The following is a 52,437-nucleotide window of genomic DNA, read 5'->3' as shown; positions in this document are numbered from 1 at the left end:
GCATCAGCCCCCAGTCGCTGGCGCCGTTGCGGTTGACGGCGTGAAGCGAGTTTACGCCCGACTTCGTCCAGCCCGCCAGATCGCCGAACGCCTGCACGGTCAGCCCGGTGCCGGCCTGCGCGCTGGTCGCGCCGCCGTTGGCGTAGCTGTTGAAATTGTCGGTGAAGATGACCGCGGCCTGCGCCGGCGCGGCCAGCGGCAGCACGGCGAGCATCGCCGCGGCGGCGATCGAAAGCGATTTCATGAACGGACCCCTCCGGGCGCCGATTGGCGCCGTTTCGGAGCTATAAGCAAGGGCCGCGCCGAAGGGCCGGAAATGGCGGATTTCCGCCGTTTCTGGCGCGGGTTAAGCGGGCGCGGGAACGGCGTTTGTAAAAGCTGCCGACTCTAAAATCCGCTCAGGAACGCCTCGACATTCCGTCCCAGCGCGTCGACGGCATAGCCACCCTCCATCACCACCAGCGTCGGCCGGCCGAGCTTGGCGATGCGGTCGGCGATGATCGGGTAGTCGGCTTCGGCGATCTTGAAGTGGGAGATCGGGTCCTCCTCGAAGGTGTCGGCGCCGAAGGACACGATTATCAGCCCCGGCGCGAACTTGGCGACGGCCCCGATCACCCGGTCCAGCGCCTCGAGATAGGCGGGCAGGCGGGTGCCGCGCGGCAGCGGCAGGTTGAGCGTGGTGTCGCGCCCGGCGCCCTCGCCGGTCTCGTCGGCATGGCCCCAGTAGAAGGGGTAATCGGTCGCCGGGTCGGCGTGGATCGAGGCGAAGAATACGTCGCCGGCGTCCCAGAAGATGTCCTGCGTGCCGTTGCCGTGGTGATAGTCGACGTCGATGATCGCGACGCGCGGGTGGCCGGCGTCGGTCGCGGCGCGGGCGGCGATGGCGGCGTTGTTGAGGTAGCAATAGCCGCCAAGATAATCGGCCCCGGCATGGTGGCCCGGCGGGCGGCACAGCGCGAAGCTGGTGCGCGCTTCGCCGATCAGCAGCGGCTGCAACGCGGTCAGCGCGGTCTGCGCCCCCCAATAGGCGGCGTCCCAGGTGTCGGCGGTGATCGGCGTGCCGGCATCATAGCTGTAGCGGCCGAGCTGCGCGTCGATGCGGTCGAGCTTCAGCGGGCGGCGCTGCACGACAGGCCAGGTATAGCCGACGGCATCGCCCGTTCGCCCCGCGTCGCGCCAGCGGTCGTGGGCGTTTTCGAGGAAGTCGAGATAGTCGGCGGTGTGCACGCGGGCGAGCGGGGCGCGGCCGACGTCCTTGGGCGCCGCGCAATCGCCCAATTGCCCGAGCACGATCTCCGCCCGCGACGGCTTCTCGGCATGGTCGGCCCAGCCGCCGTTGTGCATCTCCTGCAAGGGGGCGTGGGCGAGCTGGCGGGGGTCGAAATATTTGAGCATGGCGCATGCAACACGGGTGGGGTGACGATGGCAAGACATCGTCGCGCAACTGGCCGGCTGACAAAACGCGAGCCCCTCTCCCTGGAGGGGAGAGGGCGACTCGCGGCAGCGAGCGGGGTGAGGGTGGTCTCAGGACGGAGCCCGCCTTCCGACCACCCTCTCCCCAACCCCTCTCCCCTCCAGGGAGAGGGGCTTGAAGCTCACATCCCCGTGCTGGCGGTCGGGCGGACGATGATCTCGTTCACATCCACATCCGCCGGCTGCTCGACCGCGAAGCGGATGGCGCGGGCGATGGCGTCGGGCTTCAGCGCGATGGCGCGGAAGTCCTTCATCATCGCCGCCGCGCCCGGATCGGTGATCGTCGAGGCCAGTTCGCTTTCGACGACGCCCGGCGAGATCACCGTGGCGCGGATGTCGCTGTGCTCCTGCCGCAGCCCGTCGGTGATCGCCCACACCGCATATTTTGTCGCGCAATAGACCGCGCAGGTCTGCCACACCGCATGGGCGCCGATCGGGCGTTTGATTATGACGCCTCGAAGTTCCTCGTGGTGTCGCTCGACCTGCCGCTGATCGGCTCGGTGATCGAGGCGAGCCCCGAGCGGCCGTATCTCTGCGTCGCGGTCGAGATCGACGTGGCGGCGCTCGGCGAGCTGATGCTCGACCGGCCCGAGGCGCCCGCGCCGCGCCCCGGCACGCCGCCGGCGATCGGCGTTTCGACGATCGAACCCGGCCTGCTCGACGCGGTGGCGCGGCTGCTGCGCCTGCTCGATTCACCGGCCGACGCGCGCGTGCTGGCGCCGCTCGCCGAGCGCGAGATCCTCTACCGGCTGCTCACCGGCGAACAGGCCGAGATGATGCGCCACATCGCCGGCGCCGACACCCGCCTGTCGCGGATCAGCCGCGCCATCGCCTGGCTGAAGGACCATTACGCCGGCCCGTGCAGCGTCGAGGCGCTGGCGGCGGAAGCGGGGATGAGCGCCTCGACATTCCACGAGCATTTCAAGGCAACGACGGCGATGAGCCCGCTGCAATATCGCACCCAGCTACGGCTGCAGGAGGCGCGGCGGCTGATGGTGGCGGACAGCCTCGATGCCGCCAGCGCGGGCTTTCGCGTCGGGTATGACAGCCCCTCGCAGTTCAGCCGGGACTACCGCCGCACGTTCGGCGCGCCGCCGGCGCGGGATGTGGCGCGGCTGCGGGACAGCGGGTTGCTGGCGATGGCGGCGTAATCTCCCCTCTCCCTTGAGGGGAGAGGGCGACTCGCGGCAGCGAGCGGGGTGAGGGTGGTCTCAGGCGTAGCGCGCCCTCCGACCACCCTCTCCCCAACCCCTCTCCCCTCCAGGGAGAGGGGCTCCAGCGCTACTTCGCCGCCACCCGCGGCTTCGGGTACCAGAGCGCGTTGACGATCAGCCAGCGGTCGCCGAAGCGGCCGAGGTGGAAATAGTCGATGAACCACGGCGTCTCGACCCGCGCCACCGCCGCCGTGCCCGCCACGTCGAGCACCTCCACCGACCGGTCCCACTTCTCGCGCGGCGTCTTCAGCACGCCCTGCTTGGTCAGCTCGATCAGCTCCTCGGCGGACATGCGGCGCAGCGGAAACACCTCGCGTGCGGTCGGCGCGCCGGTGCCGACCACCGCGCGCTTCGCCAGATCGGGATGCAGCGCCCGCTCGACCCGCGCCGCATCGCCCTCGAGCTGCCCGTCGACATAGTCACTCGCCACCGCCGCGATGGCGGCGACCGTTGCTGCATCGGCGGCGGGGGCCTCTGCGCGAGGGTGGGCGCCGCGAGGAGCAGGGCGGCGAGGGGGAGCAGGCGCATCGGGGTCCTTTCGCGTGATCGGTCAGCGAAATTGGCACGGCGCCCGCGAGCGAACCACCCCTCTCCCTTCGGGCTCGCCCAGCTCGCTCAACGCCCACCATCGTCATACCGGCGAAAGCCGGTATCCAGTCAGGCGGCCGGTCTGGATACCGGCTTCCGCCGGTATGACGGAATGGGGTTGGGAGGAGTGCGGCTTACCTCCTAGCCCCTGGATTTCACCCGTCGATGCTGATCTTCCACTCCACCGTCGCGCGGATCGGCGTCGCCTCGCCGGTCGCTTCGTTGACATTCTCCAGCACGCGCCGCCCGCTCGCGGTCTTGCCGGCCGGCACTTCCAGCCAGCGCAGCTTCGCCTCCAGCCGCTGGCGCAGCGCCGCAGTGCCGCCGGTGCCGGCGAAGTCGATCGGCCATTTGTCCTTGGGGTTGTCCGACGCGGTGGCATCCATCCGCACGTCGATCGGCACATGAACGCTGATCTTGCCGGTCTTGGTATCGAGCGCGGCGTTCATCCGGCAATGCGCCATCGATTCCCCGCGCACCGTCCTGGTGCCGCCGACGGTATAGTCGCGCCGCCGCAGCCCGGAATTGCCCTCGCTCGCCTCGATCATCACGTCCTGGTGCTTGTCGGCGACGGTCAGCGACGCGGTCGCTGTCGCGCAATCGGGGCTGAAGATCACGAAGCGGGTGAAGTCGGGCGCGTTGCCCTTGGGCATGACCTTCGGCACCTCGAGCTTGCCCGCCGCCTTCAGCGACTGCGCCTTCGGCATCAGCGCCGCCATCAGGCAGGCCTCGTCCTCGCCGCAGCGCGCCTCGGCGGCCTCGACCGAGGCGGTGAGGTCGGCGACATCGGCCGAGGTCATCCTGCTTTCGGGGATCGGCCCTTCGATGACCGGCGGCAGCTTGCTGTCGATCTCCTTCCAGCCGCTCGCGCCGTTGTAATAGCCGACCAGCGGCGCGCGGTAGGTGAAGCTGCGGTTGTACTGATGCTTCTGCGACTGCGGCGCCCGCTCCCAGCCGCCCGCACCGCTGTAGCTCACGGTGACCTCGACCGACCCGGTGCGCTTGCCGCCGGGCTTCGGCTGCGCGGCAAGCGGCGTGGCGGCGCCGCACAGAAGGGCGGCGAGGAGGAGCGGGCGGAGCATGTTGGATTTCCCTGAGGCTGGCGTGTGAGTGGCCCGCCTAGGGGGTGGGGGAGGACGCGGCACGGGCGCTGCGACGAATGATACGCTTCGGTCTATCAACCGCTTCGTCGGCCGATGAACGCGTCAGAGCGCCCGACGAATGATCGATCGGTCGCGACGTGGACCCCTCGCCCGCTTGCGGGAGAGGGAGGGGCCCAGCGAAGCTGGGAGAGTGAGGTTGTCTGCCGGGCCGGGCACCGCCCCGCAGGCCACGCACCGCCCGAACCCACACCCTCACCCTCCCACTCGCTACGCGAGCGGGCCGCGCCCTCTCCCGCAAGCGGGCGAGGGGGAGGCGGGAGAGGGGAAGGGGCGCCTTCGTTAGACCTTATAACCGTCATCCCGGCGAAGGCCGGGATCCATACCCATCGTCGAATGGATCCCGGCCTTCGCCGGGATGACGGACGTCAGGAGGATGGGGTGCGGTCAGAGCGGGCGAAGGGCGTTCAGCCCTCCACCGGCTCCTTGTGCAGCCATTCCGCGTGCTTCGGCGCGCGCTTGGTCTGGCTCCACTCGTCGAGCATCAGCGGCGCGACCCGCTTCAGCTCTGCGTGCTGCTCATCCGTGCCGATGTTGCACGCGAGCTCCAGCCGGTGGCCGTTGGGGTCGAAGAAATAGATGCTCTTGAAGATGCCATGATAGGTCGGCCCCAGCACCTCGATGCCCTCGCCCTCGATATGCGCCTTCGCCGCCAGCAGCGCGTCGAGGTCGGGCACGTTGAACGCGATGTGCTGAACCCACGCCGGGGTGTTCGGGTCGCGGCCCATCTCGGGCTGGTTGGGCAGCTCGAAGAAGGCGATGACGTTACCGCCGCCCGCGTCGAGGAAGATGTGCATGTAGGGGTCGTATGCGCCCGTCGACGGCACATGATCCTCGGCGAACGCGGTGGTGAACTCCATGCCGAGCACGCGGTGGTACCAGTCCGCCGTCTCCTTGGCGTCGCGGCAGCGGTAGGCGACATGGTGGATGCCGCCGAGCTTTATCGCGGCGCTCATTCCGCCGCCTCCGCCTCGCCGTTCTCCAGCGCGCCGCGGCGCATCTGGTCGCGCTCCATCGATTTGAACAGCGCGGTGAAATTGCCTTCGCCGAAGCCTTCGTCCTTCTTGCGCTGGATGAACTCGAAGAACACCGGGCCGATCTGCGTCTGCGAAAAGATCTGCAGCAGCAGGCGCGGGTCGCCCTTCTCGGTCGAGCCATCGAGCAGGATGCCGCGGTTCTGCAGCTCCTCGACCGGCTCGCCGTGGCCGGGCAGCCGCTCCTCGAGCATCTCGTAATAGGTGGCGGGCGGCGCGCTCATGAACGGCGTGCCGGTCGCCTTCAGCTGGTCCCAGCTCTCAAGCAAATTCTCGCTGGCGAAGGCGATGTGCTGGATGCCCTCGCCGTTATAGGCACGCAGATATTCCTCGATCTGGCCGCCGCCGGCCTTGCCCTCTTCATTGAGGGGGATGCGGATCTTGCCGTCGGGCGCGGTCATCGCGCGGCTGGTGAGGCCGGTATATTCGCCCTTGATGTCGAAATAGCGGATCTCGCGGAAGTTGAAGATGCGCTCGTAGAAGGCGCCCCAATGCGCCATGCGGCCGCCGTAGACGTTGTGCGTCAGGTGATCGATGATCTTGAAACCGGCGCCGACCGGCTGACGGTCGACCCCCTCAAGATAGTCGAAATCGATGTCCCAGATCGACAGGCCGGGGCCATAGCGGTCGACGAGATAGATGATCGCGCCGCCGATGCCGCGGATGGCGGGCAGGCGAAGCTCCATCGGCCCGGTCTTGGTCTCGACCGGCTCCGCGCCGCGCTTCAGCGCCTCGTCATACGCGACCTTGGCGTTCTTGACGCGAAAGCCCATGCCGCAGGCCGAGGGCCCATGCTCGGCGGCGAAATAGGCCGCCGGCGACTTCGGCTCGTAGTTGGCGACGAGGTTGATGTCCCCCTGCCGCCACAGCTCGACGTCCTTCGACCGGTGGCGCGCGATGCGCGTGAAGCCCATCCGCTCGAACACCGGCTCCAGCATGCCCTTCTCGGGCGCGCAGAACTCGACGAAATCGAAACCGTCGAGCCCCAGCGGATTTTCGAACAGATCGGCCATGGGGAACCCTCCAAGGTGTGATTTTAGTATCAGATGATACTATATTGGGGAGGGTGGGGAGTCAAATCGAGTCGTCCCGCTGCCCGCATCGGCATCCCCCAAATGGGTGGCGCACATTCTGCGTTGACGCCATAAGACTAGTCTTTTCTGGTACCTAGGCATTCTGGACTTACGGGAAAACACAGATGAAAATCGTTCATGCAGTCCTGCTGGCGGCCGCGATGCTGTCGCAGCCGGCAGGTGCGCAGGTCGAGCAGACGGTGGAGGGCGCCCACCGTTTCCTGATGCTGACCGTGGAGCAGGGCACGAGCAGCGTGGCGATCGACATCGGCCTTGGCATGAGCGTGACCTATGGCGTCCGCACGGTCGAGCAATGCCGGCAGGAGGAATATACTTACGACATCTGGGGCAGCAAAGGTGTCCGCAACCGTTGCTGGAACGAGGAGCGATACGCCAATGTCACGGCGCGGGCGCACCCGCTCGTTTCGACGGCGGCGAATGGCGCGTGCGCGACGATCCTGAAGTTCACCGACTATGCCAATCCCGACTATGCCGATGGGTGGAAGATCGGGCCGCGGGGTATCGACAGCGTCACGCTCGATTGGCGCAAGGTCGCCAAGGTGACCGCCAACGGGAGCTATGTCGACGTCTCGCCGAGCCAGCCGGGCGTGCAGTTCCGGCTGGCGTCGCCCGATCTCGCGAAGCGCGTTGCCTATGCGATGGAGTTCCTGCGCCAGGAGTGCGACCCCGCCGCCGCCACGGGCTTTTAGGGCGATGCGACGGGCCGCTCTCCTCGCGCTGCTCGCCGTCGCCGGCTCGGTTGCGGGTGCCGGGTTGGCACAAGGCGTCACCGAGGTCACGATCAGCGGCGGGTGCGGCGGCGTCTACGACGCGGGCGGCTACTGCATCGACAACCCGACGCCCGCACAGCGCCGCGACGCTGAAGAGCGTGATCGCAAGCAACGGGAGCGCGACGAGGCCGATCGCCGCGCGCGGGTGGCGCGTCAGGCCGAATTCGACCGAAAGGTTGACGCATTGGTCGACCGGATGGGTCCCCATCGCCGCGCGGAGGCCGAGCGACTGGTGAAGATGCGCGACGCGGCGGATGCGGTGCGCCCGAAGCCGAAGAAGGCCTGCCCGGTTACCCGCCAGGTCCGTTACGTCGATGGTGATTCAAGCGTCAGCCAGGCGGAAGCGCGGCAGCGCGCGGAGGCGAAGTGGGCGGCGTCGTGCAGTCGGCCGGGCTGGTCCTGCGGCCCGATCACCTGTGCGGAGCGGAAGCCGATCAACATCAGCCTCGGCAAGCAGACGCTGTCGTCGGGTACGAAGAGCAGCTTTGTCTGTTCGGCGCCGGCAAGCGAGGAAGTCCGAAGCTGCCCGTCGACGGTCAGCTCGCAATAGGGAGCGTGCAGACCTTGGCCTGGGCCCCATCGCTGATCGCGCTGATCCACGTCGTCGCGCTCGCGGCCGTCATCTTCGTCGTCGGCTACCACTGGCGGGGTCGCGCGCGGCGGCATCGCGTCGAACGGGTGCTGTTCCAGGAGCTTGTGTCGCTTCGTCGGCAGGCCGTCGAGATGGCCGCAGAGATCGAGCGGCGGCACCGGGCGGGCGAAGGATTCGACCTTGCCTTTTTCAACCTGTGGCGGCTGTCGCCGCCGCTGCTCTATCCCGCCATGGGTGCGGCGCTTGCGGTGCTTCCGGGCGGCACGCTCGATCGCATCGGCTATTTCCACGCCCAGCTCGCCGACGCCCGCGCGCGCCTCAGCAATGCGCGCACCGCAGGCGGCTTCGAGCCCACGCCGTACCGCATGCTCAGCTGCCTGGTGCGCGCGATCAGCCATGTCGATCCATGGTACGAAGGCGTGGGCCGGACGCTGGGAAATGTCGAGCCGTGGGAGCCCGATCTCGCTGGCGCGAGCGCGCTGCTCGGCAGCTTCGAGGACGCCGCGCAGGAGCCGCTGGTGCTCGCCTACTACTGGGCCGACTGTGCGGAGGGCCATCCGGCTGCGGACGACGCGCCAGCGGCATGAAAGGCCGCACGACGGTCCTTGAGGCGTGGACGCGGGTGCCGAGTCAACGCGGCGCGGCGTCTGCTCTTGCCATCCTTCCGGCCGATCACAGACGCCCGGCGACTATTGCCCCCTTGCATTCCCGCCCCGCCCCCGACACAGCCGTCCCGGCTTGATAAACCTATATAAGTAGCAGCGCGGCAAAGGGGGCAGTTTGCGATCCGACCGAACCCTGATCGGCAAGGCCTATGTCGCCTCCGAAGCCATCGCCCTCCGCCGCCGCTTCCTGATGACGATCATCAGCTTCGGCCTCGCCTGGGGCGCGGTGATGCAGGTTCCGGCGATGCTTGGGATCGCGCCGCTGGGGGCGGCGCAGACGCGCAACAATCTGCTGTTCCTCATCCTCAGCGCCGGGGTGCTGGCGATGCTCTGGCGCTGGCCGCGCTCGTTCGGGGTCGGCGCGGTGGCCTATTTCACCGCGGCGTTTGTCTATGTCAGCGCGGCGCAGTTCCTCGTCGTCGAGGATCAGCTGCGCATGCTGCTGTACTTCCCGCTGATCGGCGCGGTTTTCCTGATCGTCGGCAATGTCGGCGCCTGGTTCACCATCCTCGCCGCGATCGCGGTGTTCGTGACGGCGCGGTTGATGGGGCTGATCCCGGTGTCGCCGCTGGCGGTCAGCACCTTCGTGTTCACGCTCGGCGTCACCGGCGCCTTCTTCGAGGCGTTCAGCCGGCAGATGACGCGCACGCTCGACACCATCGCCCGGCAGAACGAAGCGCTCGAGGCGGCGGCGAAGAAGGATCACCTTACCCACCTGCTGAATCTCCGCGCCTTCCGGGAATCGATGCAGGCGCATGTCGACGGCCTGCGGCCCGACAGCCGGTTCAGCGTCGCCTTCATCGACGTCGATCATTTCAAGGCGATCAACGACCGTCACGGCCATGCGGTGGGCGACGCGATGCTGGTCGCGCTCGCCGACACCTTGAAGGGCGCGGTACGCAAGCGGGATGAGGTGGCGCGGATCGGCGGCGAGGAATTCGCCGTGCTGCTCCCCGGTGCCGATCTGGCGGAAGCCGCGGTCATCGCCGAGCGGATGCGCGCGGCGGTGGCGGCGACGCGGGTCGAGGCGGGCGGCACCACGCTCGGCGGCACCGTGTCGATCGGCCTTGCCGCCTACGACAGCTCCTTCGACACTATCGACGCGCTGCTCCACGCCGCCGACGCCGCGATGTACGAAGCGAAGAAGGGCGGCCGCAACCGGGTGGCGCTGGCGGGGCCGGCGGCGATCAGCCCCACAGCCTGAGCGGCAGCAGCCCCCACGCCATCAGGCCGATCGCCCATTGCAGCACGCCGGCCATCGCCGCCGTGTCGAGCCACTGTCCGCCGGCGCCGCGCCGCCAGCGCTGTGCCAGCCCGGCGACCATCGCCAGCGGCAGCAGCCCGGTAACCGCGGCGAGCGTCGCGCTGGCGGGCGTGAGGTCGCCCATCGCGATGAACGATTGCGTGAGGAACAGCGGCACGGGCAGGGCGAGCGCCAGCACGGCGAGGAAGGGCAGGAACAGCGGGTCGGATAGCGGCAGCCGGCGCCGCGCGACGCGCACCGCTCCGGCGACGAGGATCCAGGCGATGCCGGCGACACCCGCCGCGAGGCTCAGCCAGCGCAGGCCGATCCGCCAGAGCGCGACCCGGCGGAAGCTCTGCACGTCGCTGGCAATCACCCGCTGTCCGTCGCGGTCGACGAGCAGCACATGCGACGCCGCCACCCGGTCCTCGGCTCGGAATAGGTGGCTGCCGACCGGCACCAGCCTCCGTGCGGCTCCCATGAACGGCTTCAGCTCCAGCCGGTCGCCGCGCCGCGACAGCGTCAGGAAGCCCAGCGTCTCGTCGAGCCAGGCGAAGCTCTCGAATCGCGCCGGCGAGGGAACGTAGATCCCCGCCCACGCCGCGACGCCGGCCGGCATCGGCGCGGCGGCGGCCGGTGCCGTGGCCGGCAGGCCGAGCGCCCGCACCAACGATGCGTCGATCGACCGATAGTCGGCACCTTCGACATCGGCGTTGACCGCGCGGAAGAAGGCCGCCCGCTGGTCAGGATAGACGCAGAGCATCGCCCGGAAGCCGACGGTGTCGCCGCCGTGGCACAGCCCGACCGCGCCGCCGCGCTCCTGCCGGGCGAGGCCGAGCGCATAGCCCATGCGGAGGCCGGCGCGCGCGGCGTCGGTGCCCTGCGGCCGCCCGCGCGCCCGCATCAATGCCGGGTCGATGAACGGCCGGCCCGCGAGGCGGCCGTTGCTCATCAGGAAGCGCGCGAACCGCATCATGTCGGGCGCGGTGGTGGTGAGCTGCGCGGCCGGGCGAGCGTAGATCGCCACCGCCGGGTGCGGCGCCGCCGCCTCGAAATGGCCCATCGCCAGCCGCGGATCGCGGGCCTGCGTGGTGAAGGCGAAGCGGCTGTCCGCCATGCCGAGCGGCGCGAGCAGGCGGCGGTCGAGCCAGCGCTCGTATCGCTCCCCCGTCACCTGCTCGATCACCATCCCGAGCAAGGTGTAGCCGGTGTTGGAATAGGAGAAGGTGGTGCCCGGCCGGCGCCGCACCGTCAGCTTCGCCGGCAGCGCGATGCGCAGCGGCGTGTCGGGCGTGGCCTTCAGGCTGAACACCTGCCACAGCCGCGCGTCGTCGAGCCCCGCGCTATGGTCGAGCAGGTGGCGCAGCCGCACCGGCTCCGTCGCCGCCCAGCGATTGTCGATCGCCACATCGGGCAGCAGGTCCGCCACCGGCGTGTCGAGCCGCAGCCGCCCCTCGCTCATCAGCCGCAGGATGCCCGTCGCCAGCAGCGTCTTGGCGATCGAGCCGACCTGTACCCGGTCGTCGGCGCGCATCGGGGCGCGGGTCGTCGCGTCGCGCAGGCCGGCGGCGTCGGCGGCGATCGATCCGTCGGGCGTAAGCGTCGACCACGCCGCGCCGACCAGCCCCTGCCGCTCGATATTCGCCGCCAGATCGGCGCGAAGCGAAGCGGCGGTCGCCGGGGCGGCGAGCAGCAGCAGCGCAATCGCCGCCGCGAGCCGCCGTATCGGGAAGGGGGATATCATCGACATCTGCCGACACTGGCGCGCCGGCCGTGAAGCCGATGTCAAATGGCTACGTCGAGCTGCGCGCCGGCGTCAGGCGCGGCGGCGCCGCCGCCCAAGGCCCAGCCCGATCGCACTAAGCCCGAACAGGCCGAGCATCGCCGGCTCCGGCACCTCGGCGTTCATCGCGGTGATCTGCAGGCTGCTGGCGCCGTTCTCAAGCTGCTCGCTGGCAATGGAGAAGGGGTTGAGCGTGTAGTCCATGTTCACCGCGTTAATCGAATAGAAGAAGGCACCGTAGTTGAGGTTGTTCGGGAAATCGACGTCGATGAACAGCGCGTTGTTGGCGGTGCCGTCGAACGACAGGGTCGCGCCGCCGCTTATCCAGGCGGAGTTGTCCTCATTCAGGTGCGCGGTATAGATCGGCGCGGCGACCGCGACGCCGCCGATCGACAGCGTAACGTTCGAGATGTTGGTGATGAGGTTGCCGTTGGCGTCGCCGTCGAACGTGCCGCTGATGGTCAGCGGCCCCGCCGTCTCATAGCTCGGCAGCGACGTCGAACTGGCGAACGTCCGCGTGAACATAAACGGCGCCGCCGCGGCCGGAACGGCGCTGGCGGCAAGCAGGACGGCGACGAGCAGCTTCTTCAAGGCACTTCCCCCCGGGAATGCGGTTTCCCAGGGTGCAAGCACAAGCCGTGCCCGATCCGCCAACCGCTTGTTCCGGCACCGGTTTGATGTTGCGGCGGCGGTGGGCGGTAGCGCATTTGTAAAGCGCGCCGACATCGCAAGGGTCGCGCGGCGGGGCATCCTGCGCTAGGGCTGGGGCCGGCAACCACAAGGACCGAAGCGATGGGCGAGAAGTTCGAGCGGCACCGGCAGCCGTGGACCGGCGCGGAGGTCGACAAGCTGCATACGCTGGCCAAGAAGGGCATGGCGCTGAAGGCCATCGCCAAGGCGCTGACCCGCAGCGAGGAATCGGTGAAGGACCGCGCCAAGGCCGATGGCCTGTCGATCGCGCGGCTGCGCTGATCATGGGCATCGATGACACCATCATCGACACGCCCGACGGCCCGATGACCTATGGCGAGTGGAAGAAGAAGAATCCGGTGCAGGTGCCGTCGCGCCGTACCAAGGGCAAGGATCTGCCCAACAAGGTGAAGCTGTTCACCGAAAAGCCGTGACGGCGAACGACCTGACCCTCGAAGACCTCGGCTGGCGGGCCTGCTTCAGCGAGCAGCTTTCGGCCGACGAGAGCGCGCGCTGCCATCCGGTCAGGGTGATGGCGGTGCATCGCGGCAAGATCGCCGTGTCGGGGGCGGGGTCGCAGGGCTTCGTCGCGCCGCATATTCCCGGCGCAGACCCGACCGACGATCATCCGACCGTGGGCGACTGGCTGCTCGTTGATGGCGCGACGGAGGCGCCGGTGCGCGTGCTGCGCCGGATGAACCTGTTCAAGCGGCGCGCGCCGGGCGACCCGAAGCGCGAGCAGATGATCGCCGCCAACGTCGACACGCTGTTCATCGTCGCCTCGTGCAATCAGGATTTCAGCGTGGCGCGGCTGGAGCGCTATCTGGTGCTGACGCGCGAGGTGGGGGTGAGCCCGATCATCGTGCTGACCAAGGCCGACCTCGCCGACGACCCGCAAAGCTTCGCCGCCGCCGCCCGCGCGCTCGAGCCCGGCCTGCGTATCGAGATCGTCAACGCGCGCGACCCGACGGACGTGGCGCGCCTCGGCAGCTGGTGCGGGCCGGGCCAGACGGTGGCGCTGCTCGGCTCCTCGGGCGTGGGCAAGTCGACGCTGGTCAACAGTTTGCGCGGCTCGGACGATCTCGCCACCCAGGCGATCCGCGCGCGCGATGCGACGGGCAAGCACACCACCACCGTGCGCGAAATGCACCGGCTCGCGGGCGGCGGCTGGCTGCTCGACACGCCCGGCATGCGCGAGCTGCAACTGGCCGACGCCGCCGCCGGCATCTCGGAGGTGTTCGACGATTTCGTGCTGGCGGCGGAAAGCTGCCGCTTCTCCGACTGCGCGCACGACCGCGAGCCCGGCTGCGCCGTCCGCGCCGCCCTCGACGACGGCAGCCTGACGGCGGAGCGCTTCGACCGCTGGCGCAAACTGACGGCCGAGGAAGCGGCGAAGAACGCGCGTCCGGGAAGCCGCCGCCGCTAGGTTTTGAATTCAATGCCGGGGTGCCACTGCGGCCGTGTCACCATGGCCCGACCGAACAGCGGCGAGGCGAGCTGGGTCGCCAGCCAGCGCTGAAGGCCCGGCAGCGGTTGCGTGTCGAACCACACGCGGTCCACGGCGGCGAACTGGCGCACGAACGGCATGATCGCGGCGTCGGTCAGCGATCGGCGGTCGCCGCACAGCCAGGGGTTTCCCGCCAGCCGCTGTTCCAGATCACTAAGAAGCGCGGCCGCCGCCGCACGATGCGCCAGCGGATCGGTGCCGTGGCGCTCGGGATATTTGTAGCGGTCGAGGTGATGCTTGAACGGCCCGTCGTTGGCCGCGATCAGCGCCGCATCGTCGCCGTCGAGCCAGCTTTCCGGATCGTTGTGGCGCAGCGCCCAGCGCATGATGTCGAGGCTTTCGTCGATCACCGCGCCGTCGGGCAGCACCAGTACGGGCACCGTCGCCTTTGCTGATGCCGCCAGCAACTCCGCCGGCTTGGCGCTCAGCCTAACTTCGCGGATTTCGCAATCGATCTCGGCAATCAGCAGGGCGAGGCGGGCACGCATCGCATAGGGGCAACGGCGGAAGCTGTAGAGGATCGGTGCCGCCGCCATGCTCGTCAGCGCCGCACCGCCCCGACGTGCGCTTCGCCCCGCTCGGCGGCGAGCTGCGTCTGCCGCTGGCGTTCGGCGTAGCCTTCGCGCTGTTCGTCGGTGCGGGTTGCGTGGCAGGCGGGGCAGGCGACGCCTTCGACATAGTCGGGTGACGCTTGGCGCTCGGGGCTGACCGGCATGCGGCAGCCGCGGCAGAGCGTGTGGCTGCCCGGCTGAAGCTCGTGCGTCACCGTCACCCGCTCGTCGAAGACGAAGCATTCGCCCTGCCAGCGGCTCTGGTCGCGCGGCACCGCCTCCAGATAGGCGAGGATGCCGCCCTTCAGATGATAGACCTCGTCCAGCCCTTCCGCCTTCAGGAAGGCGGTGGCCTTTTCGCAGCGGATGCCGCCGGTGCAGAACATCGCGACCTTCGGCTTGGGCCCGAGTTCACCGCGGTGCGCGCGAAACCAGTCGGGGAATTCTCGGAAGGATCGGGTGTGCGGGTCGGTCGCGCCGGCGAAGCTGCCGATCGCCACCTCATAGTCGTTGCGCGTGTCGATCAGGATCGTGTCGGGCGCGTCGATCAGCGCGTTCCAGTCCTCGGGCGCCACATAATGGCCGACCTCGGCGAGCGGATCGATGTCGGGTTGCCCCATCGTCACGATCTCGCGCTTCAGCCGTACTTTCAGGCGGTGGAAGGGCGGGGTCGCCGCGCGCGATTCCTTCACCTCGATGTCGGCGCAGCCGGGCAGCGCGCGGACCTGCGCCAGCACTTCATCGATCGCCGCGTCGGTGCCGGCGATCGTCCCGTTGATCCCCTCGGGCGCGATCAGCAGGGTGCCCTTCACGCCGCGCCCGCAGCAGATGGCGGCCAGCGCCTGCCGGATCACCTGCGGGTCATTGAACCGCGCGAAGCGGTACAGCGCGACGACGCGGATCGGCAGAGGGGCGGCGGTCGACATTCGCCGCTCCCTTAGCCGAGCGGGCGAAAGCCGTCACGCGGTTGCCGCCGCGGGGCAAGCCACCTAGGCTGGCCGGCGATGACGCAGAGCCTCCGCCTCGACAATTTCGTGCCCTACCGGCTGTCGATCGCCTCCAACCTGATGAGCGACGCCATCGCCGGCGCGTATCGCTCCTTGTTCGGGCTCAACGTCGCCGAATGGCGGCTGACGGCGGTGCTGGCGGAGCGCAGTTCCGCGACGCAGCAGGAGCTGTGCGCGGCGACGCGGATGGACAAGGTCACCGTCAGCCGCGCCGCCATCGCCCTCGCCGACCGCGGGCTGGTCGAGCGGTCGCCCAACGCCCACGACAAGCGCTCGCATCTGCTGTCGCTGACCGAAAGCGGCCGGAGCCTCTATGCGCAGGTGGTGCCGAAGGCGATCGCGATGGAGAAGGCGCTGCTGGCGGATCTGAGCGCGAAGGAGATCGAGACGCTGGTCGATATCCTCCGGCGGCTGGAAGCGCGGGCGGAGGGGTTCAGCGAGGGGTAGGCCGGGGCGGCGCGCCTTTTATTGTCATCCCCGCGAAGGCGGGGACCCACTGTCGAGCAGGAAAATGCCTCTCCGTGCACACCCCGAGCTTGTCGCAAGGCGGCTCTCGCCCAAGGGTGGGTCCCCGCCTGCGCGGGGATGACAGGTTGGAGAGCGCAAACGATCCTTACGCGCCCACATGCGTCATTCCGGCGGTCTCGGCGATCACCCACAGGCCGATGATCAGGAACATCGCGGCGGTGACCATGCGCACCACATTCATCGGCACGCGGCGGATCAGCTCGTTGCCCAGGAACACCGCCGGCACGTTGGCCAGCATCATGCCGAGCGTGGTGCCGATCGTCACCAGCACCACGTCGTTGAACTGCGCACCGAGCGCGATGGTGGCGATCTGCGTCTTGTCGCCGATCTCGACGAGGAAGAAAGCGATGGTCGTCGTGACGAAGGCGCCGAAGTGCGGCGGCTTCGCGTCGAGGTCGTCGATCTTGTCGGGGATCAAGGTCCACGCCGCCATCGCGATGAACGAGGCGGCGACGGTGTAGCGGAACGCCGGGCTGTCGAGGAAGGCGGCGGCCTGCGTGCCGACGAGCGCGGCGAGGAAATGATTGGCGAGCGTCGCCACAAGAATGCCGGCGATGATCGGCCACGGCTTCTTGAAGCGCGTCGCCAGCAGGATGGCGAGAAGCTGCGTCTTGTCGCCGATTTCGGCGAGCGCCACGACCGCGGTGGAGGTGAACAGGGCTTCCATGAACGACAGTCTCCGGGTCGGGCGAACAGACGGCAATGACGCGGCACGTCCCGCCCGACTAGGGTTTGAACTCAATAAGAATGGCGTTCGAGACGGCGTCAGGAAGGCCATGGCAAGTAAGGTCGCGCAGACCAGCTAGCAAATGCTAGCTGGCAAGCGGCCGGCGCGTGGCCATGGTCTTCCTCACGCCGCGCGAAGCGTGGCCATGAGAAGCCCAAGGGTGTCGTCGACGCCGCTTGCCGGGGGCCTTCAGGCCCGCCTGCGCGACCTCTCCTCGCCCTTGGGCTTCTCATGGCCATCTCGAATGCCATTCTTATTGAGTTCAAACCCTGGGGGGAGATGCGGCGTCATTGGTCTCGCCCGGACGGTCGACCCGTCCCCCGTGCACCATGGCCTCTCGACCAAGTATGTTGATGTGCGGGCCCGTCGTGAACGACGGCTGGCTACTCCCCAGATGACCGGTGCGGGTTAGAGCGCGCGCCGCGATTCCGCAAGCCTAGAAGGCGAGGCGGAAATGGGCGACCGCGCCGAGGTCGGGATCGGCGCCGTCGATGTGGCCGCCGCCACCCTGCCGCGCCGCGCCGGTTCATGGGCGGCGAAAGTCGGAAAGGGGTGGCGCGACCCGGCGAACGGGCGGGCTGGACTCACCAAGCGGCTCGGATTTGCCCATGAACGGGCACAGCCCGGACTCGTCGGGTCCGCCCGCAGCGTGTAGTTTCCGCGGCGATGATGGAGGGGCTTCGATCGAGGATCGCCCGGGCGAACGCGCTGCTCGGCCGCGAAGGGCTGTGGCTGATCGCGGCGCTGTGGGTGCTGCAGCTGGCGGTCGTCACCTTGCGTCAGAACCTGTCGGAATCCGAAGCGCCGGGGCTGGAGAATTTCGCGCGGCGGCTGGCGATCGCCGCGGCCGGCGCCGGGTTGTTCTACCTGATCGGACTGCTGCTCGCCGCCGTGCCGCGCGGGCGGGTCGCGGTGCGTGCCGCGCTGGCCCTGCCGCTGGCGACCCTGTTTACCGGCGTCCACGTCGTCATCAACAATTTCGTGTTCTTCTACACCGGCTATTTCGCCGTCGACGGCAGCACCGACAAGGAACGGGTCAAGTCGCTGCTCGACCCGGTCGGCATCTATGTCAGCGGCACCTACTGGCTGTGGGGTTACCTGTCCTGGACGGTGGTGGTGATCGCGCTCGCTTACGCGCGCGAACTGGGCGAGCGCGATCGCCGCGTCGCCGAGGCGGAGGCGCTGGCCCGCCGCGCGCAACTCCGCGCGCTTCGCTATCAGGTCAACCCGCACTTCCTGTTCAACGCGCTCAATGCCACCGCCGCGCTGGTCACCGCGAAGGAGACGGCACGCGCCGAGGAGATGCTGGCGAACCTCGCCGATTTCCTGCGCGCCAGCCTCGATGCCGAACCGCTCGACGACGTGCCGCTCTCCGCCGAACTCGATTACGCGCGCCTCTATCTCGACATCGAGCAGGTGCGTTTTTCCGATCGGATGCGCGTGGTGTTCGACGTGCCGCCCGGCCTGCGCGGTGCGCTCGTCCCCAACCTGATCCTGCAGCCCTTGTTCGAAAACGCCGTGAAGCATGGCGTATCGCCGTCGACCGAGCCGGTGACGATCAAGGTCCGCGCGGCGGAGGTGAACGGCAAGCTGGCGATCACCGTCACCGACGACGGCGCGCGACCCGCCGACACCCCCGGCATGGGCATCGGTCTCACCAATATCGCCCAGCGTCTCGCGGCGCGGTTCGAGGGCGCGGGCGGGCTGACGGCGGCGGCCGGGGCGGCGGGCGGCTATGCGGCGACGGTCACTCTGCCGCTGCAGTTCAACCTCACCGAGGCGGCCGAATGAGCGAGACCCTGCGCGTGCTGGCCGCCGACGACGAGCCGCTGGCGCTCGACCGCACCGCACGGCTCCTCGCGCAGCTGGCCGGCGTCGAACTGGTCGGCCGCGCGGCGAACGGCGAGGAGGCGCTGGCGATGATCCGCGAGCTGACGCCCGATGTGGTGCTGCTCGACATCTCGATGCCGCTGCTCGACGGCTTCGACGTCATCGAGCAGCCGCTGGGCGCCGCGCCGCCGGCGATCATCTTTGTCACCGCCTTTCATCGGTTCGCGGTGAAGGCGTTCGAGGTGGCGGCGGCGGACTATATCCTGAAGCCCGTGCGCCTCGCCCGGCTGGCGGCGGCGCTCGACCGGGTGCGCGCGGCACGGGCGGCACCCGACCCGGCGGCAATGAAGGCGCTCGCTGCCTCGATCCGCGAGACGACGCGGTCAGACGAGGACGATGACCTGTGGGTGCAGCGGCGCGGTGAGTATCTGCGAGTCGCGCTGCCGCGGCTCGATCGCATCAGTGCCGAAGGGGAATATGTGCGCCTGCACGTCGGCGCGGAGACCTACCTCTATCGCGAACCGATCGGGCAGTTGGCGGAGCGGCTGGCGGTGCATGGCTTCATCCGCATCCACCGGTCGGCGGTGGTTCGCGGCAGCTTCGTCTCGGCGGCGCGACGGACGAGATATGGCCGGCTGGCGGTGAGGTTGGCCGACGGCAGCGAGGCGGCGGTCGGCCGGAAATATGCGAGCGCGGTTCGGGCGCTCATCCACGGCGCCGCCTGAAGCAGCGGCGCCGGTGAGCGTCCCTTATGCCTCGGTCACCATGCCGGCGGGCTTCGCTTCGACCGCCATCGCCAACACCAGGTAGGCGAGGAACGGGATGCCCGATCCGAACAGCGTGACAGCGACGAAGCCGAGGCGGACCCAGAGGGTGTCGACACCAAGATACTCCGCCAGGCCGGCGCAGACGCCGAGCAGCTTGGCCGAACCCTTGTTCAGGTAAAGCTTGCGGCCCGAAACGTTCATTTCAACTTCTCCTGTAGATCGAATGTTGAAGGTCGGTTGTTAGGCAACCATCGAGGGGACGATCGCGGCGGCGAGCAGCGTCGCGGCGACGAAAACCGAACCGAACGAACCGAAGAGGCTGCGGCTGAACTCAGAAACGAACATTGTCTTTCTCCCTGTGCGTCGGTGAGAAATTCACCGATGCTTTGGGTACTGCATCCGCCGTGCCAAGTGGGTGTGAGAAAATTAAATGATATAATATCAGTGATATGAGGCGAGACGGATGCTTATGGTCGTTCCGGGTGTGTCGTGAGTTTCGCTAAAGGATGGTGCGTTTCACCAACTCATTTAGCAGCCTCAAGCCAAGGCGCCGGCGACACCACCCGGCCGGGCGCCACCTGCCGCACCGCTGCCTCCAGAACGGCGCGGTTGCGGTAGCTGCCGAGCACCAGCACGCGCTTGCCGGAGTAGGCGCGTACCGCCTCGACGACGCGGGCGGCCATGAACCCGTCCCAGCGCGCCTGCACCTTGTCGAGCCCGCCGCCGACCAGCGCGAACTGCAGTTGCTGGAAGCCCGACGTGACGGCGGCGGTTGCCTCGTTCTGCGTCTGCGCAGGCGAACGCCAGTGCGCGAGCAAAGCCGCCTCGATCGCATCGTCCGCCGCCGACAGCGCCTTGACGCCTTCGGGGTCGCGCGCGCCGAAAGCGTCGAAGGCAAGGCCCGCCGCGCCGGTCATCTCCTTGAACGTCTCGCCGCCCGGCTCCATTGCAACCGCCGCCACCTTTGTCTCGGCAAGCAGCGGCCAGATCACCGCCGGATATTCGGGCCGCCCCGGCGTCGCGGTGCGCCCCGCCAGCTCGTCGGGCCGCACCTCGAGCACCAGCAGATCGGGCTTGAAGGCAAGGATCGCCGCCTTCAGCGCGCCATAGTCGAACGCCGGCTCCTTGGCATGCAGCCCGTGCAGCGCGCCGATCACGGTGACGCTGTCGGGCGCGGCGGCGGCCGGCGTGGCGATGAAGGCGAGAGCGACGATCAGGCGGCGGAGCATGGCGGGCCTTTCGAGCGGTTGAACCGCCCTGGCCCCTCGCATCGCTCGTCGCGATTATCGACGCCCACTCGCCGGGCGGGACCGCCGCGTCGTCAAAGGGGCAGGTGCGCCGCCAGCCGGTCGCGGTAGCGGCGGCTCAAGCGCAGCGCCGCCCCGCAGCGCAACCGTACCTCGGCATCGCCGCGCCCGACGCCTTTCACCGCCGCCACCCGGTCGAGCCGCACGATCGCGCCGCGATGGATGCGGGCGAACTCGCGGGCCGGAAGCTCGGCGTCGAGGGTGGTGAGCGACTGATCGGTGAGCAGCGCCCGCGGCCCCGTATGCACCTCGGCATAGTCGCCCGCCGCCCCGATCCAGTCGATGTCGGCAAAGCGCACCAGCCGCGCGGTCCCGCGCTCGCGGATCCAGAGGCCCTCGGCGACGGGCGGTGCGTCGCGTTTGGTGAACCGCCGCCGCGCGTAAGACGCACCGATCAGCGCCGCATAGGCAAAGACGGCGGTGTCGAGGTTCGCCATCAGCACCGCCCGCGCCATCTCGATCACACCGAGCCCCGCGCCATAGACCGGCCGGTACAGTGCCACGAACAGCAGCACATGCGCGAGCGTCGCCAGCGGCAAGCCCAACGCATGGAGCACGACCCGCTGCCGCTGCCTCGCCACCCGATCGGCCAGAGCCAGCAGCGGCGGCGTCAACAGCGCCCACACCGAAAAGATCGCTACGCTATACCCAAGCGTCGGCCACCACGGCTGCGGGACGCCCCGGTACGCGGCGAACACCACCCCCTGCGCCGCGCTCGCCAGCGCGAACAGCGCCCAGCCGGCGAGAGCGACGGCGATGAGGCGGGCGGGGGAGGGTGGTGACGGCGACACGGGGGACATCGTCCGCATTTTACCCCCTTCTGTCATCCCCGCGAAGGCGGGGACCCACCGGCGGACAATGTAGCTGTCTGAGTTCCCCCTGAGCAAGTCGGTCACCCGCCGAAGGGCTGGCGTTGCTGCGTCGTGCGTACAGCTCGAATATCCTCCGACAGGCGTATGCGTGGAGGAGTGGGTCCCCGCCTGCACGGGGATGACAGAAACGGGGGAGGGGGCGGACCAACGCCGCCAGTCATCATTGCCGTCTTACCCCCAATCGTCATCCCGGCGAAGGCCGGGATCCATACGGCGGGCGGTCTGGATCCCGGCCTTCGCCGGGATGACGGATGGGGGAGTGGCTTGGCCCGTTACCCATCTCGCTAAGACGAGGTGAGCGGAAGAGGGGGCGGCGCAGGTCGGCGTCTGCGTGGCGCGATGCCTTACGCCACCCGCGACCGGGCCGGCGGCAACTCCACCTCGTCGCGCGAACCCCCGACCATCATCGGCCGGTTCAGCGCCGCCGACAGCCTGTCCGCCGTCCGCAGCGCCAGCGCGGCGATCGTGAGAGTCGGGTTCGCCCAGCCTGAGGTCGGGAACAGCGAGCTGCCGGCCACGTACAGGTTGGCCAGCCCATGCACCCGCCCGTCCGCATCGGTCACGCCGTGGCGCGGGTCGGCGGACATGCGGGTGGTGCCCATGTGATGATAGCCGCCGATCGGGTGCGCGCTGACCAGCGGGTCGGTGCGCCACGCCTGGGCGGGGTCGAACAGCCAGTCGGCCGGTTCGGCATGGCCGAGGCCCAATCGCTTCAGCTCGTGATCCACCGCCCACACCAGCCGCTCGACGCTGCGCTTGTCCTGATCGACGAAGCGCCAGTCGAGCTGGAGGCGCCGCATCCCGAACGCATCGCGGTCGTTCGACAGGGTTACCCGGCTTAGCGGGTTGGGCGCCTGCTCGGCGCGGACCAGCATCGTCAGGTCGAGCTGCCCCAATTTGTGCAGCGCCCACGGGCGGAACGGGTCGACCTGCCGTTGCAGCCAGCCGACCGTCTTCTTCGCATGCATCCATGCGGTGCGGCCGACCTTGGTCGGCGCGGCGTCATGTTTGATGCGGCCATAGGCGCGCATGCCCCACGACTGGCGCGCCGCTTCGGGCTGGCGGCCGACGATGGTCAGCGAGCTGTTGAGGATTTCCTCCTCCGCCTGCAGCCGTTCGGACGGCGCGATCAGCGCGGCGACCTTCCGGCCGTCGACCATATGCGGCCGCCCGAACGCCTTCAGCAGTGCCCACGGCCGGTGGGTGACGATGCGCCCGCCGCGCGCATGCGGATGCTCCATGAAATAGCGGCCGACCTGGTCATGCTGGTTGCCGAGGTTCGACGCGAGCAGCAGGCGCGGGTTCTCGAGGCCTCCGGCGGCGAGCAGTACCGCGCGCGGATAGACGATCAGCCGTCGCCCGCCCGGCGCGACCGCGGTGACGCAATTGACGGCGCGGCCGCCGCGATCGGGGATGATCTCGCTGACCGTCGCATGGGTGACGATCGTGCAGCGCGGCTCGATGCGGAGGTCGTCGCAGCTCGCATATTGGAAGCGGCTGAACTTCCCGTCGAAGGTCCACAGCCGGCCATTGAGCATGTCGCCGTCGAAGTCGGGGAAATGCACGCCGTGGGCGGCGAGATCCTCGAACCCCGGCCGGTCGCCGCCGAGGTCGAACAGCCCCCACGCGTCGTCATAATAGCGGCGCAGCTCGGCATGGCTGACCGGCCAGCCCGAATGCGCCACCCAGGGGCGGCGTTCGAGGTCGATCGGGTCGAGCTCGGCGCAGCGGCCGCCCCAGATCGCGGTGGTGCCGCCGAAGAAGCGAAGCCGCGCGTGGTCGAGCGCGTAATAGTCCTCGCCGATGTTGCGGCCGGCGTTGAGGTCGGCGCTCCACGCGGCATGGTCGGTGCCGCCCGATTCGAGCAGCATCACCCGGTGGCCCTGTGCGATCAGCCGACGCGCGGCGGTGATGCCGGCAGCGCCCGCGCCGATGATGGCAACGTCGGTATGCAGCGCCAGATCGGTCGGCGCCTTCATCAGATCGATATGCATGGCGTCAGCCCGCGGTGCTGCGGGCGAGAGCCCCGGCGACCGCATCGAGTTCGGCTTCCGGCTCGTCGCCGGTCAGCGCCAGCGCCATCTCGCCTTCCTGCCAGTAAGCGACCGCTTCCTTGCCGTCGCGCACCACCAGCGGGTTTTCGGGCGCGCCCGTCCGCGCCCGCACCGCGAACAGCGAGACGGGCTCGCCGTCGCCGCGATCGACAGTCATCTGCAGGCTGGGGCCATCGTCCGACGGGAACAGCTGCGCGTCGAGCACGCGCCAGCCGGCGGGCAGCTTCGGCATGACCAGGCCGGTCACCCGCTGCATCTCGGCGGCATCGAGGGTTGCCACCTCGGGCTGCGACGCCATGCCGGCGCGGACCAGCGCGACGCGGTGCGCCATCGCGGCCTCCGCCACATAGCGCGGCGCGGCTTCCGCCGGACTGGTCAGGCCGCCGGCCAGCTCGACACCAAGCAGCGACACCAGCGCCACCGCCGAAGCGGCGAGCGCCGTGCGAGGGGCAAGGCTCCACATCGCGCGTCGTGAAAGGGCACGGTCGAGCCGGCCGGCGACCGCCGCCAGGCGCCCGGGCACCGGGGCGCGGTCGGCGGCAAGCAGGCGAAGCGCGTCGCGGGCGCGCAGATCGGCCATGACGTTGGCGGCGGCCTGCGGGTTCGCGGCCAGCCACGCCTCCACCTCGACGCGCCGTTCGGCGTCGAGCTGGTCGTCGACATAGGCGGCGAGGTCGATCTCGCCGATCGGGTCAGGCTTGTGCATCTGGGTCTCCGACGGCGCGCAGCCGCGTGACGGGGGCAGGGAGCGTCTCACCGGCGCGCAGCGCGGCGCGCGCCCGGCTGAGGCGGGACATGATGGTGCCGACCGGCACGTCGAGCGCGACGGCGGCCTCGGCATACGAAAGCCCCTCGATGGCGACGAGGTGGAGGACGGCGCGTTGCTCGTCGGGCAGCGCGTTGAAAGCGCGGGCGACGGCGGCGAGGCGAACCGCCGCTTCCTGTCCGCCGGGATCGACAGTGGCGGCGACCAGCGCCGCGCCCTCGATCCGCCGCTTCTGCGAAGCCTCGCGGCGCAAGGAATCGATGAAGCTGTTGTGGACGATCGACATCAGCCAGGCGCGAAGCGAGGCGCCGGGGCGGAAACTCTTGTGCCGCTCGCAGGCGCGCAGCAGCGCGTCGTGGACAAGGTCGTCCGCCGCCGTTTCGTCGCGGGTCAGCGACCGGGCGTAACGGCGGAGGGCCGGTACCTGGTCGACGATGCGATGGCCGAACAAACGCGAAATCATGCAGCCTCTACGGCTGCCGATACGCCTTTATTCCGCGGGGATCAGTAGCGGCGGCGCAGATTGTTGAAATAGCGCCGGGCGAGCAGGAACAGCGCGCCGCCGGCGAGCAGCACCAGCACGACGAGCATCAGCACCCCGCCGAGGATCGCCTGCAGCGTGTCCCAGAAGCCGATCTGGGCGACCAGCAGGATGAGCAGCAGGATGATCAGAAGCGGCATCGGGCGTCCTTCGGGCGAATGGGCGATTGCCGTTCAATACGCACGAGCGGCCGATTTATTCCGTCGCCGGTTCAATCGTCCCCGCGGCCGAAGCGCAGCACGCGGGTCATCACCGTGACGAAGAAGGCGACCGTCCAGCCGAGCAGCAGCTGGCCGTTGATGCCCTCGATCGCGCCGAGCAGCTTCCAGTCGGGCGCGATGGCCGCGCTGTCATCACCGATCGTCGCGTAGCTGATCGTCGAGAAGTAGACGGCCTCGCGCAAATCGGGGATGGCGCCGAGGCCGTTGAACAGCAGCGCGTACATCCAGATCTCGACGCCGTGCAGTGCCATCAGGCCGAGCGCCAGCATCGTCGCCAGCCGCGCCCCACGCCACGACACGGGATCGAGCGTGCGATGATCCTCGCCCTGCCCGATAAGCCGCCCAAGCCCCAGCAGCCCCGCGCCGTGGACCAGCACAGTGAGCATCACCATGCCGGTGGCGATCAGCAGTTCGGTGGCGATGATGTCCATGCGAGAGGGGGGTAGCGGCTTCCCTCCTTCTCGTCATCCCCGCGAAGGCGGGGATCCAGCCGAAAGCAGATAGCGCCGGCGAAGCCGGCAAGTCGCTTGTTGTGGACTGGGTCCCCGCCTTCGCGGGGGTGACAATTTTAGAGGACGCGTCGGTGCTTACTTCTTGTCGGTCGGCGAGACCGCGNTTGCTGTGGACTGGATCCCCGCCTTCGCGGGGACGACGAGAAAAATTTGGGGTGCCAAGATATCCTGACACTGGCTGTCAGGTATCGCCCGCTAAACCGCTCTCACACCTCAAGGGAGAGCCACATGACCGACCTTATCCACACCGACCGCCGCGAAACGCTACTCATCGCGCTGGGCCTCGCCGCTGCGGCGCTGGTGCCAGCCGCCGCCGGCGCCGCGCCCGCCGCCGACACGCTCGACCCCGCCTTCGCACCGCACGCGAAGGACTGGGCGTGGCTGGTCGGCAACTGGGCGGTGAAGCACAGGAAGCTGCGCGAGCGGCTGGTGAACAGCAATCAGTGGGACAGTTTCGACGGCACCTGCACCAACTGGCCGGTGCTCGGCGGGCAGGGCAATGTCGACGACAATCTGCTCGACATGGCGAGCGGCGCCTATCGCGGCGTCGGGGTGCGGACGTTCGACACGCAAACGAAGCTCTGGGCGATCTGGTGGATCGATTCCCGCACGCACGGCGTCGGCGAGCCGGTGCGCGGCGGGTTCAGGGACGGCGTCGGCACGTTCGTCGGCGACGATGTGCATAAGGGCACCAAGGTGAAGGTGCGGTTCCGGTGGTCGAAGATCACGCCCACGTCGGCGCATTGGGAGCAGGCGTTCTCGGTGGACGGCGGGAAGAGCTGGGAGGATAATTGGCACATGGATTTCGTGCGGACGGCGTAGGGCCAACTCCTACCCGTCATACCGGCGAAAGCCGGTATCCAGCGCACCAAAGGCGCCGGCGGAGCCGGCAAGTTCTTGTCTCGCTGGACCCCGGCTTTCGCCGGGGTGACGGGGTGGAGGGCGTCAGCGCCCGCTGACGAACCCATCCAGCAGCGCCACGATCTCCGCCGGGCTGTCCTCCTGGAGGAAGTGCCCACCCTTCAGGGTGACGTGCGCCTGCCCTTTCGCCCCCGGCACGCGCTCGTGAAACACCTTTTCGCCGCCCGCCGTCACCATGTCGGCGTCGCTGAACGCGGTCAGCACCGGCTTCTCGAACCGGCTGAGCACCTCCCACGCCGCCTTGTTCTCGGCGACCGATCCATGTTCCGGCGTGATCGGCACCAGCTTGGGGAACACCCGCGCGCCGGCCTTGTAGCTCTCGTCGGGGTAGGGCGCGTCATAGGCAGCGATTTCGGCATCGGACAATTGCCGCGCACAGCCGCCGTTGACGATCATGCCGGTGGGGAACATCGGCACCGACTGGCTGAACTCGAGCCAGCGCTGGAAGCCCTCGGAAAAGCCGGTGCCGACCGGCAGGCCGGTGTTCGCCACCACGACGCGCGCGAAGCGGTCGGGGAAGGCGGCGACGAGGCGCAGGCCGATCAGGCCGCCCCAGTCCTGGCAGAACAGGGTGATGTCGCGGAGGTCGAGCTTCTGCAGCCACTCGCTCATCCACGCGACGTGGCGTTCGTAGGTGTAATCGTCGAGCCCGCCCAGCTTGTCCGACCGGCCAAAGCCGATCAGGTCGGGCGCCACCACCCGGTGCTTGGTCCTAAGCCCGGCGATGATGTGGCGGTAGAGGAAGGACCAGGACGGCTCGCCGTGCATCAGCAGGATCGGCGCGGCGTCGCGCGGGCCCTCGTCGATGTACGCGATCCGCAGCGCCGGCTCGCCGACCTCGACATAGTGCGGCGTGAACGGGAAATCCGGCAGGTCGGCAAAGGCCGCGTCCGGCGTGCGTAGAATCTTCAAGGTCGACCTCCCCAAACTATTGACACGCATTGTGCCGATAGTTTGGGGAAGGTTCAAGCCGGCTCAGACGCCGTCGAGATATTCGATCTCCGGGCGGCCGGCGAGCACCGCGCCGAGCGCCGGGCCGGCGGCCTTGAAATAGTCGGCTGCGCCATGCGCTTTCAGCGCATCCTCGTCGGCATAGAGTTCGAGCACCTTGTAGGTGTTCGGCTCGGTGCGGCTCTTGCAGAGTTGGTAAGCGTGGTTGCCCGGCTCGTTGGCGCGGACGGCGGCGGCGAGGGTGGCGAACGCCGCCTCCAGCTCGGCGCCCTTGCCGTCCTGCACCTTCAGCGTCGCGATCACTCCGATCATCAGTCTCTCCCCTTGGTTATTTGATGGCTTCGCGCACGGCGGCGACGAACTTGGCGGCTTCGAAGCGGCCGCCGCCCGGTCCCACGGCATCGAAGCCGCGGCGGACGACGATCAGCTTCTCGGACGGGATGATCACCACGATCTGCCCGCGGTTGCCCTGCATCGAATAGCTGTCGGCGGGCAGCCCGACGATTCCGCCCATCAGCCAGAATTGCGCGCCATAGCCCTCGCCGCCGGCGCGCCCGGTCGGCTGCGCGGGGGCGGGGGTGGCGACGTACTTCGCCCAGCCTTGCGGAAGCAGCCGCTCACCGTTCCACACGCCGTCGTTCTGATAAAGCAGGCCGAGCCGGGCGACGTCGCGCGCGGTCGTCCACACCTGGCTGGAGAGGATGTAATTCCCCTGCCAGTCGGTCTCGGGGAAGGTGCGGCGCATGCCGATCTTCCAGAGGACATCGGTGAACGGGAACGCCAGCGCGCGGTCGCCGTCGCCGAGCGCATGACGGAGCGCGCGGGCGGCCAGCAGCGTGTCGTTGTTGGCGTAGAGCCAGCGCGTGCCGGGCTTTGCCTCCAGCGGCATGCCGGTCGCCCGCTCGGTAACGCTGGTGCCGCCGAAATAGACGTCGTCGGTGCGGTTGCCCGCCGCCTCGCTGTAGAGGCCGCTCGCCATGTGGAGGAGGTTTTCGGTGGTGATCGCTGCGCGCGGGTCGCCGGGCGCCTGCCACTCGGGCACCGGCGCAGGCTTCTTCACGTCGAGCAGGCCCTGATGCGCGGCGGCGCCGATCAAGGTGGCGGTCAGGCTCTTCGCCGCCGACCAGGTGCGCTGCGAGACATGCTTATCATAGCCGGCGCGATATTGCTCGCCGACGATGCGGCCGTCCTTCACCACCAGCACGGCGGTGGTCTCGCTGCCCTCGCCATAGCTTTTCTTGTCGAAGGCGGCGGCCATCGTCGTCTTCAGCTTCGCGGCGGCGGCGCGCGGCAGCTCTGCCTCCGCCTTCGCATCGCCCATCGGCCACGCCTGCGCATCGACCGACGCCGGCGCCTCGACGGTCAGCCGCGGCAGCTTCGCGACATTGGCGGGGTCCGCCCCGGTCGGCAGCTGCGCGCAGCCGAGGTGCGGGCGCCACGCGGCGATGCGCGGCGGCAGCTTGTCGTCGAACGGCACCGACACCGTCTTCGCTTCGCGATCCACCGTCGCGGTCAGGGTCGGCAGGATCGGCCGATATTCGACATAGACAAGCGACAGGTCATCGCCCTCGACCTGGGCTTCGCTCAGCCCGGCGTTGAACAGATTGCTGCACAGGAACGACGCCTTGTAGCCGGCGGCGAGCGCGCGCAGGTGCGGCGTCGGCGGCTTGTCCTGCGCCAGCACGGGCGCGGCGAGGAGGGCGAGGGCGGCGAGGGGGAGGAGGGGGCGCATCATGCTGGGTGTAGAGCATGGCCGGGGGTGCGAAAGCTAACATTCTCTACCGGCCTTCCTCCGCCCCTGTCCGTCATCCCCGCCTTCGCGGGGATGACGATGAGAGAGGACTGAACCCATGTCCGCCGCGCAACCCTCCCATGCGGATTGCGAGGTGGTAGGTGCGCCATCAACCGCCTAACCTCGCCGCTCCTCGGAGGGAGCGACGCGCGGATGGACGAAGCCACGGCACGGGATCGCGCGTCATCGGGGCTGCTGCTCGGCCTCGGCGCCTATCTCATCTGGGGTTTCCTCCCCGCCTTCCTGAAGCTGCTCGGCCATGTGTCGGCGCTGGAGATTCTGGCGCATCGCATCATCTGGTCGGTGGTGCTGCTCGCCGGCACTGTCCTCATCCTGAAGCGGCAGGCGGCGGTGGTCGCCGTGTTGAAATCGCCGCGCCTCGTCGGGCTGCTGGCGATCACCGCGCTGCTCGTCGGGGTGAACTGGCTGATCTACATCTGGGCGGTCAACAGCGCGCATGTGCTGGAGGCGAGCCTCGGCTATTTCATCAATCCGCTGCTGAACGTCGCGCTCGGCATGGCGGTGCTTCGTGAAAAGCTCGACCGGGCGCAGGTGGCGGCCGTCGCGCTGGCGGCGGTCGGTGTCATCTATCTCGGCGCGGCGCAGGGCGACCTGCCGTGGATTTCGCTCGGCCTCGCCTTCACCTTCAGCCTCTATGGTCTGCTCCGGAAGATGGCGCCGGTCGACCCCGTGACCGGCCTCCTCGTTGAGACGCTGCTGATGGCGCCGCCGGCCTTGCTGTGGATCGGTTATGTGCAGGCGGGCGGGCACGGCTCGTTCGGCGTGACCCTGAGCACCGATTTGCTGCTGGTCGCCGCGGGCGGGCTCACCATGATCCCGCTGCTGCTGTTCGCCGCCGCCGCCAAGCGGCTGCGCTACGCGACGCTGGGCCTGCTGCAGTTCCTCGCGCCGTCGCTGCAGTTCGCGCTTGCGGTGTTCGCCTATCACGAGCCGGTGACGCGGGCGCACGCGGTCGCCTTCGCGTTCATCTGGACGGGCCTGCTGATCTTCGCCGCCGACGCGATCCGTGCCGAGCGCTCGCGGCGGCTAGCCAGCCTCTAGTTCAGGCAGGCCCGCGGCAAGCGCCAGCTTCACCGCCGAGGACAGGCTGCGCACCTCCAGCTTGTCCATCACCTTCGACCGGTAGACCTCGACCGTCCGCGTACTGAGGCCCAGTTGATGCCCGATCAGCTTATTGGGCAGGCCGGTGAGCATGCCCTGCAGCACCTGCCGCTCGCGCGGTGACAGCCGGCCGACGACGCCCGCCGCCTTCTCGTTGGCGGCATCCTCGGAAAGCCGCACGCCGAGCTGCGCGAAGCCCGCCTCGACGGCGTTCAGCAGCGCCTCGTTCTGATAGGGCTTCTCGATGAATTCGACGGCGCCGTTCTTCATCGCCTGCACCGCCTTACCGATGTCGCCCTGGCCGGTGAGGATGATGACGGGGAACGCCGCGCCGCGCTCCTTCAGCTGCTTCTGCGCCTCGAGGCCGGAAATGCCGGGCATGTTGATGTCGAAGATCACGCAACCTGGCTTCAGGCTGTCGACGCCGTCCATGAAGGCGTTGGCGCTGTCGAAGGTCTCGACCTCATATCCCACGATTTTCAGAAGGCGACGCGCCGAATCCCTGACGGCGTCGTCATCATCGACGACATAGACGATTTTCTCGTTCACGCTTCCCTGTCCCCTTGGGATGCTTGTTATGTATCGCGACTGTTCCCGGAAGCTAACGTGCGGGCAACCCCGGAAGATGCCCATAATGTGGTCCGATCCGGACGTGTCCATCGGGCCGGATCGGACAGGTGGAACAAGCGGATAGTGTAGAATCCCGCAATTGGTTCGAACCGGCCCCTCCCGCAAAAGTGGCGGCATAAGAAAAGGGGTTCGGGTTATGGCGTGGCAGGCAAAAAGCGGCTCGGACTTGGCGGGACAGACGATGGGCGTCGTTCGCCCGCTGCCGCCGATGCAGCCGCGCATCGCCGCCACCGCCACCGATTTCCGCGCCAACCTCAACGGTCACCAGGACCGCGTCGGCACGATGGCGAAGAAGCTCGCCGTCCGCCTCGGCTTCGATGCCGGCGCCGCGCACCGCACCGGCCAGGCCGCCGCGCTGCATGACACCGGCAAGCTGTTCCTGCGCCGCGCCATGCTCGAGGCGCCGCGCGCGCTCGACGCCGCCGAGGAGGCGGAGGTCCGCACGCACACCACCATCGGCCATGCCGCGCTCAGCCGCATGCAGGACCCCGCGCTGGCGCTTGCCGCCAAGGTGGCGCTGCAGCATCACGAGGCGTGGGACGGCGGCGGCTACCCCTATGGCCTGTCGGGCGACGCGATCTGCGCCGAGGCGCGCATCGTGGCGCTGTGCGACGTCTATGACGCGCTGCGCGACCGCCGCCCCTACAAGCGCGCCTATAGCCATGGCGAGGCGATGGCGGTGCTGACCCGCGGCGACGACCGGGTCCGCCCGTCGATGTTCGATCCGGCCGTGCTCGAAGCCGCGACCCGCGACGACGGCCGCTTCCTCGATCTCGCGGTGCGCGACGCGCGCGAAGCCGCCGCCATCACCGCCCCGGCGCCGCTGCGCCACGCGGCGTGACTACGGTAGGATGACTACTACCGTGGCTGGCCATCGGTAACGCGCAGGTGCAAAATCATGCTCCCGATCCACGGAAAGGACGGACGCATGGCCCTGCGCTCGCGCCCCATTCCGGCGTCGGCGCGCGTCTGCGTACGGCTGCCGAGATGCTGAAGACCTTCGGTTCGCGCCGAAGCGTTGCGCTGATCGTGGCGGCGCTGGTGCTGCTGGCGTCGCTCGCCGGCATCGCGCGCAGCGTGCACATCGTCTCGCGGTCGAGCGAGGCGGTGGAGAGCAGCTATCAGCAGATCGTCGCCGCCGAGAAGCTGCTCTCGCTCGCCCAGGACATCGAGACCGGGCAGCGCGGCTATCTGATCACCGGCAATCCCGAATTCCTGCGCCCCTATGCCGAGGCGTCGGCCTCGATCGGCACGCAGCTCACCCGCCTCTCGGCGATCGTCGAGCAGGACGCGCAGGGGGCGCGGCTGGCGCGCATCCGCGCCGCGATCGTCGCCAAGCTCTCGATCACCGACCGCACCATCGAACTCGCCCGCCGCGGCGATGTCGCCGCCGCGCGCGTCATCGTCGAAGCCGGCGAGGGCAAGGCGCGGATGGACGACATCCGCCGCGAGATCGGCGGTTTCCTCGACGAACAGCACGCGCTTCTCGCCGAGCGCCGCCGCCAGGCCGACGGCATCGGCAATGAGGCGCTGATCCAGGCGTTGCTCGCCGCCACGCTGACGCTCGCCGCCGGCGGGCTGATGGCGGTGACGGCGCGGCGCACCCGTGTTGAACTGACCCGCCGCACCGGCGAGGTGGAAACCGCCCGCCGGCGACTGAAGGCGACCTTCGATCATGCCGCGGTCGGCATCGCGCACCTTGCGCCCGACGGCAGCATGCTGCGCGTCAACCAGCAGCTCTGCGATATCGCGGGCCGCGACGCCGATGAACTGATCGGCCGCTGGTTCGAAACGCTGACCCATCCCGAGGACGTGCCGCGCGACCTCGCCAGCCGCCGCGACCTGCTCGTCGGCAAGACCGATAGCTACACGCTCGAACAGCGGCTGCTGCGCCCGGACGGCAGGCCCGTCTGGGCCTCGCTCAACGTCACGCTGGTGCGCGACGAGGGCGGGGCGCCCGATTTCTTCGTGTCGGTGGTGAAGGACATCAGCGACACCAAGCGCTTCGAGGCGCGGCTGCTGTCGGGCGAGGCGCAGTATCGCGCCATCCATGACACCGCGGTCGAGGCGATCGCCGTCATCGACGCGCGCGGGGTCATCCAGTCGGCCAACCCGGCGGCGGAGCGGGTGTTCGGCTACATGTCCGAGGAGCTGATTGGCCAGAATATCGCGATGCTGATGCCGCAGACGGTCGGCGAGCATCACGACAATTATCTAGAGCGCTATCGCGAGACCGGGCGCCGCGCGATCATCGGCATCGGCCGCGAGGTGCAGGGCCGCCGCAAGGACGGCAGCCTGTTCCCCGCCGACCTGTCGGTCGCCGAATGGCGCAGCGACGGCGAGACCTTCTTCACCGGCATCCTGCGCGACATCAGCGTCCGCAAGGCGCAGGAAGCCGCGCTCGCCGAGGCGGAGGCGCGTTTCCGCCTTGCGCAGGAATCGGTGCAGGCCGGCATCTGGGAAACCGATCTCACCAGCCACCGCTCGACCCTGTCGCGGGAGAGCATGCGCCTGTTCGGCTTCGACGGTTCGGCGGAAGGCCAGTTCGCACCGGGCGAATGGGGCGACCTGTTCGAGCCGAGCGACCGCACCCGCGCCAACGCCCGCTACGAACGCGCCATTGCGAACGGGGAACGCTTCGACGCGCTGCTGCGCGTGCCGCTGAAGAAGGGCGGGCTGCGCTGGATTCAGATTCTCGGCCAGGCCGAATATGATGCGGCCGGCAAGCCGCTGCGCATGATGGGGCTGACCATCGACGTCACCAGCCGCCGGCGCGCCGAGGAAGCGCTGCGCGACAGCGAGGAGCGGCTGCGTGTCCTCCAGAACGACTTCGCGCACCTCGCCCGCGTCAACGAACTGGGTGAGCTGGCCGCCGCCATCGCGCACGAGATCAACCAGCCGCTGACCGCGATCAGCAACTATCTGAACGTCGGCCGTTTCGCGCTCGACCATTTGAATGGCGGCGCCGACGATACCGAGGCGCTGGAGGAAGCGTCCGAGGTGATGGGCCTCGCCTCCGATCAGGCGGTACGCGCCGGCGACATCGTGCGCCGCCTGCGCGAATTCGTCGGCAAGGGCACCGGCGCCCGTCAGCGGGAGGATGCCGACGACCTTGTCGACAGCGCGATGGCCTTGTCGCTGGTCGATGCCGACCTGTCGGGCATTGATGTCGCGCGCGAGCGGGGCGCGGCGAATGCGATCGTCGAAGTTGATGGCCTGCAAATCCAGCAGGTGCTGGTCAATCTCCTACGCAACGCCATCGACGCACTTGTCCAGATGCCGACGCTGTCGCAGCGATCCTTGCGCGTCGCCACCCGCCTCGTCGACGAGGGCGAGAGCGTCGAGATCGAGGTGCGCGACAACGGCCCCGGCATCGCGCCCGACATCCGCGAGCGGCTGTTCGAACCGTTCGTCACCTCGAAAGCGCACGGCATGGGCATGGGCCTGTCGCTGTCGCGCCGGCTGATCGAGGCGCACGGCGGGTCGATCGAAGTGCAGAGCGCGCCGGGCGAAGGGGCGGCCTTCCGCTTCCGCCTTCCCGCGCAGCGGCAGTCGGAGCCGGCGAGTGCCTGACACGGCTTTTCTCGATTATGAGCACGTCGCCGTTGTCGACGACGACGAGGCGGTGCGCTTTTCGACCGCGCGGCTTTTGAAGCGCAAGGGCTTCGTCACCCATGTGTTTACCGGCGGCGAGATGTTCCTCGGCGAAGGCCTGCGCCAGCGCTTTGACTGCATCCTGCTCGACGTGCGCATGCCCGGCATCGACGGGCTGGGCGTGCTGCGCGCGCTGAAGGCGCAGGCAGGGCATGTCGCGCCGGTCATCATCCTCACCGGCCATGGCGACGTGCCGCTGGCGGTCGAGGCGATGAAGCTCGGCGCGCGCGACTTCATCGAGAAGCCCTACACGCCCGACACGCTGTTCCAGAGCATCCGCAACGCCATTGACGGGCTGCCGCCGCCGAGCTTCTGAGGTTGCGCTTGGCGCGCGCGCCGGGCATCCGGCAGCGCATGACGCTCGAAACCGCCCGCGCCTGGCTCGCCGCCAACGCGCCCGACCTTCCGATCATCGAAACCACCGACCGCACCGCGACCGTCGCGGAGGCCGCCGCCGCGCTCGGCGTCGAGCCGGGACGCATCGCCAAGTCGCTGGCGATCCGGGTGAAGGACCGGCTGCTGCTGGTGGTCGCCCGCGGCGACGCGCGGCTCGACAATATCAAGTGCAAGGCGGCGTTCGGCGACCGCCCGCGCATGCTGGGGCCGGAAGACACCTTTGCCGCCACCGGCCACCCCGTCGGCGGCGTCTGCCCCTTCGGCCTCGCCACGGACCTGCCGGTCTATATGGACGAAAGCCTCAAGGGTTATTCGACCGTCTACCCCGCCGGCGGCTCGCTCAACACCTCGGTGGAAGTCACGCCGGAGCGGCTCGCCGAGCTGGTGAGCCGCGGCTGGGTCGATGTCTGCAGATTGCCGGATTAGAGGGCGCCGATCTTCCTCCGCGTGCCGGGGAGGATNCCCGCGCCCGGGGGGGGATGAGCGCGGCCCGACTTTTTGTTGGTCTGGGTCCTTCGGGGGGATGAGGAACCGAAACCGATGTCCGGCAGAGCGGGGGGCTTGGATGCCGGACATAGAGTAGAACCATCGACCTGAAAGTGGGTTCCAGCAGTCCGACGATTTTTTCGCGGCCTGGAATCAGGCGCTGCAGCCGCCCTTGGCGCCGTCGCCATTTTCGACCTGCAGCGTCACATGGCCGATGCCGAATTTGGCGCCCAGTTCCTCGCGCGCGTCGAGGATGAAGGCGTCGTCCACGTCAGCGCCGGGGCGGACGAGATGCGCGGTCAACGCCACCTCGGTGGTGCTCATCGCCCAAATGTGCAGGTCGGTGATCGCGCTGACGCCGGGCAGGGCGGCGAGATACGCCTCGACCTCGTGCCGCTCGATATGTTCGGGCACCGCGTCGAGCGCCAGCGCCACCGATCCGCTCAGCAGCCCCCAGGTGCCGATGGTGATGACCACCGCGACGATCAGGCTGACCGCCGGGTCGATCCACAGCATCCCCGTCGCCTGCATCGCGAAGGCCGCGATGACGACGCCCGCCGACACCGCCGCATCCGCCGCCATGTGGAGGTAGGCGCCGCGGATGTTGAGGTCGCTCTTGCGGCCCGAAAAGAAGAACCAGGCGGTCGCCGCGTTGATCAGGATGCCGATGCCGGCGACGATCATCACCGTGCCGGTCTCGACGGGGCGCGGCTCGCTGAACCGCCCGACCGCTTCGGCGACGATCACCCCGACCGCGACGAGCAGCAGCACCGCATTGGCGAGGCTGGCGAGGATCGAGGCTCGGCGGAAGCCATAGGTGTAGCGCCCGGTCGGCCGCCGCCGCCCCGCCCAGGCCGCCGCCCAGGCGAGCACGAGGCCCAGCACGTCGGACAGATTGTGGCCGGCGTCCGCCAGCAGCGCCAGCGAGCCCGAGATCAGGCCGTAGGTCGCCTCGACCGCGACGAAGGCGAGGTTGAGGCCGATGCCGATGGCGAAGGCGCGGTCGAAATTGGCGGGGGCGTGCGCATGGCCGTGGTCATGGCGGTGGCCGTGCCCATGGTTATGTCCGTGATGATGATGACCCGCGCCCATGGCCTACAATCCACCCTGTCGCGGCTGCAGGGTCAAGCGCTTGGCGGAAGATCGGTGTAGGCGATGTTGCCGCTGACGATCAGCCGGCGCTCGTCCCTGTTCGGCAGCGCCTCGTGCGGCATCGCGCCGGGGAACAGCACGCAGCGGCCTTTCACCGGCTTCACCTTGAACGCGCCATGATCGACGTAGGGAAAGCCGACATTGTAGAACATCGTCGCCGCCGATTCCTCGGTGCAGTCGATGTAGAAGACGAAGCTGTAATTGTCCCGATCGGTCGCGTGGACATGGACGGGGTGGTAGGCGCCGCGCTCATATTTCTGCACCCACATCTTCAGCACGCTCATCCCCGATTTCTTCAGCAGCTTGCCGACGCTGATGAAGAACTGGTCCACGCAGGCCATGGTGAGGCGGTACAGCCGCTCGTCGGCGTCGTGATGGAAGCTGGTTTCGGCATGGTCGATGCGGTCGAGCCGATAGCCGTGCACATAGGAGTCGAGCTCGGGCGAGACGGCGAGGTCCTGGTAGAACAGGCTCTCGACGAAATCGTACCGCTGGATTTCCCCCGCCATCGTCGGCCGCCTCTGTTGCGAATGCTTCGCTGCGACTGTTAGCGGGGCTGCGGAGGTTCGGCCAGTATCGCCTGCGCGCAAGTGTAATGAGATAATATTCCAGTCATGTTATAATATTCGCAAGTAAAAACCACGCACTTGTGGACTGCGCGAAGTTGTTCTATCGCCTGCATCATATTCTTCGGTAAGGGGCGGCAGATCGTGCGGCGCGGCGGTGACTACAGGATCGGCGATCTGGCGCGCGAGATGGGGATCAGCGTCGAGACGGTTCGCTATTACGAGCGCATCGGCCTGATGCCGCCGCCCGCGCGCACCGAGAGCAACTACCGCAGCTATGCGCCGCTGCATCTGTCGCGCCTCAACTTCATCCGCCATGCGCGCAGCCTGGGGTTTGAGATCGGCGAGATCCGCTCGCTGCTCGATCTGTCCGCCGAGCCCGCCGCCGACTGCGCCACCGCCGACCGCATCGCCACCGGCCACCTCGCCGCCGTCGAGGCGAAGATCGCCGGCCTCACCGCGCTACGCGACGAACTCGCCCGCTTCGCCGGCCAGTGCCGGGGGAGTGGGACAGCGGCGGACTGCCTGGTGCTGGAAGTGCTGGGCGACCACGGGCGCTGCGCGGGCGAGCATCGGGCTTAAGGCCAGCACACCCACCACCTCGTCCACGCACAATCCGTCATACCGGCGAAAGCCGGTATCCAGTCGGCGGTCGGTCTGGATACCGGCTTTCGCCGGTATGACGGGAGGGGGATTTCATTTCATCGTCACCCCGGCGCAGGCGGGGGTCCATACGCCGAAGCGTCGGCGGTAATGGATCCCTGCCTGCGCGGGGATGACGATGATGGGTGGGCGGCGGCGAAGCGCGAGTTCGCCGCTCGCAACCTCGTTCCATTACGCCCCGTAATTAACACAGGTTAGTCTGCCCCGGTCCCTGTGCGATCACGCCTGCGATCAACTCACAGGAACGCCCCTTGCCCTCACGCGTCTGGCAGCCGCCCAACTCGCTCCTGACCCGCCGCCAGCGGCTGGTGGAGCGTGCCTATCGCGAGATCGAACTGGCCCGCCGCGCGCCCGACCGCGAAGCGGTGATCGAGCATTGCAAGCAGGCGGCGGTGTTCATGGAGGAACTGGCGGACCTGATCCGCCGGCACGGCACGCCGCCGGTGGAATCTAGTCCCGCCTCCAGCGCCGCCATACCAGTTCGCTGACCAGCGCATTGAACGGCGGCGTCGTGAGCTTTAACAGCCGCTCGCCGCCTTCATCCACGAACGACGCCCAGCGGGTCAGCGTCATGCCGGTCCAGTTGGGAAAGAGCGCGCTTTCCACCCGGTGCTCGACCTTGTCGCCGTCGATCGACCAGGTGCCGGTGTAGGCGACATAGCTCATCGCCGCTTCCGCCCACTCGCGCGGGTCGGCGCGCCAATAGGCATCGGGCAGGGTGGTCAGCGGCGTGCGGGTGCGGCGGCTGAGCGTCGCCGACACGCGGCCTTCGGCGCCATATTGCAGCCAGCCGACGGCATCCTTGCCGAACGGGTAGATCGTCTCGCTGCCCTGCGTCCGCGTGTAGCGCACCAGTTCCCAACTCCCGACCACATCGATCGCCGCCGGCTGCCCGACCAGCCTGTCCGCCAGCTCGTCAGGCACCTCGATCTCGAGGTCGAGCACCGCCGAACACAGCGCCTTGCCATAGACGTCGATGGCGAGGCTGCGCGAGACGCCACCGCCCAACGCGCCCTCCAGCACGAAGTTGAGCGCGCCGATCGCCGGAATCGCATAGCGCCTCACCGGGCCGGTCACCGCCGCGCCATAGCGTTCGGCGACGCGCGCCTCGGTCACCTGTTCGACGAGCAGCGGGTAGAGCGCATCGTCATAGGCGATCACGGAAAGCGTGCTGCTATTGCCCTTGTCGCCGGAGCGGACATGGGCGACGTGGCGGAGGGGTGTGCGCATGCGGATCAGGCCTCGAACCAGGTGACTTTATGGGGGACGGCATCGCGGGCGACGAGCGACGAATGGATGCCGATGACCTCGCGCACCCGCTCGCCGAACGGCATGCGCTTGCCCGTCATGCCGACGCCGCCGACCGCCATGCTGTCGACCTCGCGCCCGACTTTCGTCGCCTCGGCACGGGTCTTGGTGCGGGCGGCGACACGCAACGCCAGTTCATAGGGGACGGGGGTGTTCGATGGGGTGGCCGCGCCGTGCAATGCGTCGATGCCGAGCAGGTCGATGCGCAGTTCGTCGGCCTGCAGCCCGGCCATCCGGTAGCGCTCCTCGAGAATCTTCCGCCCGAGTTGCGCCCGCTCCAGCGCCCCGGCGCCGGCGAAGAAGAAGATATCCTCGCCGATGAAGCCTTCCGCGCAGCCGATCGACACCTTCAGGGTTTGCGGCCGCAGCTTCCCCGAAATACCGGCGACGCGCACCCGATCGGGACCAACCTGCGTCAGCTCGACGGTCGAGAAGTCGACCACCACGTCGGGGGTCAGATAGGCCGCCGGGTCGAACACCTCATAGAGCATCTGCTCCTTGACGGTGCGCAGGTCGATCGCGCCGCCGGTGCCGTCGAGCTTCGACAGCACCGCGCTGCCGTCGGCTGAGACCTCGGCGATCGGGTAGCCGAGGTTCCACGGCTCGGGCACATCCTTGAAGCCGGGATCGGGGAAATAGCCGCCCGTCACATGCATTCCGCATTCGAGCAGATGGCCAAGGCCGTGCGCCTGCCCCAACTTGTCCCAGTCGTCGAGCGACCAGCCGAATTCATGGATCAAGGGCGCGGCGAACAAGGACGGGTCGGCGACCCGCCCGGTGATGACGATTTGCGCGCCCCCCGCCAGCGCCTCCAATATGCCGGCGACGCCAAGATAGACCTCCGCGGACACCATCGTCTCGCGAAGCTCGGCCACCGGCCGGCCCGTCTCCATCACCGTCTGCGCGAGGTCCATCACCCGGTCGGTGATCACCGCGCCGCTGACCGCCGCCACCTTCACGCCGGCCGCGCCGAGCCTGCGCAGATGCGCGACCGCCAACTCGGCCGCGCCCTCCGGGTTGATCCAGCCCTGGTTGGAGACGATCCGCGTGCCGCGCTTCAGGCAGGCGGGCAGCACCGCCTCCAGCCGCTCGCCGAGATAGGAATCGAAGCCGCTAAAATCGGGCTCGCGTCGCTTGCGCATCTGCGCGGCCGACATCGTCACCTCGGCCATCGTCTCGAAGCACAGATAGTCGAGGTCGCCGCGCCGGGCGAGGTCACCCGCCGGCTCGATCCGGTCTCCCCACCACGCCGAGCCGCCGCCGATCCTGATGCTGCGCATAAATCTCCCCGCGCCGCCTCATGCCGACGGCGTTGCGGGGAGGTTGGGGCGGGGAAGGGGCGGCGGCCTACCCCCATTCGGTAGGGTCAGTCCGGCAGCAGCGGTCGGAAGAAGCTCCGCTCATGCCGCACCACGCAGCCGCTTTCGTCGCGGATGCGGTCGGCGGCGATGAACTCGGGGTCGACGCCGAACAGGGTGCGGTATTGCTCGTAGGCGGCGAAGCTTGGGAAGCTGAACAGCGCGAGCGCGCGGTCGCTGGCGCCTTCGCTCGGCAGGAAATAGCCGTGGTGCTGGCCGCCGTGCTTGTTGACCAGCGCCATCCACGCCTTGGCGAATTCCTCGAACGCGGCGATCTTGGCTGGCACGATCTCATAGTCGACAAAGCAACTGATCATGGGTGTCTCAATGCTTCAGCCAGCCAGGCAGCTTGGCCGCCTGGCGGATCCAGTCGGCGACCTGTGCCTCGTCGATCGCGCCGTCCTCGGTGATGTGGAAATAGCGGCCGTTGGGGTCCTTCGAGCCGACCGGCGGCTCGGGCGTCAGCTTCACGCCCTCGAAGAACAGCACTTTGATGTACTTGGTGAAAACATGAAAGCTCAGGAACCAGCCCTGGCCCGGCGCGCCATAGAAGGGCGAGTTCCACTTCACCGCCTTGCGCACGCCGGGCAGCGTCTTTTCGATCAGCTTGTCGAGCTTCGCCGCCGCGTCGCGCTTCCAGCCGGGGATCGCGGCGATATAGGCCTGCACCGGCGCATCGCCGTCGCCCTTGGCGATCTGCGGATTGCCGCCCGCGAGCAGCTTGGGTTCGGCCTTCTTGGTCATGGCGGTCGCCTCCGTGCCGCCCCTGAATATCGCGGCGGCTAGTCGAGGTCGAGCGGCACCCGCTGTCCCTGCGCCGTCACCCGCCACCAGCGTCCGCCGAGCCGCAGCGCGCCTTCGAGGATCGGCGCGCCGCTGGCCTTGTCGCGTTCGGGATAGACCTGCACCGCTACCACCTTGCCGCCGAACAGCGGCGTCACGCGATCGACGATGGTGTGACCGACGAAGATGCGTTTCGCGCCGAAGCGCTCGAGCGACGCCTCGATCTCGGCGTCGGTGGCGGTCGCCGGCTTGTCGTCGAGCGGGAAATAGCCGCGGTACCAGAGCGGCCCCTCGCGGCCGACCAGCAGCGCCAGGGTCGGGTCGGCATCCGTTACGGCCTTGGTCAGGTTGAGCGCGCGGCGGTTGCCGGCGGCGATCGTGTCGAGGCTAAGGCCGCTCGCGGTGAGCGCCGGCGAGATGCCGCCGTGCAGGAACAGCATGTCGTCGAGCCTGAGGATCGAGGGACGCGAGCGCAGCCAGCCGCCGAGCAATGTGTCGGCCGCTAACAGCTCGGCATAGCTCTTCGCGCCGAGCGAGGCCGCGGCCTTCGGATAGCGCGGGTTGAGGTAACGGAGGTCGCCGCGCACCACCATCGATTCATGGTTCCCGAGCACAACATGCACGCGCCCGCCGGCTTTCGCCGCCTCGCCCTCCAGCTTGTAGAGCAGCCACAATATCTGCGTGTGGTGCGGCCCCCGGTCGAGCATGTCGCCGGCGATCACCAGATGCCCGCGCCCGAAGGTCCAGCTGAGCTTGGCATCGACGATCCCCTGCGCGCGCAGCAGCGCCACGAGGATCGAATATTCGCCATGCGTGTCGGCGAGCACCAGCAGCGGCGTCGCCGGGTCGAGCGGCTCGGATGCGGCGGCCGGCGAGGGCGCGGGGCGCAGCGGCACGGTGAAGCCGAGGACGCCATCGACCGGCGCGATCGTCACCCGGTTGCCGCGAACCGCCGCGCGATGCGGGTGGCCGTTGCCATCAACCGTCGCCGCCGTCCAGCCGGTTGGCGTGCGGGTCACATAGGGGCCGTCCGCCAGATCGGCGGGTGCCGCGGCGAGCAGCGCCAGCATCAGGCCGATCCGAATTGCCGTGTGCATCGCCGCTTCCCTCGTCCTCGCCGCCAACCGCTACCGCCGCGCGCCGCGTCGCGCTAGGGGAGGGCATCTTTCAGGAGCTCTCCCCGATGCGCCAGCTGCCGTTCGTCACCGTCGACGTGTTCACCGACACCCGCTTCGGCGGCAATCCGCTGGCAGTGTTCACCGATGGCCGGGGCGTGTCGGACACCGAGATGCAGGCGCTCGCCGCCGAGATGAACTACAGCGAGACGACCTTCGTGCTGCCGCCCGCCGACCCGGCGAACAGCGCGCGGGTGCGCATCTTCAACCGCACCGCCGAAATGCCGTTCGCCGGCCATCCGAACGTCGGCACCGCCTATGTGCTGGCGAGCGCCGACCCGGCGATTTCGGTGCTGCGCTTCGAGGAGATCGCCGGCCTGGTCGAGGTGCGCATCGTGCGCGACGGGACGGGCGCGGTGACGGGGGCCGAGATCGGCGCGCCGCAACCGTTGCAGACCTTGGGCGAGATGCCGGTTGCCATCGCGCCCTGTCTCGGCCTGACGCCGGCCGACCTGCGCACCGACCGGCATCTGCCGATCCGCGCGACCACCGGCGTCGATTTCCTGTTCGTAGAGGTGGTGCCCGAAGCGTTGGCGCGCGCCACGCCCGATCCCGCCGCCTATGCCCGCGCCAATGCCGCGTACCCGGCGCAGAGCGGGCGGCTGTCCATCTTCGTCTATGCGCGGTGCGGCGACGACCCCGCGGCGGGTATCCGTGCGCGGATGTTCTCGCCGCTCACCGGCACCTGGGAGGATGCAGCGACCGGCAGCGCCAACGCCACGCTCGGCGCGCTGCTGCTGTCGCTGACCGGCGGCGACGCGCTCGCCTATGAGGCGGTGCAGGGCGTCGAGATGGGGCGGCCGAGCCGTCTGTCGGTCAGCGCCCGCCGCACCGGCGACGGCATCTTCGCCAGCGTCGGCGGCCAGTGCGTTCCGGTGCTGCGCGGCGACGCGAGTCTCTAGCTAAAAGCCCGCGCCCGGCGGTGGCCGGACGCGGGCTCGACGGCGCAACGCGGATGCGGGTCCGCGCCGGCCGAAGCTCAGGACGTGGGGCAAGTAACTGAAAATGACCCCTTTTGTCAGATCGGCCTGCATGCATGGATCGGACCAACCGCGGATTTCCGTGGGTTTCGGGAATGTCAGCGCACTGGTTCGGGCGAAACTGTAAAGCCGCCCGACAGCCGTGATTTGTCGTCCTGCCGCCGATCGCGTATCAGGCGGGCAGGGTCTGCAGCCACCCAGGCGTCACCGCCCCGAGAAGGGGAGCTAAACCTGCAATCCTCCCTGTCTTCGCCTGCACTCATTCCCGTGCCGCGTCGCAAGCCGGTGACCAGTGACTGATCGAACGGCACACGGAGAATGACCGTGCCTCGCGACCTGATTCCCTTCACCGCCCTCGATATGTCCGCGTTCGCCAAGGCGTTGCGCGCGCAGCTCGTCCAGCGCGAAACGCCGCCCAGCCATGTCGAGATGCTCAACATGCTCGCCCGCGCCGCCGGGCATCGCAATTTCCAGCATCTGCGGGCGCAGGCGGAGGTCGCCCCGGCGCGCCCCGCCGAGCCGCCGGTGGACATGGCGGCGGTGCGCCGTGCCGCCAATTATTTCGATGACGAAGGCCGGCTGAAGAGCTGGCCATCGCGCACCTCGTTGCAGAACCTCTGCCTATGGGCGATCTGGTCGAAGCTGCCGGCCGAGCAGCTGTTCGACGAACGCGGCATCAACGCGCGCCTTAACGACCTCCACCGCTTCGGCGACCATGCCATCCTCCGCCGCACGATGTGCGAGCTCGGCCTGATGAGCCGCACCGCCGACGGCCGCGACTACCGCCGGATCGAGCAGCGCCCGAGCCCCGCCGGCGCGGCACTGATCCGCCACCTGAAGGGGCGGTGCGATGCATGAGGTTCGCGGGCGCTATCTGCTGTGTGCTGGGTTCCGCCTTCGCGGGGATGACGGGTAAGACGTGTCAGTGGCAATCCGGCGGCCACGATTTGTCGGGGTTCGCCACGAGGTCGATCAGGAACATCTCCCCCGACCGCGCGCCGTCGCGTTGCGCGAAGATCAGCCGGTCGGCCTTGGGCGACAGCAGCGGGCCGACCTGGAACTGGTCGGTGCGCGCGGGCACCCGCCCGACCGCGCGCCAACCGTCGGGCGTCAGCGTGAAGCGATAGAGGTGCGAGCGGTCGCCGCGGTCGGAGACGGTGATGATCGTCTTCCCGTCGCGCGAGATCTCCGCCTCATAGTCATTGCCGTCGCTGCTGACCGGCGGCCCGAGGTTGCTCACCTCCCAGACGCCCGACCGCACTTCGATGCCGACATAGATGTCGCCGCCGCCGCGGCTGCCCGGCCGGCTCGATCCGAAGTGGAGGCGGCCTTGCGCGTCGGTGCGCGGCAGCAACTCGGCGGCGGGCGAGTTGACCGGGGCGGGCAGGCGGCGCGGCTCGCTCCAGCCGCCGGCAGCGGTGCGGTCGGTCACCCAGATGTCGAAATCCTTATTGGTGGGATCGTGGCGCGAGGAGATGAAGTAGAGTCGCTGGCCGTCCGGCGTGATGAACGGATCGCCCTCGTTTACTGGCAACCCTCGCGCGAACGACGGCGGCACCGGCTTGCCCCAGGCGCCGTCCACGCAGCTCGACTGCATCAGCGAGTATTTGCCGAACGCTGCATCCGCCGCGAGGTACACCATCGTGCGCCCATCGGGCGTGAACGTCGGCGAGGTCTCATAGCCCGGTGTCGAGATCGCTGGCGGCGTCCAGCGCACGGCCTGGGTGGACGGCTCGGGCTGAGCTTGCGCCCCGCAGGCGGCCAGCGTCAGCCAGACCGACAGGGTTCGGGCTTCGGCAACGTCATGGACTTCCTCCCCGCTCAGGCGATAGCCAAGGCTAGGCGGAACGCCCGGCGCGCCGCCAGCCGCCGATGGGCGGCGGCACCGCCGTTTCGGCGGCGTTAGGGGGGAGCGGATTTGGACGCCATCGACCGGCAGATCGTCGCCATGCTGCGCGACAATGCGCGGCTGCCGCTGAAGACGCTGGCGGCCACCGTCGGCCTTGCGCGCTCCTCGGTGCGCGAGCGGCTGTCGAAGCTCGAGGCGGCGGGCACAATCGGCGGCTATCACGCGCGGATCGTCGACGAGGACCGGCTGGCGGCGGTGCTGCAGTTGCGGCTGGCACGGACGCCGTCGCCCGAGATCGTCGCGGCGGTTGTGGCGATGTCCGAGGTGGCGCGCTGCTATTCGCTGAGCGGCGAGGTCGACCTGCTCGTCGAGATCGAGGCACCGAGCCCCGCCGCGCTCAACGCCGCGCGCGACCGCATCGCGCTGCTGCCGGGCGTCAGCGATACGACGACGGCGCTGGTGCTGAAGCGCGACAAGGACCGCTAAGCGGCGGCCACAGCTTCGATCTCGAGCAGCCATTCCTCGTCGAAGATGCCGGCGATCAGCACGGTGATCGCCGGGGCGTGGCCGCCCAGCACCTCATGCCGGATGCGCGTGTTGGCTTCGCGGTATTTGCGGTCGGACAGGAAGATCGTCACCTTCACCAGATCGCACAGCGTCATGCCGCCGGCACGCAACTGCGCCTCGACGTTGCGCCATACCAGCCGGCATTGCGCGTCGAACCCCTCGGGCACCTTGCCCGCATCATCCGCCGGCACCTGTCCGCTGACGAACAGCCAGCGCGTCGGCGCCTCGACGAGATGCGCCTGCGCATAGGAGGTCGCTTGCGGGTTGATCGCCTTGTTCGCCATGTCGTTCCTCGTCAGCAGAAGCGTGCCCAGCATCGCCCCGCACAGTGGCCGTCGCGCCAGCTAAAGCTATAATGTCATGGCGACAGCTTGGCTGGGGGAGGCGGGGCCACGCCAGCGTCAAATCGGCGGCCGTGCCGGCGAAACGGCGGCCGTTCGGTTAATCGAGGCCCGCGGGGAACACCCGCGAATGCGGCCCGTTGGTGCGGTCCATTCAAGGAGTCGGTGCCCATGACCTCCGTGCCCCAGCGCGACGACGCGCCACCCACGACCGCGCGTGATGACGATCGCTCCGAAGCGCTGTTCGGCGACGAATTCTCCGTCATCGGCCGTACCGTCACCATCAACCGCCCGCGCGAGGAGGTTTATGCCTTCTGGCGCGACTTCGCGAACCTCGCGACTGTCATGGAAAATGTCGAGCGCATCGACGTGACCGACAAGGACCGCTCGCACTGGGTGGTGAAGGCCCCGGGCGGCAAGACCGTCGAATGGGACGCCGTCGTTACCGACGACATCCTCAACCAACTGATCGGCTGGCGCTCGACCGAGGAGGCCGACGTCGACAGCCGCGGCCATGTCGAGTTCCTCGACGCCGCGCCCGGCCGCGGCACCATGGTGCGGGCCACCATCGCCTATGATCCGCCCGCCGGCGTCGTCGGCCAGTGGATCGCCAAGTTCTTGCAGCGCGAACCCAACCTCCAGGCGCGACGCGATCTCCGCCGCCTGAAGCAGTTCTTGGAGACCGGCGAGGTCACCAGCTCTGCCAGCCCCTCGGGCCGCCCGTCCGAGTCCGCCACCGAACAAGCGCTGTAAGGAGCCCGACCATGCGAGCAGTCACCTGGCAGGGCCGTCACGACGTCCGCGTCGACAGCGTGCCCGACCCCGAGATCGTCAATCCGCGCGATGCGATCATCAAGATCACCTCGACTGCGATCTGCGGTTCCGACCTCCACCTTTACGATGGCTACATCCCGACGATGCGCGCCGGCGACATCCTCGGCCACGAGAATATGGGCGAGGTGGTCGAGGTCGGCCCGAAGAGCACGCTGAAGAAGGGCCAGCGCGTGGTGATCCCCTTCACCATCTCGTGCGGCCAATGCTTCCACTGCACCAAGCTGCAATATTCGGCGTGCGACAACGCCAATCCGGCGACGATGACCGATATGTCGGAGACGCTCTACGGCTATCCGATGGGCGGCGCCTTCGGCTACGCGCACCTGACCGGCGGCTATGCCGGCGGGCAGGCGGAGTATCTGCGCGTCCCCTATTCGGATGTCGGCCCGATCGTCATTCCGGACGGGTTGGAGGACGACAAGGTGCTGTTCCTGTCGGACATCCTTCCGACCGGCTGGCAGGCGGCGGAGAATGCCGAGATCGAACCCGGCGACACTGTCGCGGTCTGGGGCTGCGGACCCGTCGGGCTGTTCGCCATCCAGTCGGCGCTGATCATGGGCGCGCACCGCGTCATCGCCATCGACCATTTCCCGCGGCGGCTCGAACTGGCGAAGCAGCTCGGCGCGGAAATCCTCAACTACAAGGATACCAACATCCGCGAGGCGCTGTTCGAGATGACCGGCGGCATCGGCCCCGATGCCTGCATCGACTGCGTCGGCATGGAGACCCACGGCCTCGGCATCGACAACATCGTCGACACGGTGAAGGCGCACACCTTCCTCGGCACCGACCGGCCGGCGGCGCTTCGTCAGGCGATCCTCGCCTGCCGCAAGGGCGGCCGCGTCTCGATCCCCGGTGTCTATGGCGGCATGGCGGACAAGTTCCCGCTCGGCGCGCTGATGGAAAAGGGGCTGACGCTGCGCAGCGGCCAGACCCACGTCCAGAAATACGCCGATGTGCTGCTCGAAATGATCCAGGACGGGAAGATCGACACGACCTTCCTGATCTCGCACCACGCCAGCCTCGAGGACGGGCCGGCGATGTATGAGAACTGGCACGACAAGCAGGACGAATACACCAAGATCATCCTCAAGCCCGGAATGGAGCGTACCCATGTCGCGTAACTTCGCCATCGTCACCGGCGCGTCGTCGGGCATCGGCTTCGAGCTCGCCCGCATCGCCGCCGAAAACGGCCACGACCTGCTGATCGCCGCCGACCGCGACCTCGACGCCGCCGCCACCAAGCTGCGCGCGCTCGGCGTTGAGGTCGACGCGGTGGAGGGCGATCTCGCCACGCCGGAAGGCGTCGACCGGCTGCTCGCGGCGGCGGGTGACCGCAAGGTCGACGCGCTGTTCGCCAATGCCGGCCACGGCCTCGGCCACGCCTTCCTCGATCAGGACTTCGCCGACATCCAGCATGTCGTCGACACCAACATCACCGGCACCCTCTACCTGATCCAGAAGGTGGTGCGGGAGATGAAGGCGCGGAACGCGGGGCGCGTGCTCATCACCGGGTCGATCGCCGGCTACATGCCGGGCGCGTTCCAGGCGGTCTACAACGGCACCAAGGCGTTCATCGACAGCTTCGGCTGGGCGCTCGCCAACGAGCTGAAGGAGACCGAGGTCACCATCTCGATCCTGATGCCGGGCGCCACCGACACCGACTTCTTCGATCGCGCCGGCATGAGCGACACCAGCGTCGCCACCGGCAAGCTCGACGACCCGGTGAAGGTCGCGCAGGACGGGTATAACGCGATGATGAAGGGCGAGAGCGAAGTGGTCTCCGGCTGGAAGAACAAAATCCAGTCGTCGATCGCCAACGTCACCCCCGCGCCGGTGCTCGCGGAGATGCATCGCAAGATGGCGGAGCCCGGCTCGGGCAAGCGCTGATTTCGCGCCAGCCCGCCCCACTTTCGTCATCCCGGCGAAGGCCGGGATCCATACCAGCGTCGGCATCGATCCCGGCCTTCGCCGGGATGACGGGGAAGAGAGCTTTTAAGGAGAACACCATGGCCACCTACGACTGGCACGACGGTGCCACCATCTACCTGCGTTCGGGTGCGGGCGCCGAAACGCACGAACGGCAGGAGAGCGCCGGCCACACGCTGGCCAGTGCCGTCGCCGCCGCGATGGGCACCTATGGCGAGCAGATCGAGAATGTCGTGATCCGCATGGACCAGGGCGGCGACTATGTCGGCCGCGAGATCATGGAGATCGCCCGCGACCCCAACCGCCCCGGCGTCGCCTGACGCCAAAGAGGAAGCGCGTGGCCTGACGAAAGAAACGCCCGCCGCAAGGGGGCAGCGGCGGGCGCTCGACACGGCACCTTGGTTCGGTGCTGTGCCCGATGAACGTGCGTCGTCCACCACCGTTGCCGCGCGCCGGCCTTGGGGACGCTTCCGAACCGTCGGCTGGCGCTGCCGGCCGGCCTCGCCCCCGCCAGGGGAGTGGCTTCGCCGGCGAACTCGGGCATAGTCGCGGGCGATGGATGGGAAGGGCGCTCCGATGGACGTGGACCGGCGGGAGATCGTCGCGGGCATTGCCGCGACCGCGTTGTTGCCCACCACCGCCGCCGCCGCACCCGCCGCCGACTGGCGGCCGCCCGCGCCCGATCGCGAACTGCGCGTGCCGGTGCGCGGCGGTTCGATTTACGTTCGCCTCAACGGCGATCTCGCGGCAAAAAAGCCGCCGGTGCTGTTCATCCACGGCGGCCCCGGCTCGGGGCACTCCGGCTTCCTGCCGGCACTGCAACTCGCCGATGCCCGCGCGGTCATCCTCTATGACCAGCTCGACGCCGGCCTCTCCGACCGCCCCGCCGATCCCGCCAACTGGACGGTCGAACGCTTCGTGTCGGAGGTCGACGCGCTTCGCGCCGCGCTGAAGCTCGATCGTCTGCATGTCGTCGGCCAGAGCTGGGGCTCGACGATCGCCCTCGAATATGCGGCGCGGCGGCCGGCCGGGCTGGTCAGTCTCACCCTCGGCAGCCCGCTGATCTCGGTGAAGAGCTGGGAGAAGAGCACCCGTGCGCAGCTCGCGACGCTGCCCGCCGACGTGCGCAGGACCATCGAGACGCACGAGGCCGCCGGCACCACCGCCGACCCGGCCTATGCCAAGGCCATGGACGTCTTTTACGCCCACTTCCTCTACCGCCAGACGCCGCCCGCCTACATCACCGCCTACAAGAAGCGCCCCGGCCTCACGCTCAACCCGGTCGTCTACAATGCGATGTGGGGACCCGGCGAAATCGCCGCGACGGGAACGCTGAAAAGCTATGACGGCGAGCCGCTGTTGCCGCGCCTCGCGGTGCCGACGCTGGTCATCTGCGGTGCCTATGACGAGATGACCCCGGCCGCGGTGAAGCCGCTGGTCGCTCGCATCCCGGGCGGCAGGCTGGTCAGCATTCCCGACGCCGGCCACGCGGTCGCGTCGGATGCGCCCGCCGCCTATGTCGCGGCGGTGCGGGCGCATCTCGAAAGCACCGACGCTAGGCGTTGAAGCCCGCGTCGACGGTGACCACCGACCCCGTCATCAGGCTCGCGCCCGGGCTGGCGAGGAAGGCCACCACGGCGCCGATCTCCTCGGTGCGGCCATAGCGGCCGAGCGCGGTCAGCGCGCGCAGGCCGTCCGAATGGTCGCCGTCCGCCGGGTTCATGTCGGTATCGACCGCGCCCGGCTGCACCAGATTCACCGTGATCGCCTGCGGCCCCAGCTCGCGCGACAGGCCGCGCGTGAAGGCGAGCAGCGCCGACTTGGTCATCGAATAGATCGTCGATCCGCCCGTCGGCACCCGTTCAGCGAGGCACGACCCGATGGTAATGATGCGGCCGCCGTCGCCAAGGTGCGGGATCGCCGCCTGCGTCGCCAGCACCACGCCGCGCACGTTGACGTTCAACTGCGCCTCGATGTCCTCGAGGCTGACGTCGGCGACATTGCCGTAGCGGGCGATGCCGGCGTTGTTGACGAGGATGTCGAGCCCGCCGAGCGCCGCCACCGCGTCGCCGACCGATCGCTTCACCGCCGCCGGATCGGCGCTATCCGCCTGAATGGCGACGGCGCGGCGGCCCTTGGCCTCGATCTGCCGCACCAGGTCGGCGGCGCGGTCGGCGGACTTCTCATAGGTGATCGCCACATCGGCGCCCTTGTCGGCGAGCGCCAGCGCGATACCGGCGCCGATACCGCGCGACCCGCCGGTCACCAGTGCGCGTTTACCCGTCAGTTCAGTCATGGTTCAATCTTTCTGTAACAATCGATACAGAATATTTGGGATGGTTGTGCGCCGTGTCAATCGAATTATATATCGATCGATGCAGAATTCGGATCAGCCCTCGGAAACCGTCGCCGCCCGCGGCCGCGGCCGGCCGCGCGCGTTCGATCGCGACGCGGCGCTGACCCGCGCGATGCGGCTGTTCTGGGCGAAGGGCTATGACGCCACCTCGGTCGCCGACCTGACCGCGGCGATGGGCATCGGCGCGCCGAGCCTCTACGCCGCCTTCGGATCGAAGGAGGGGCTCTACACTGAGGCGCTTCAGCATTATGGCGGCAATTACGACACGCTGGTCTGGGGCCGCTTCGCCGCCGCGCCGACCGCGCGCGCCGCGATCCATGCCTTTCTCTACGATTCCGCCGTCGCGCTCGACGGTACGCGCCCCGACGATCCGCCGGGCTGCATGGTGACCCTGTCGGCGGTCGATGCCGCCGTGCATCCCGGCCTCTGCGGCCAGCTCCGCGCCGCGCGGGCGGTCAGTCTTCAGCGGCTGAGCGAGCGCATCGAGCAGGGCATCGCCGACGGCGAAATCCCAGCGACGGTGGATACGCGCGCGCTCGCCCGCTTCATCCAGACGGTGCAGTACGGCATGTCGCTGCTCGCCCGCGATGGTGCCGGCCGCGCCGAGCTGGAAGGCGTGGCGGCGGTGGCGATGCTCGGCTGGGACGCGCGGGTAAAAGCCTAGTCCGGGAAGCCCACGAACCGCGCCGCCTCGGCCACCGGCTTGCGCTCCGACACCACGGCGTTCGCCGGGAAATCATCGTCGGGCCAGCCGAGCGCGATCGCTTTCATGATCACCTGGTCGTCGGCGATGCCGGCATGCTCACGCACCACCGGCGACTGCATGATGCCCTGACTGTTGATGACGGCGCCCAGGCCCCGCGACCAGGCGGCGTTGACCAGCGCGTTGGTGACGGCGCCGCAATCGAACGGGGTGTCGTCGCTTTCCGACAGCACGCGGTCGTAGGTGATGATCACGCAAACCGGCGCGTCGAACTGGCGAAAGCCGCGCATCACCCAGTCGTGCCGCCGCTCGGCATCGTCGCGGGCGATGCCCATCGCGGCGAACAATTGCTTGGCGACGCCGATCTGCCGCTCGCGGTGCGTGCCGGCAAAGGCGGTGCCGGTGCGGAACTCGCGCGAGTGCGG

General features: G+C 68.7%; 64 protein-coding genes and 1 riboswitch (2 of these 65 running past the window's edge). Of the genes, 29 read left to right on the top strand and 35 right to left on the bottom strand.

Translation table 11 applies throughout. From position 1 onward, the window contains the following. From ACFOMD_RS01140 to ACFOMD_RS01130, 3 genes are all read right to left on the bottom strand, one after another. Window positions 1-244, bottom strand: the start of a protein-coding gene (locus ACFOMD_RS01140) for a PEP-CTERM sorting domain-containing protein (protein ID WP_380855515.1). Its footprint begins 452 nt before the window's first position; only the first 244 of its 696 coding nucleotides appear in the window; it begins with the start codon at window positions 242-244; its stop codon lies beyond the left edge, outside the window. Between the two features lie 143 nt (window positions 245-387). Then, window positions 388-1,395: a histone deacetylase family protein gene (locus ACFOMD_RS01135; protein WP_380855512.1), complete on the bottom strand. Its 1,008-nt coding sequence runs from the start codon at window positions 1,393-1,395 to the stop codon at window positions 388-390. 200 nt (window positions 1,396-1,595) lie between these two features. Further along, window positions 1,596-1,892 carry an SDR family oxidoreductase gene (locus ACFOMD_RS01130; protein ID WP_380855509.1) on the bottom strand — a complete coding sequence of 99 codons (297 nt, stop codon included), beginning with the start codon at window positions 1,890-1,892 and terminating at the stop codon, window positions 1,596-1,598. A gap of 3 nt (window positions 1,893-1,895) precedes the next feature. On the opposite strand from ACFOMD_RS01130, the gene ACFOMD_RS01125 reads away from it, so the two are divergent. Beyond that, on the top strand, window positions 1,896-2,624 hold the full coding sequence (locus ACFOMD_RS01125; protein ID WP_380855507.1) for an AraC family transcriptional regulator: 729 nt from the start codon (window positions 1,896-1,898) through the stop codon (window positions 2,622-2,624). Between the two features lie 130 nt (window positions 2,625-2,754). Here the strand turns inward: ACFOMD_RS01125 and ACFOMD_RS01120 are convergent, their stop codons facing one another. The 4 genes from ACFOMD_RS01120 to hppD form a co-directional block, all read right to left on the bottom strand. Further along, a complete protein-coding gene (locus tag ACFOMD_RS01120; RefSeq protein WP_380856690.1) occupies window positions 2,755-3,126 on the bottom strand; it encodes a nuclear transport factor 2 family protein in 372 nt (123 codons plus the stop codon). 304 nt (window positions 3,127-3,430) lie between these two features. Continuing rightward, window positions 3,431-4,357, bottom strand: coding sequence for a hypothetical protein (locus ACFOMD_RS01115; protein ID WP_380855504.1), 927 nt, complete (start codon window positions 4,355-4,357; stop codon window positions 3,431-3,433). Window positions 4,358-4,842: 485 nt separating this feature from the next. Continuing rightward, window positions 4,843-5,391: a VOC family protein gene (locus ACFOMD_RS01110; RefSeq protein ID WP_380855501.1), complete on the bottom strand. Its 549-nt coding sequence runs from the start codon at window positions 5,389-5,391 to the stop codon at window positions 4,843-4,845. Beyond that, the gene (hppD, locus tag ACFOMD_RS01105) at window positions 5,388-6,482 is read right to left on the bottom strand and encodes a 4-hydroxyphenylpyruvate dioxygenase (RefSeq protein ID WP_380855498.1); all 1,095 of its coding nucleotides are present in this window, start codon (window positions 6,480-6,482) and stop codon (window positions 5,388-5,390) included. Before hppD ends, ACFOMD_RS01110 begins: the two co-directional genes overlap by 4 nt. A 185-nt stretch (window positions 6,483-6,667) precedes the next feature. Between hppD and ACFOMD_RS01100 the strand changes: the two genes are divergently transcribed. The 4 genes from ACFOMD_RS01100 to ACFOMD_RS01085 all read left to right on the top strand — a co-directional run bounded on the left by ACFOMD_RS01100 (window position 6,668) and on the right by ACFOMD_RS01085 (window position 9,794). After that, window positions 6,668-7,252, top strand: coding sequence for a hypothetical protein (locus ACFOMD_RS01100; RefSeq protein ID WP_380855495.1), 585 nt, complete (start codon window positions 6,668-6,670; stop codon window positions 7,250-7,252). A 4-nt stretch (window positions 7,253-7,256) separates the two neighbouring features. Next, entirely contained in the window at window positions 7,257-7,883 is a 627-nt protein-coding gene (locus ACFOMD_RS01095) for a hypothetical protein (RefSeq protein ID WP_380855492.1), read from the top strand. A gap of 14 nt (window positions 7,884-7,897) precedes the next feature. After that, the gene (locus ACFOMD_RS01090; RefSeq protein ID WP_380855489.1) at window positions 7,898-8,512 is read left to right on the top strand and encodes a hypothetical protein; all 615 of its coding nucleotides are present in this window, start codon (window positions 7,898-7,900) and stop codon (window positions 8,510-8,512) included. 193 nt (window positions 8,513-8,705) lie between these two features. Next, window positions 8,706-9,794: a GGDEF domain-containing protein gene (locus tag ACFOMD_RS01085; protein ID WP_380855486.1), complete on the top strand. Its 1,089-nt coding sequence runs from the start codon at window positions 8,706-8,708 to the stop codon at window positions 9,792-9,794. Here ACFOMD_RS01085 and ACFOMD_RS01080 read toward each other — a convergent pair. Beyond that, the gene (locus tag ACFOMD_RS01080) at window positions 9,778-11,583 is read right to left on the bottom strand and encodes a serine hydrolase domain-containing protein (protein ID WP_380855483.1); all 1,806 of its coding nucleotides are present in this window, start codon (window positions 11,581-11,583) and stop codon (window positions 9,778-9,780) included. The genes ACFOMD_RS01085 and ACFOMD_RS01080 overlap by 17 nt on opposite strands. 66 nt (window positions 11,584-11,649) lie before the next feature. Next, window positions 11,650-12,207 carry a PEP-CTERM sorting domain-containing protein gene (locus ACFOMD_RS01075; RefSeq protein ID WP_380855480.1) on the bottom strand — a complete coding sequence of 186 codons (558 nt, stop codon included), beginning with the start codon at window positions 12,205-12,207 and terminating at the stop codon, window positions 11,650-11,652. Between the two features lie 201 nt (window positions 12,208-12,408). Between ACFOMD_RS01075 and ACFOMD_RS01070 the strand changes: the two genes are divergently transcribed. Genes ACFOMD_RS01070 through rsgA form a run of 3 tightly spaced genes read left to right on the top strand, consistent with a single transcriptional unit; the run spans window position 12,409 to window position 13,732 of the window. Beyond that, a complete protein-coding gene (locus ACFOMD_RS01070; protein ID WP_380855477.1) occupies window positions 12,409-12,588 on the top strand; it encodes a hypothetical protein in 180 nt (59 codons plus the stop codon). Between the two features lie 2 nt (window positions 12,589-12,590). Continuing rightward, entirely contained in the window at window positions 12,591-12,740 is a 150-nt protein-coding gene (locus ACFOMD_RS01065) for a hypothetical protein (RefSeq protein WP_380855474.1), read from the top strand. Further along, on the top strand, window positions 12,737-13,732 hold the full coding sequence (gene rsgA / locus ACFOMD_RS01060; RefSeq protein WP_380855472.1) for a ribosome small subunit-dependent GTPase A: 996 nt from the start codon (window positions 12,737-12,739) through the stop codon (window positions 13,730-13,732). The genes ACFOMD_RS01065 and rsgA overlap by 4 nt, the downstream gene beginning before the upstream one ends. Here the strand turns inward: rsgA and ACFOMD_RS01055 are convergent. Continuing rightward, the gene (locus ACFOMD_RS01055) at window positions 13,729-14,349 is read right to left on the bottom strand and encodes a glutathione S-transferase (RefSeq protein ID WP_380855469.1); all 621 of its coding nucleotides are present in this window, start codon (window positions 14,347-14,349) and stop codon (window positions 13,729-13,731) included. The genes rsgA and ACFOMD_RS01055 overlap by 4 nt on opposite strands. A gap of 5 nt (window positions 14,350-14,354) precedes the next feature. After that, on the bottom strand, window positions 14,355-15,290 hold the full coding sequence (trhO, locus tag ACFOMD_RS01050) for an oxygen-dependent tRNA uridine(34) hydroxylase TrhO (RefSeq protein ID WP_380855466.1): 936 nt from the start codon (window positions 15,288-15,290) through the stop codon (window positions 14,355-14,357). A gap of 78 nt (window positions 15,291-15,368) precedes the next feature. Here trhO and ACFOMD_RS01045 point away from each other — a divergent pair, with 78 nt between their 5' ends. Next, entirely contained in the window at window positions 15,369-15,818 is a 450-nt protein-coding gene (locus tag ACFOMD_RS01045; protein WP_380855463.1) for a MarR family winged helix-turn-helix transcriptional regulator, read from the top strand. Window positions 15,819-15,984: 166 nt separating this feature from the next. Here ACFOMD_RS01045 and ACFOMD_RS01040 read toward each other — a convergent pair whose 3' ends face one another. Next, window positions 15,985-16,566, bottom strand: a complete 582-nt coding sequence (locus ACFOMD_RS01040; protein WP_380855460.1) for a TMEM165/GDT1 family protein — start codon at window positions 16,564-16,566, stop codon at window positions 15,985-15,987. Between the two features lie 362 nt (window positions 16,567-16,928). Then, window positions 16,929-17,031, bottom strand: a riboswitch (yybP-ykoY riboswitch). A gap of 49 nt (window positions 17,032-17,080) precedes the next feature. Between ACFOMD_RS01040 and ACFOMD_RS01035 the strand changes: the two genes are divergently transcribed. The 3 genes from ACFOMD_RS01035 to ACFOMD_RS01025 are packed head-to-tail and all read left to right on the top strand — an operon-like array spanning window position 17,081 to window position 19,181. After that, entirely contained in the window at window positions 17,081-17,281 is a 201-nt protein-coding gene (locus ACFOMD_RS01035) for a hypothetical protein (RefSeq protein WP_380855457.1), read from the top strand. An 11-nt stretch (window positions 17,282-17,292) separates the two neighbouring features. Beyond that, window positions 17,293-18,417 carry a sensor histidine kinase gene (locus tag ACFOMD_RS01030; RefSeq protein ID WP_380855454.1) on the top strand — a complete coding sequence of 375 codons (1,125 nt, stop codon included), beginning with the start codon at window positions 17,293-17,295 and terminating at the stop codon, window positions 18,415-18,417. Next, entirely contained in the window at window positions 18,414-19,181 is a 768-nt protein-coding gene (locus tag ACFOMD_RS01025) for a LytR/AlgR family response regulator transcription factor (protein WP_380855451.1), read from the top strand. The genes ACFOMD_RS01030 and ACFOMD_RS01025 overlap by 4 nt, the downstream gene beginning before the upstream one ends. A 24-nt stretch (window positions 19,182-19,205) precedes the next feature. Here ACFOMD_RS01025 and ACFOMD_RS01020 read toward each other — a convergent pair whose 3' ends face one another. From ACFOMD_RS01020 to ACFOMD_RS00985, 8 genes are all read right to left on the bottom strand, one after another. Further along, the gene (locus ACFOMD_RS01020) at window positions 19,206-19,424 is read right to left on the bottom strand and encodes a PspC domain-containing protein (protein WP_380855448.1); all 219 of its coding nucleotides are present in this window, start codon (window positions 19,422-19,424) and stop codon (window positions 19,206-19,208) included. A gap of 323 nt (window positions 19,425-19,747) precedes the next feature. Then, a complete protein-coding gene (locus tag ACFOMD_RS01015) occupies window positions 19,748-20,452 on the bottom strand; it encodes a hypothetical protein (protein ID WP_380855445.1) in 705 nt (234 codons plus the stop codon). Between the two features lie 92 nt (window positions 20,453-20,544). Beyond that, window positions 20,545-21,339 (bottom strand): LytR/AlgR family response regulator transcription factor, encoded by a 795-nt coding sequence (locus tag ACFOMD_RS01010; RefSeq protein WP_380855442.1) that lies wholly within the window; start codon window positions 21,337-21,339, stop codon window positions 20,545-20,547. A 407-nt stretch (window positions 21,340-21,746) separates the two neighbouring features. Next, window positions 21,747-23,396, bottom strand: a complete 1,650-nt coding sequence (locus tag ACFOMD_RS01005) for an FAD-dependent oxidoreductase (protein WP_380855439.1) — start codon at window positions 23,394-23,396, stop codon at window positions 21,747-21,749. A 4-nt stretch (window positions 23,397-23,400) separates the two neighbouring features. Continuing rightward, on the bottom strand, window positions 23,401-24,162 hold the full coding sequence (locus tag ACFOMD_RS01000; protein ID WP_380855436.1) for an anti-sigma factor family protein: 762 nt from the start codon (window positions 24,160-24,162) through the stop codon (window positions 23,401-23,403). Then, window positions 24,149-24,685 (bottom strand): sigma-70 family RNA polymerase sigma factor, encoded by a 537-nt coding sequence (locus tag ACFOMD_RS00995; protein WP_380855433.1) that lies wholly within the window; start codon window positions 24,683-24,685, stop codon window positions 24,149-24,151. The genes ACFOMD_RS01000 and ACFOMD_RS00995 overlap by 14 nt, the downstream gene beginning before the upstream one ends. 41 nt (window positions 24,686-24,726) lie before the next feature. Next, window positions 24,727-24,903, bottom strand: coding sequence for a hypothetical protein (locus ACFOMD_RS00990; protein ID WP_380855430.1), 177 nt, complete (start codon window positions 24,901-24,903; stop codon window positions 24,727-24,729). A gap of 71 nt (window positions 24,904-24,974) precedes the next feature. Continuing rightward, on the bottom strand, window positions 24,975-25,415 hold the full coding sequence (locus ACFOMD_RS00985) for an ion channel (RefSeq protein ID WP_380855427.1): 441 nt from the start codon (window positions 25,413-25,415) through the stop codon (window positions 24,975-24,977). Between the two features lie 309 nt (window positions 25,416-25,724). Here ACFOMD_RS00985 and ACFOMD_RS00980 point away from each other — a divergent pair, with 309 nt between their 5' ends. Next, window positions 25,725-26,318, top strand: a complete 594-nt coding sequence (locus ACFOMD_RS00980) for a DUF1579 domain-containing protein (protein WP_380855424.1) — start codon at window positions 25,725-25,727, stop codon at window positions 26,316-26,318. A gap of 123 nt (window positions 26,319-26,441) precedes the next feature. On the opposite strand, the gene ACFOMD_RS00975 is transcribed toward ACFOMD_RS00980, so the two are convergent. The 3 genes from ACFOMD_RS00975 to ACFOMD_RS00965 all read right to left on the bottom strand — a co-directional run bounded on the left by ACFOMD_RS00975 (window position 26,442) and on the right by ACFOMD_RS00965 (window position 29,103). Then, on the bottom strand, window positions 26,442-27,329 hold the full coding sequence (locus ACFOMD_RS00975; RefSeq protein ID WP_380855421.1) for a haloalkane dehalogenase: 888 nt from the start codon (window positions 27,327-27,329) through the stop codon (window positions 26,442-26,444). Between the two features lie 63 nt (window positions 27,330-27,392). Continuing rightward, on the bottom strand, window positions 27,393-27,680 hold the full coding sequence (locus tag ACFOMD_RS00970; RefSeq protein WP_380855418.1) for a putative quinol monooxygenase: 288 nt from the start codon (window positions 27,678-27,680) through the stop codon (window positions 27,393-27,395). Window positions 27,681-27,696: 16 nt separating this feature from the next. Next, entirely contained in the window at window positions 27,697-29,103 is a 1,407-nt protein-coding gene (locus tag ACFOMD_RS00965) for a serine hydrolase domain-containing protein (RefSeq protein WP_380855415.1), read from the bottom strand. Between the two features lie 210 nt (window positions 29,104-29,313). On the opposite strand from ACFOMD_RS00965, the gene rarD reads away from it, so the two are divergent. After that, entirely contained in the window at window positions 29,314-30,222 is a 909-nt protein-coding gene (rarD, locus tag ACFOMD_RS00960) for an EamA family transporter RarD (protein WP_380855412.1), read from the top strand. Here the strand turns inward: rarD and ACFOMD_RS00955 are convergent. After that, a complete protein-coding gene (locus ACFOMD_RS00955) occupies window positions 30,208-30,831 on the bottom strand; it encodes a response regulator transcription factor (protein ID WP_380855409.1) in 624 nt (207 codons plus the stop codon). The genes rarD and ACFOMD_RS00955 overlap by 15 nt on opposite strands. A gap of 217 nt (window positions 30,832-31,048) precedes the next feature. Here ACFOMD_RS00955 and ACFOMD_RS00950 point away from each other — a divergent pair, with 217 nt between their 5' ends. The 4 genes from ACFOMD_RS00950 (at window position 31,049) to ACFOMD_RS00935 (ending at window position 35,388) form a co-directional block, all read left to right on the top strand. Continuing rightward, entirely contained in the window at window positions 31,049-31,753 is a 705-nt protein-coding gene (locus ACFOMD_RS00950) for an HD-GYP domain-containing protein (protein ID WP_380855406.1), read from the top strand. 146 nt (window positions 31,754-31,899) lie between these two features. Then, complete coding sequence (locus ACFOMD_RS00945; protein WP_380855403.1) at window positions 31,900-34,485, top strand: PAS domain S-box protein; 2,586 nt, start codon at window positions 31,900-31,902, stop codon at window positions 34,483-34,485. After that, window positions 34,478-34,882: a response regulator transcription factor gene (locus ACFOMD_RS00940; protein ID WP_380855400.1), complete on the top strand. Its 405-nt coding sequence runs from the start codon at window positions 34,478-34,480 to the stop codon at window positions 34,880-34,882. The genes ACFOMD_RS00945 and ACFOMD_RS00940 overlap by 8 nt, the downstream gene beginning before the upstream one ends. A gap of 38 nt (window positions 34,883-34,920) precedes the next feature. Further along, window positions 34,921-35,388 (top strand): YbaK/EbsC family protein, encoded by a 468-nt coding sequence (locus tag ACFOMD_RS00935; protein WP_380856687.1) that lies wholly within the window; start codon window positions 34,921-34,923, stop codon window positions 35,386-35,388. 213 nt (window positions 35,389-35,601) lie between these two features. Here ACFOMD_RS00935 and ACFOMD_RS00930 read toward each other — a convergent pair whose 3' ends face one another. Both ACFOMD_RS00930 and ACFOMD_RS00925 read right to left on the bottom strand, forming a co-directional pair. Further along, entirely contained in the window at window positions 35,602-36,540 is a 939-nt protein-coding gene (locus tag ACFOMD_RS00930; protein WP_380855397.1) for a cation diffusion facilitator family transporter, read from the bottom strand. Window positions 36,541-36,572: 32 nt separating this feature from the next. Further along, complete coding sequence (locus tag ACFOMD_RS00925; protein WP_380855394.1) at window positions 36,573-37,109, bottom strand: 2OG-Fe(II) oxygenase; 537 nt, start codon at window positions 37,107-37,109, stop codon at window positions 36,573-36,575. 201 nt (window positions 37,110-37,310) lie between these two features. Here ACFOMD_RS00925 and ACFOMD_RS00920 point away from each other — a divergent pair, with 201 nt between their 5' ends. After that, entirely contained in the window at window positions 37,311-37,748 is a 438-nt protein-coding gene (locus tag ACFOMD_RS00920; RefSeq protein WP_380855391.1) for a MerR family transcriptional regulator, read from the top strand. 332 nt (window positions 37,749-38,080) lie between these two features. Beyond that, a complete protein-coding gene (locus ACFOMD_RS00915; RefSeq protein WP_380855389.1) occupies window positions 38,081-38,317 on the top strand; it encodes a hypothetical protein in 237 nt (78 codons plus the stop codon). Here ACFOMD_RS00915 and ACFOMD_RS00910 read toward each other — a convergent pair. From ACFOMD_RS00910 to ACFOMD_RS00890, 5 genes are all read right to left on the bottom strand, one after another. Further along, complete coding sequence (locus ACFOMD_RS00910; RefSeq protein WP_380855387.1) at window positions 38,280-39,059, bottom strand: AtuA-related protein; 780 nt, start codon at window positions 39,057-39,059, stop codon at window positions 38,280-38,282. The genes ACFOMD_RS00915 and ACFOMD_RS00910 overlap by 38 nt on opposite strands. Window positions 39,060-39,064: 5 nt before the next feature. Continuing rightward, entirely contained in the window at window positions 39,065-40,417 is a 1,353-nt protein-coding gene (locus ACFOMD_RS00905) for an acyclic terpene utilization AtuA family protein (protein ID WP_380855385.1), read from the bottom strand. An 86-nt stretch (window positions 40,418-40,503) separates the two neighbouring features. Further along, the gene (locus ACFOMD_RS00900) at window positions 40,504-40,812 is read right to left on the bottom strand and encodes an NIPSNAP family protein (RefSeq protein WP_380855383.1); all 309 of its coding nucleotides are present in this window, start codon (window positions 40,810-40,812) and stop codon (window positions 40,504-40,506) included. A 7-nt stretch (window positions 40,813-40,819) separates the two neighbouring features. Continuing rightward, window positions 40,820-41,239 carry a DUF1801 domain-containing protein gene (locus ACFOMD_RS00895; RefSeq protein WP_380855381.1) on the bottom strand — a complete coding sequence of 140 codons (420 nt, stop codon included), beginning with the start codon at window positions 41,237-41,239 and terminating at the stop codon, window positions 40,820-40,822. 38 nt (window positions 41,240-41,277) lie between these two features. After that, a complete protein-coding gene (locus ACFOMD_RS00890) occupies window positions 41,278-42,375 on the bottom strand; it encodes a metallophosphoesterase (RefSeq protein WP_380855378.1) in 1,098 nt (365 codons plus the stop codon). Between the two features lie 86 nt (window positions 42,376-42,461). On the opposite strand from ACFOMD_RS00890, the gene ACFOMD_RS00885 reads away from it, so the two are divergent. Both ACFOMD_RS00885 and ACFOMD_RS00880 read left to right on the top strand, forming a co-directional pair. Continuing rightward, window positions 42,462-43,355: a PhzF family phenazine biosynthesis protein gene (locus ACFOMD_RS00885; RefSeq protein ID WP_380855375.1), complete on the top strand. Its 894-nt coding sequence runs from the start codon at window positions 42,462-42,464 to the stop codon at window positions 43,353-43,355. Between the two features lie 402 nt (window positions 43,356-43,757). Beyond that, complete coding sequence (locus tag ACFOMD_RS00880) at window positions 43,758-44,291, top strand: DUF2087 domain-containing protein (RefSeq protein WP_380855372.1); 534 nt, start codon at window positions 43,758-43,760, stop codon at window positions 44,289-44,291. A 64-nt stretch (window positions 44,292-44,355) separates the two neighbouring features. Here ACFOMD_RS00880 and ACFOMD_RS00875 read toward each other — a convergent pair whose 3' ends face one another. Continuing rightward, window positions 44,356-45,150 carry a TolB family protein gene (locus ACFOMD_RS00875; protein ID WP_380855369.1) on the bottom strand — a complete coding sequence of 265 codons (795 nt, stop codon included), beginning with the start codon at window positions 45,148-45,150 and terminating at the stop codon, window positions 44,356-44,358. A 201-nt stretch (window positions 45,151-45,351) separates the two neighbouring features. Between ACFOMD_RS00875 and ACFOMD_RS00870 the strand changes: the two genes are divergently transcribed. Beyond that, entirely contained in the window at window positions 45,352-45,768 is a 417-nt protein-coding gene (locus ACFOMD_RS00870; RefSeq protein WP_380855366.1) for an Lrp/AsnC family transcriptional regulator, read from the top strand. On the opposite strand, the gene ACFOMD_RS00865 is transcribed toward ACFOMD_RS00870, so the two are convergent. After that, entirely contained in the window at window positions 45,765-46,166 is a 402-nt protein-coding gene (locus ACFOMD_RS00865) for a RidA family protein (RefSeq protein ID WP_380855363.1), read from the bottom strand. The genes ACFOMD_RS00870 and ACFOMD_RS00865 overlap by 4 nt on opposite strands. 195 nt (window positions 46,167-46,361) lie before the next feature. Here ACFOMD_RS00865 and ACFOMD_RS00860 point away from each other — a divergent pair, with 195 nt between their 5' ends. From ACFOMD_RS00860 to ACFOMD_RS00840, 5 genes are all read left to right on the top strand, one after another. Further along, window positions 46,362-46,943, top strand: coding sequence for an SRPBCC family protein (locus tag ACFOMD_RS00860; protein ID WP_380855360.1), 582 nt, complete (start codon window positions 46,362-46,364; stop codon window positions 46,941-46,943). Window positions 46,944-46,954: 11 nt separating this feature from the next. Then, complete coding sequence (locus tag ACFOMD_RS00855; protein ID WP_380855357.1) at window positions 46,955-48,148, top strand: zinc-dependent alcohol dehydrogenase; 1,194 nt, start codon at window positions 46,955-46,957, stop codon at window positions 48,146-48,148. Beyond that, on the top strand, window positions 48,138-48,914 hold the full coding sequence (locus tag ACFOMD_RS00850; protein ID WP_380855354.1) for an SDR family NAD(P)-dependent oxidoreductase: 777 nt from the start codon (window positions 48,138-48,140) through the stop codon (window positions 48,912-48,914). Before ACFOMD_RS00855 ends, ACFOMD_RS00850 begins: the two co-directional genes overlap by 11 nt. Before the next feature lie 119 nt (window positions 48,915-49,033). Beyond that, window positions 49,034-49,273 (top strand): hypothetical protein, encoded by a 240-nt coding sequence (locus ACFOMD_RS00845; protein ID WP_380855351.1) that lies wholly within the window; start codon window positions 49,034-49,036, stop codon window positions 49,271-49,273. A gap of 256 nt (window positions 49,274-49,529) precedes the next feature. Then, window positions 49,530-50,519: a proline iminopeptidase-family hydrolase gene (locus ACFOMD_RS00840; protein WP_380855348.1), complete on the top strand. Its 990-nt coding sequence runs from the start codon at window positions 49,530-49,532 to the stop codon at window positions 50,517-50,519. Here ACFOMD_RS00840 and ACFOMD_RS00835 read toward each other — a convergent pair. After that, window positions 50,509-51,249 carry an SDR family NAD(P)-dependent oxidoreductase gene (locus ACFOMD_RS00835; protein ID WP_380855345.1) on the bottom strand — a complete coding sequence of 247 codons (741 nt, stop codon included), beginning with the start codon at window positions 51,247-51,249 and terminating at the stop codon, window positions 50,509-50,511. The genes ACFOMD_RS00840 and ACFOMD_RS00835 overlap by 11 nt on opposite strands. A 79-nt stretch (window positions 51,250-51,328) precedes the next feature. On the opposite strand from ACFOMD_RS00835, the gene ACFOMD_RS00830 reads away from it, so the two are divergent. Continuing rightward, window positions 51,329-51,973 carry a TetR/AcrR family transcriptional regulator gene (locus ACFOMD_RS00830; RefSeq protein WP_380855342.1) on the top strand — a complete coding sequence of 215 codons (645 nt, stop codon included), beginning with the start codon at window positions 51,329-51,331 and terminating at the stop codon, window positions 51,971-51,973. Here the strand turns inward: ACFOMD_RS00830 and ACFOMD_RS00825 are convergent. After that, window positions 51,970-52,437 carry the 3' portion of a nitroreductase gene (locus ACFOMD_RS00825; RefSeq protein WP_380855340.1) on the bottom strand. 210 nt of this gene lie beyond the right edge of the window, so 468 of the gene's 678 nt are visible here — the last part of the coding sequence; the start codon falls outside the window, past its right edge — the gene reads right to left on this strand; its stop codon occupies window positions 51,970-51,972. The two genes, ACFOMD_RS00830 and ACFOMD_RS00825, sit on opposite strands and share 4 nt — an antisense overlap.

The organism is Sphingoaurantiacus capsulatus (assembly GCF_042648405.1).
Taxonomy (GTDB): domain Bacteria; phylum Pseudomonadota; class Alphaproteobacteria; order Sphingomonadales; family Sphingomonadaceae; genus Sphingoaurantiacus; species Sphingoaurantiacus capsulatus.
Note: the sequence above shows the minus strand (reverse complement) of the source record. Positions and strands in the feature narration are given on the sequence as shown.

Bases quoted from the DNA above. Each gene is read 5' to 3' on its own strand.
- ACFOMD_RS01135 (WP_380855512.1), bottom strand. From the start codon at position 1,395: ATGCTCAAATATTTCGACCCCCGCCAGCTCGCCCACGCCCCCTTGCAG.
- ACFOMD_RS01125 (WP_380855507.1), top strand. From the start codon at position 1,896: ATGGGCGCCGATCGGGCGTTTGATTATGACGCCTCGAAGTTCCTCGTG.
- ACFOMD_RS01115 (WP_380855504.1), bottom strand. From the start codon at position 4,357: ATGCTCCGCCCGCTCCTCCTCGCCGCCCTTCTGTGCGGCGCCGCCACG.
- ACFOMD_RS01110 (WP_380855501.1), bottom strand. From the start codon at position 5,391: ATGAGCGCCGCGATAAAGCTCGGCGGCATCCACCATGTCGCCTACCGC.
- hppD (WP_380855498.1), bottom strand. From the start codon at position 6,482: ATGGCCGATCTGTTCGAAAATCCGCTGGGGCTCGACGGTTTCGATTTC.
- ACFOMD_RS01100 (WP_380855495.1), top strand. From the start codon at position 6,668: ATGAAAATCGTTCATGCAGTCCTGCTGGCGGCCGCGATGCTGTCGCAG.
- ACFOMD_RS01095 (WP_380855492.1), top strand. From the start codon at position 7,257: ATGCGACGGGCCGCTCTCCTCGCGCTGCTCGCCGTCGCCGGCTCGGTT.
- ACFOMD_RS01080 (WP_380855483.1), bottom strand. From the start codon at position 11,583: ATGTCGATGATATCCCCCTTCCCGATACGGCGGCTCGCGGCGGCGATT.
- ACFOMD_RS01070 (WP_380855477.1), top strand. From the start codon at position 12,409: ATGGGCGAGAAGTTCGAGCGGCACCGGCAGCCGTGGACCGGCGCGGAG.
- ACFOMD_RS01065 (WP_380855474.1), top strand. From the start codon at position 12,591: ATGGGCATCGATGACACCATCATCGACACGCCCGACGGCCCGATGACC.
- ACFOMD_RS01055 (WP_380855469.1), bottom strand. From the start codon at position 14,349: ATGGCGGCGGCACCGATCCTCTACAGCTTCCGCCGTTGCCCCTATGCG.
- trhO (WP_380855466.1), bottom strand. From the start codon at position 15,290: ATGTCGACCGCCGCCCCTCTGCCGATCCGCGTCGTCGCGCTGTACCGC.
- ACFOMD_RS01045 (WP_380855463.1), top strand. From the start codon at position 15,369: ATGACGCAGAGCCTCCGCCTCGACAATTTCGTGCCCTACCGGCTGTCG.
- ACFOMD_RS01040 (WP_380855460.1), bottom strand. From the start codon at position 16,566: ATGGAAGCCCTGTTCACCTCCACCGCGGTCGTGGCGCTCGCCGAAATC.
- ACFOMD_RS01035 (WP_380855457.1), top strand. From the start codon at position 17,081: ATGGGCGACCGCGCCGAGGTCGGGATCGGCGCCGTCGATGTGGCCGCC.
- ACFOMD_RS01030 (WP_380855454.1), top strand. From the start codon at position 17,293: ATGATGGAGGGGCTTCGATCGAGGATCGCCCGGGCGAACGCGCTGCTC.
- ACFOMD_RS01025 (WP_380855451.1), top strand. From the start codon at position 18,414: ATGAGCGAGACCCTGCGCGTGCTGGCCGCCGACGACGAGCCGCTGGCG.
- ACFOMD_RS01020 (WP_380855448.1), bottom strand. From the start codon at position 19,424: ATGAACGTTTCGGGCCGCAAGCTTTACCTGAACAAGGGTTCGGCCAAG.
- ACFOMD_RS01015 (WP_380855445.1), bottom strand. From the start codon at position 20,452: ATGCTCCGCCGCCTGATCGTCGCTCTCGCCTTCATCGCCACGCCGGCC.
- ACFOMD_RS01010 (WP_380855442.1), bottom strand. From the start codon at position 21,339: ATGCGGACGATGTCCCCCGTGTCGCCGTCACCACCCTCCCCCGCCCGC.
- ACFOMD_RS01005 (WP_380855439.1), bottom strand. From the start codon at position 23,396: ATGCATATCGATCTGATGAAGGCGCCGACCGATCTGGCGCTGCATACC.
- ACFOMD_RS01000 (WP_380855436.1), bottom strand. From the start codon at position 24,162: ATGCACAAGCCTGACCCGATCGGCGAGATCGACCTCGCCGCCTATGTC.
- ACFOMD_RS00995 (WP_380855433.1), bottom strand. From the start codon at position 24,685: ATGATTTCGCGTTTGTTCGGCCATCGCATCGTCGACCAGGTACCGGCC.
- ACFOMD_RS00990 (WP_380855430.1), bottom strand. From the start codon at position 24,903: ATGCCGCTTCTGATCATCCTGCTGCTCATCCTGCTGGTCGCCCAGATC.
- ACFOMD_RS00985 (WP_380855427.1), bottom strand. From the start codon at position 25,415: ATGGACATCATCGCCACCGAACTGCTGATCGCCACCGGCATGGTGATG.
- ACFOMD_RS00980 (WP_380855424.1), top strand. From the start codon at position 25,725: ATGACCGACCTTATCCACACCGACCGCCGCGAAACGCTACTCATCGCG.
- ACFOMD_RS00970 (WP_380855418.1), bottom strand. From the start codon at position 27,680: ATGATCGGAGTGATCGCGACGCTGAAGGTGCAGGACGGCAAGGGCGCC.
- ACFOMD_RS00965 (WP_380855415.1), bottom strand. From the start codon at position 29,103: ATGATGCGCCCCCTCCTCCCCCTCGCCGCCCTCGCCCTCCTCGCCGCG.
- rarD (WP_380855412.1), top strand. From the start codon at position 29,314: ATGGACGAAGCCACGGCACGGGATCGCGCGTCATCGGGGCTGCTGCTC.
- ACFOMD_RS00950 (WP_380855406.1), top strand. From the start codon at position 31,049: ATGGCGTGGCAGGCAAAAAGCGGCTCGGACTTGGCGGGACAGACGATG.
- ACFOMD_RS00945 (WP_380855403.1), top strand. From the start codon at position 31,900: ATGCTGAAGACCTTCGGTTCGCGCCGAAGCGTTGCGCTGATCGTGGCG.
- ACFOMD_RS00935 (WP_380856687.1), top strand. From the start codon at position 34,921: ATGACGCTCGAAACCGCCCGCGCCTGGCTCGCCGCCAACGCGCCCGAC.
- ACFOMD_RS00930 (WP_380855397.1), bottom strand. From the start codon at position 36,540: ATGGGCGCGGGTCATCATCATCACGGACATAACCATGGGCACGGCCAC.
- ACFOMD_RS00925 (WP_380855394.1), bottom strand. From the start codon at position 37,109: ATGGCGGGGGAAATCCAGCGGTACGATTTCGTCGAGAGCCTGTTCTAC.
- ACFOMD_RS00910 (WP_380855387.1), bottom strand. From the start codon at position 39,059: ATGCGCACACCCCTCCGCCACGTCGCCCATGTCCGCTCCGGCGACAAG.
- ACFOMD_RS00905 (WP_380855385.1), bottom strand. From the start codon at position 40,417: ATGCGCAGCATCAGGATCGGCGGCGGCTCGGCGTGGTGGGGAGACCGG.
- ACFOMD_RS00900 (WP_380855383.1), bottom strand. From the start codon at position 40,812: ATGATCAGTTGCTTTGTCGACTATGAGATCGTGCCAGCCAAGATCGCC.
- ACFOMD_RS00895 (WP_380855381.1), bottom strand. From the start codon at position 41,239: ATGACCAAGAAGGCCGAACCCAAGCTGCTCGCGGGCGGCAATCCGCAG.
- ACFOMD_RS00890 (WP_380855378.1), bottom strand. From the start codon at position 42,375: ATGCACACGGCAATTCGGATCGGCCTGATGCTGGCGCTGCTCGCCGCG.
- ACFOMD_RS00885 (WP_380855375.1), top strand. From the start codon at position 42,462: ATGCGCCAGCTGCCGTTCGTCACCGTCGACGTGTTCACCGACACCCGC.
- ACFOMD_RS00865 (WP_380855363.1), bottom strand. From the start codon at position 46,166: ATGCTGGGCACGCTTCTGCTGACGAGGAACGACATGGCGAACAAGGCG.
- ACFOMD_RS00860 (WP_380855360.1), top strand. From the start codon at position 46,362: ATGACCTCCGTGCCCCAGCGCGACGACGCGCCACCCACGACCGCGCGT.
- ACFOMD_RS00855 (WP_380855357.1), top strand. From the start codon at position 46,955: ATGCGAGCAGTCACCTGGCAGGGCCGTCACGACGTCCGCGTCGACAGC.
- ACFOMD_RS00850 (WP_380855354.1), top strand. From the start codon at position 48,138: ATGTCGCGTAACTTCGCCATCGTCACCGGCGCGTCGTCGGGCATCGGC.
- ACFOMD_RS00845 (WP_380855351.1), top strand. From the start codon at position 49,034: ATGGCCACCTACGACTGGCACGACGGTGCCACCATCTACCTGCGTTCG.
- ACFOMD_RS00840 (WP_380855348.1), top strand. From the start codon at position 49,530: ATGGACGTGGACCGGCGGGAGATCGTCGCGGGCATTGCCGCGACCGCG.
- ACFOMD_RS00835 (WP_380855345.1), bottom strand. From the start codon at position 51,249: ATGACTGAACTGACGGGTAAACGCGCACTGGTGACCGGCGGGTCGCGC.
- ACFOMD_RS00830 (WP_380855342.1), top strand. From the start codon at position 51,329: ATGCAGAATTCGGATCAGCCCTCGGAAACCGTCGCCGCCCGCGGCCGC.